A 45,442-nucleotide genomic window follows, 5' to 3' on the forward strand; every position below is an offset into this window, starting at 1 on the left:
TTTTTCGTAGGGCGTTGCCCTACGCTATATAATTAAGCCCTTTCAGGGCACCCCAATAAATATATAATTGTAAGGCTTTCAGCCTAACCGATAAATTCTCATTTAACCGATAAATTCCCATTAATAAAACAACCAATCCATTGTCTCTTCATTCCCGGCAAGCCCGGCATTACGAACTTTCGTTTCCGCAGCCGTGAATCCTAACACTTGCAGATAACCTTTGGGTAACATCAATGTATGCTTTCCAGCCGGAAAACTATATGCATGCACATTTGCCAAAGGCATTCCGTTGATACGGACAGCATTCGTCAACACGGGTTCCGCCTGACCGTAATCATTGGCTGATGCATCAATTTCCAGTTTCGGAGCTTTTGCATACTTTTTCTGGTCGTCTTTGAAATAAGCGACTAACAATTTCACCGGAGCATCCGTTTCGAAAGTGATGCTTGTGCCTTTCTCTCTCTGCTCATTTCCATTGAAGCGGAGCGCCTTCATTCCTTTCAATTCCGGAGCTACTGCTTCTATCTTACCTGGGACATCCACAAATAAAGAAATACCCTCATCCACTTTCACTGTCGGATAATTAGAGATCAGTTTCACGTTTGCAGGAGTCCAGGCAGCAATCTCGATAGTTTCAGTCACCGCATTTCCATTCTGTTTTTCTTTCAACAAAGCGAGGTTGGCTTTGAAATTTTCCAATTCCTTCTCATAGTGTACCAGCAATTCTTTCCAAGTCTTATTCTTTCCATCATCTCCACCAATAGGAATACGACGTTGGGCAGTCTGCATACTGTTGGCATACAAGTAATGTTCGTTCGTCAGTTCCACCAATTTGCGATAGTGCTCCAGGCTTTGTTCCATCAAAGGAATAGCTTCTTCAAGATTCTTAATCTCTTTTCCCCATTGATAATCCAATACCAGTTTGGCAGCTTTCACTTTCAGGTTGAACGCATACGCAAATTCACGATAACAATGCATATCATTCTGCAAACGTGCGAATTCATCCTTATTTGAAGAGACGGAACCTGCTGCTTTATTAATAGCCGCTACTGCTTTATCTCCATGTTCTATTACTTGAGCAACAATATCCAAAGGCATTTCACCTATATGAGGTTGCTTTTTCCATTCTTTTTCTACATACTCTATCAGCTTCTCTCCTTCCGGTCCGCAGCTTTCATAGAATCCCGGATAGATCGTATATTTGTACGGATTGACAAGCTGACTCATAAACATACCCAGTAATAACGTTTGGCGATTTCCCTCTGTGATACCGAAGCGACGTAACAACTTCGGAGCGATCTCTCCGCTTTCTTCGTATGCTACACGGATATTACTTGCATTTTCGTCAGAGGTTCCGTAGAATTTGCCCAACTGATGATCCCAGTAACCCATTTCATCTGTACGGTCGCGATGGCAGTTCCACGCATAGCGTCCCCAGGTCTGGTACCAGATCCAATCACGATCCAACTGGAATTCACGTTCATTGTTCGGTAGTTTGTCAGCCGTATAAGGCCAGTCCCAATATGAAGCCTGCGGATAAAGGTGCAACGCATTGGCACCGTGTACATTGTGCATGGCAGTGACCGCCTTTTGTACGAAATCCGGAGAACCCCAGCGGAACGGTTCCAAATTGGCCAGGATATGTACGTTACTGATATGAATGGAACCCAACGAACTCAAATCCGTATGAATTTTCGACCAGGGACCACGAGGTTCGTAGGTAGTCAACGATTCACCATTATACTTATGCATCGTATAAAGATTCTTATAGAGCGGCAAGGCAGCGTCCATCACCAGTTTGCAGTCCGTGTCGTGCGCACGCAACAAAAGAGGCGGTTCATCCGTACGTCCCAATGCCTGTAATCCGTCTTTCACTCCCGGAATAATTGTTTTAGTAAACCATTCCACATCGTCCTCCACTGTACACATCGCTTCACCCAGACAAACAAGTAATCCTACATTGGGATATTTTTCAATGAAAGCGGCAATACTCTTGCGTGTATAATCGGCAATCAGAGGAGTAATAGGACGGTTACGATCCTGTGTTTTCAGTCCGTAATGTTCAGCAAAAGGTTTGGAAAGAATGATATTATAAAACATCTGTATGACAAAGATACCGCGTTTGTCCGCTTCTTCCGTGAGGAAAGAGAACATTTCTTCGCTCATTTTGAAGGTTTCTTCATCTACTTCCAGTGCAAACGGATAATCTTCTAGTTTCACCAATGACGCAAACGGATGGCCATTCCAAAGGTACAGCGAATTCATGCGGTTGGCAACCAGCATATCCAAGTATTTAATCCACTGTTTTTTATCATAAAACCAGGGGAAACTTTCCGGTGTATACGGATATTCGTACACACCATGCCCCGGCAGATAGGTCATCTTCTGTAATCCTACACATGCACCACGCAATACCATTTCAGGACCGTCTTTCAGTTCCTCCGGGAAGTTCAACTTACCATCCGAATCATTCACACGGTCAATCAGTTCACGGCATCCGTAAATGACACCACTCCCATCCCTGCCGGACACTCTGGTCAGATTGCCCGTCGTCGAAATATGAAAACCTTCTTTCTTGAGCGTCGTGTCATTTACTTCCGTCAAGAGAATCGTTTTGATTTCGGGATCGGAGAATGTCGTGTCTCCCTGTTGCATCATTACCTGATAACCGGCTTTATCCAAGGTAGTCTGTAACTGCTCCGCACCAAACAAAACACGATTTGACGCATCCGGCGGAGTCATAATCTTCACGGTTTGCCTGCCACACGCTGCCAAAAAAAGTGTGCATGCCGCAAACATGAATAATCTGGTATTTTTCATTCTTCTGATATATATTATAGATTATATAATTCATTTCTTCACTAAGAGAAAGACGAAATAATCCCCTGTTTGTACTCATTCGTCTCTTTTTCCACTTTTCAGCACCAAATATCCACTTTCATCCTGCTGTGATATGCAAATGCCTCATTATTTAAAAGTTATGCTTATCTTTGCAGGCTAGTGTCTTATAATATAAAAACAGAAAACAAGAGCAAACAATATGAAAGAACAAACAAATTATGACTATGAAAAATACGTTCAGATAGCACAGATGGCCAAAATGGGATGGTGGGAGTCAGATTTGAAGAATAAAGAATATATCTGCTCTGACTTTATTGTTGACTTACTCGGCCTTGAAAGTAACCGCATCAGTTTCACCGAATTCCACCAAAGAATACGTGAAGACCACCGGCTGCGTCTTAAAAATGAATATATGTCTCTTTCTTATCTAGAGACATACGAACAAATGTTTCCAATCCAGGCAAAAGACGGGGAAATATGGGTGTACTCTAAGATTAATTTCCAAAAGCCCGATAAAGAGGGATATAGGAATATGACGGGCTTTCTGCAATATATTGACAGACCAATCGATACTACGAATGGAAACATTGATTTCTTTCAAGTGAGCAATTTGCTTTACCAACAAACTAATATTTCATATTCATTGCTTGCTTTTCTGCAATGTGATGATGTCACTCAAGTGGTTAACAAGACGTTAGGAGATCTCCTTCACCAATTTTTGGGTGATCGTATCTATATCTTCGAAATAAACAGAAAAGAACAACGCCAGGATTGCACTTATGAGGTTACCGCCGAAGGAATATCCAAGGAACAGGAATTCTTGAGTAATATTCCCTGGGACCCTTCTACCTGGTGGAATCATCAGATAGCCGAAAGAAGGGCTATCATACTGAACACGCTGGACGACATGCCCGAAGAAGCTGCGGAATATCGTCAGACGTTGGAGATGCAGGATATCAAGTCGCTGATGGTAGTTCCGCTAATCTCAAAAGAAGAGGTATGGGGCTATATGGGAATTGATATGGTAAGAACGCAGCGTAGCTGGAGCAATGTGGATTATCAATGCTTCTCCTCCCTTGCTAATATTATCAGTATTTGCATCGAATTGCGAAAGTCGGAGTTACAAGCCAAAGAAGATCGTCTTGCTTTGGACAACAGTGAGAAGATATTGAGAAACATCTATAAGAATCTTCCGGCTGGCGTCGAACTTTATGACAAAGACGGTTATCTGGTAGATATTAATGATAAAGAGCTTGAAATATTCGGCTTGTCTGACAAGCATGAGGCACTGGGAGTTAATCTGTTCGACAATCCCAATATTCCTTTAGAGGTTAAAGAGAGATTGAGAGCGAAAGAAGATGTAAATTTCTCCATCAATTATGACTTCTCCAAAATAAATCAATATGTAGATAGCCGGAGAAATGGGATTATTAATCTTAACACTAAAGTTACTGCTCTCTATGATTCTCAAAATCGATTTATCAACTATCTGTTTATCAATATAGATACGACGGAAACGACCAATGCATACACCAAGATACAGGAGTTTGAGAATCTGTTTCTTCTCATCGGTGATTACGCCAAGGTAGGATTTGCTCATTTCAATGTATTGACAAGAGACGGATATGCCCAAGATACATGGTACAGGAATTTGGGAGAGAAAGAAGGTATTCCCATGCCACAGGTTATCGGAGTATATGCACATGTGGTTCCTGAAGATCAGGCTGTTCTGAAAAACTTTGTAGGTGAAGTGAAAACGGGAAAGGCAACCAGTTTGCGTAAAGAAGTTCGTGTATGCAGGGAGAATGGCAAATATACATGGACCAGCATTAACGTAATGGTCAGAGATTATCGTCCGCAAGACGGCATTATTGAGATGTTGTGTATCAATTATGACATCACGCCTTTGAAAGAAACTGAACAGAAATTGATTATTGCCCGTGATAAAGCGGAAGAACTGGATCGTCTGAAATCGGCTTTCCTGGCTAACATGAGCCATGAGATCCGTACTCCTCTCAATGCTATTGTCGGCTTTTCCAGTCTTCTGGCAGAAACGGATAGCAGAAGCGAACGGCAGGAATACATTAAGATTGTGCAAGAGAATAACGAACTTCTCTTACAACTGATATCGGACATTCTCGATCTTTCGAAAATCGAAGCGGGAACATTCAATTTTGTATATACCAACGTGGATGTAAACGAGACTTGTTCTGAAATTATCAAATCAATGGGAATGAAAGTAGGTAAAGGTGTTGAACTGATTCTGGAGGAACCATTCCCGGAATGTTATATCTATACGGATAAAAACAGATTCACCCAAGTAATCAGTAACTTTATAAATAACGCCTTAAAGTTCACCCAGCAAGGCTGTATCACTTTGGGATATGAACAAGTATCCCATCAGAAAATAAAATTCTATGTGCGCGACACCGGAATGGGAATACCGGAAGAAAAGCAAAAGAGCGTATTTGAACGTTTTGTGAAGCTGAATACTTTTGTTCAGGGTACAGGACTCGGACTTTCTATCTGTAAGAGCATTGTTTCCCAAATGGAAGGAGAAATTGGCGTGGATTCAACCGAAGGAGTAGGTTCCTGCTTCTGGTTTACACATCCGTATCACGCTGCTGACTAGACTGACTATAAAAAGAGTTGTCCGCATGTTTGGTTTCTCAATATTAATATGATCAATATATTCGGGCAGTTTGTGGATTCTAAATGAATAGAACTATTGACTTTGCCCTTTTTATTTTGTATATTTGCAATAACCAATTAGCTAACATCAAAATGATATATACAAAAATAGATACATAAAGTAGTTTTTCAGATACATAAATATATGTCTGAAAGAGTAAAAACGGGGTGAAATTTTTGCTAATTTCACCCCGTTTTGTTTAATATATTCAGTGCCGTTTGACGAATTTCTATGAATGTCGTTTATAATAAATACAAGAGACGTTTATAATAAACTATTTCACTTTTTATTATAAACGTTCTATGAGTTTATTAGCATCTTGTATGAGAAAAAGAAAACAGTGTAAAGGCCGAAACAACACCAATGCGATATATACAAATATATCTATACACTTATAGTAATGAACGACCTTTACAACTTGTTTTTTATAACTATTCAAATGTTTATTCCTTTTCTCATTTCAGTAGCGCTTCCACCATTACAGGAAAATGATCTGAAGAGTACTTATTATACTTTATATCATCATCAATGGTGTGATAAGAAAGTATTTTTATTTTTGGAGTCACAAAAATAAAATCTATGCGCTTAGCTGTTTTTCCAGTTTTGTCATAGGCATAAAAACTACCGGACGGTCCTTTAGGAGGCGTCAAAGTACATTTATATGAATCCAGTAATAAACTATCTTTCAGGAGAAGTTGTATCGGTTCTTCGTCCGGAGTGGCATTAAAATCACCGGTGCAAAAGGTTGGTCTGCCTTTAGCGATTTTCCTTACCTGTTCCAACAACATGAACGAAGATTGCCGTCTTGCTTCTGTTGCTTCATGATCCGTATGCGAATTAAACACATAGAATTTCTTCCCAGTCCGGAGGTCTTTAAAATATCCCCAAGTGCAAATCCGGCGACAACGTGCTCCCCAACCATAAGAAGGTATATCCGGAGTTTCCGAATACCAGAAATCACCATGTTTCAACACCTTAAAGCGATCTTTTTTATAGTAAATGGCACAATGTTCTCCTTTATTATCCCCGTCACGATCACGACCGATATAAGAATATTCGTTCAGAATCATCATATCCTTTAATTGAGAGGTACGCCCTTCCTGTATGGCAAACATATCGAACTTATTCTGTCGCACAACATCTACCAATGCGTTCAGACGGACTTCCCAAGACTTATCCCCCTTGTCTCCTTTGGTACGGATGTTATAAGATGCAAGGCGAATAATATCTTCCGGTTTCGTTTTGTCTAAGTTGGAAGATTTTGCCGGAAGACCTCCGGCAAAAAGTAAAATCAAAAGTAGAAAATAATATTTCTTATTTATAGAACACTTCATATTACAAATCATTAAGTATCAATTTATTTACTCCATTTAAATACCGGATAGCCGTTGCTTCCTTCTTTCCAAAGAGAAGAATCCCAGTTTATGACAGTGTTTTTCAGCTCGTTAGCAGATTTAGCTACTCCCTGGAAACTACTACCGGACGGTGATGTCTCATCTGAAACGGTAAATGTAGCCTCTCCTGCTTTCAAAATCACACCGTCATAAGCATAGCAATTTTCATAAGTAGCATTGGCAGTACCTCCGACTATACGTCCCACCTTTGCTTTATCGGTACTAACCAACATACTATTCCAAGCAATACAATTTTTTATGACTAACTTACCGCCATCCACTTTGCCGACTATACCTCCGGCATTTCCTCCACCTATGGCATTGATATCACCACTAGTATAACAGTTTTCAATACTGCTTCCACTGGCATTGCCATTCACCCTTCCGATGATTCCACCGGCTTTACCTGTATTGTTAGCAATTTGATCAATAACAGTAGCACTGGAATAGCAATTTTTGATATATCCCGAACCACCAAGTACACCGCCAATTCCACCTGCTGCTCCCGACCCCTTCAGTACTCCGGTAGTATAGCAGTTTGTTATCTTTCCAGTATAATTCTCTGCACCGGCAGCCAATCCTACATAACCGGCTATGATGCCAATACCAGTATTCGGAGATGAGATATTTGCATCCACAAATCCCACATTTCTACATTCTCCACACAATACCCCGAAGAAGCTTCTATATGTGCCTGACTCACAAGTAAGGTTTTTAATTACATGATTGCGTCCATCGAAATCAATCCATTTATGGTAACCATTAGCATCATTTAGAGGTGCCCACTTGATCCCCTGCATATCAATATCCGCACTCAAGACAAAATAAGTCGTTTGTTTTTCAATGAGGGCTTTGCTCATATTCTGAATATGGATAGCATTAGCAATCACATAAGGATTATTTTGAGTTCCGTCTCCATTGGCAAAATCTCCTTCCGGTTCGTTGTCATGTCCTCCATAACTAGCATAATCTTCTCTATCCAATTGCCACTCTAAAATAGGGAATCCCATATCTATATTCCCAACATTATGCCATGGGGTCCCCCAATTAGCAATGCTATTCTGCAAAGTCAGAGCACTTTCACTCACTCCATCATATTTTCCTGTCGAAACGGAACCTGCATTATCCTCCGGAGTAAATCCTGTACAAATCATATCCTCCCATGCATAACATTCAGATGCGACGGGATCCGCCTGATGTCCATTTTCACCTTGAGACAAAACTCCACTGATACGTCCAGATCTGGCAGCAGGACCTGTTATTTTCCAGTTCCAAGCAACACAGGACGTAATTTTAGCTCCTTCGGAAGGAAGTGCAGCAATACCTCCCACTGAATTGGCTCCAATTAATACACCTGTAGAATAGCAATACGACACTTCACTGTTTTCATACATAGAACCTACAATACCTCCACATTCATCTCCTGTAGATATAACCTCTGCTGTGGAATAACAGTTTTTGATATAACAAATCTGTCCTCCATACGGTCTACCCATACGGGAAGCTATTCCACCAGCATACTTTCCTTTCACTTTTCCGGAGACGTAACAGTTTTCCACCTGCCCTGTCTTCTCTACAGCGTTCGGAGCTTTCACTCCGATATAACCGCCGATAACCCCTGCCCCACTATTAGTAGCTGCTTCTACATGGGCATTATAGAAACCGACATTTTTACAAGTCCCGGTCAAAATACCGAAAAAACTGGCATACGCTTTATCCGTACAGGTGAAATTCTTTATAATATGATTATTTCCATCAAAATAGATATAATAGTCACCGGTTGGGTTCAATGGATCCCAATTAGATATAGACTTCATATCAATATCAGCTCCCAATTGGAAATAAATCATCTTTCCTTTCACCAAAGCCTCACTCATATTCTGAATCTGTATCACATCCATAACGAGATAGGGCTTGTTCACTGTTCCATAACCTTTTTCAAAAAGCCCGCCTGCTCCGTCACCCTCGTCTCCGTCATCTATGTCTGTGTTTCTATCCGGCGGAATACGGCTATAGGAATCCATCGGATTAAAATCAGAGCATGAGAAAGATAAAATAGCCATCCATAAAATGGTCCAATATCTCATTACCGAGTATGTACTTATATGATAAAATTTGTTTTTCATAATCTTCATTTTTATTTTAGATTTCTACTACGATCACCATAGGATAATGATCGGATAAAGAACTGACAATAGTGCGGGTAGAAAGCACCGTAGCATGTTTCACAAAAATAAAATCAATTCTGGTCTTTTTAGAAGGAAATGTAAAGAGAGCTCCGTGTTGAACGGCCGCTTCCCGATACGCATCTTTCAATATACCACTTTGGCAAATCGTAGTGGCTATTTCGGGAGCATCAGGAGTCGCATTAAAGTCGCCGGTACAAAATGCGGGAGTATTGTCTTTTGCTTTATCGGAAACTGCATCCACCAGCATTTGGCATGCATGTTTTCTGGCATTATCAGCCAAAGGCATGTGAGTTTCAAAAAGATAAAATTCTTTTTGAGTCTTGCTATCCTTGAATTTTCCCCATACACAGAAACGTTTGAAATTTGTTTCATCCCATCCGTTGGAAGGAATTTCCGGAGTTTCGGAAAACCAGAAACGTCCGGCATCCAGTAATGTGTAGCGGCTCTTCTTATATAAAATGCCACTCATCTCTCCTGCCTTGTTATCGTCATTTCCAGTGTCACGACCATAAGCGAGAATCTGATAATCACTCGCAAGTTGAGTTCCTAAGTAGGAACGTTGTTCCCAACTGGCTTCTTCGAATCCACAAATCTCAAAATCGTAGTCTTTGATTAATTGTGCCACACGTTCCCGTCGGTTAGTCCATCCTGTACCAGTCTCCACCTGTAAGTTATAAGTTGCTACACGCATGGACGTTTCAGTTACGGGGTCTTCGTCTTCCTCTCCATCTCCTGTATCCCACGTGAAATCAGGATAGTACAATGAATTGTCTTTATTATCTTCACAACTGCTGGCAAAAACAGAGAATATGAAGGAAATCAATGTATATATTACTATCTTTTTCATAAATCTATTATTTATATCTTTTATACTTGTTATTCATTCCATCCCGGATTTTGGGTTACAACACCGTCAGATAGTGTTATTTCCTGTCTTGGTACCGGATATAGATAATCACGGTTCTCATTCCAAGTACGGTCGATCCAGCTATAACACAACAAATTACCATAATTACCTTCCGACAAAGAGGTGCCACTTCCATCAGAAGCCAGTTTTACATACGTCACACTCCCCACATTGGGTTGCGAAGATGTGGTGTAGAAACAGACATCATTTGTTCCGTCTCCATCAATATCATACGCTTTATTGATAGCTGTAGCAGGAAGATAAAATCCTTTAAAGGATTGGGCCATACATTGCCCCTCTTTCCAGCGCATCAAATCATAATAACGGAAGCCTTCCATGACCAGCTCTATCGCACGTTCCCGGCGGATTTCCAGAATCACCCCTTTATTATCTCCTGTGACATTCACATAACCGGTTTCCGGAGCACACATATAAGGGTCCGGAGAAAGGTTTGCTGCGTTCATATTCAGTTTTCCCGTGACTCCTGCACGTGTCCGCAATTTGTTTATCGTATTGTCGATATCAGTTTGCGTCAGTGTGCCTAATTCTGCCTTTGCTTCGGCATAGTTCAAATAAACTTCTGCCAATCTGAACAGAGGAAGGTCATTGCTTGAATCACCTGTATAGCTCATATTATCATTTGCATATTTCAGCAAGTGGTATCCGGTCATCGTGACATTCATATTTATATTTGAAGTACGGATTGTTTGCGCTAAACGCGGATCACGATTGACTATTTCATCCTTGAATTCCATTGTTGCATAATTGGGCTGGTCGGTGAAACGGTTGCCGTTCTTCATTAAATAATAATTGACCAGTTTTTTCGAAAGTCCGGGGCGGCCTAATGTCGGAGAATTCTCAAAAGCTTGTACTTTATGAACCAGACTCAAATCATTATTATAATCCCTTGCCAATATGATTTCCGCATCAATCGCATTCTCGGATTTAAAGAGATTACGATAGGACTGTGAGCCGGATTGATACAATGAATATCCTCCGGAAGCAGTCATGATTTCATTAGAGGCACTTACACAGTCATTCAAGTATTTCTCATAATCACCCAATCCATGATATTTACGATAAGTACCTTCAAATAATCCTACACGTGACTTTAATGCCTGGACAGTCCACCAGGTTACACGATAAAGTTCTTTTGTCCGGTTGGTTTCTTTAAAAACCTCTATGGCAAAATTAAGATCTTCCATTATCTTTCCCATCACAAATTCGCGTGAATCCCTGGCTTTGTATAAATCAGCATCATCCGAGCCGAGTACTTTATCGTACCAAGGTACATCTCCAAAACGTTTCACCTTTTCAAAATAGAAATAAGCACGGAAGAAGCGTGCCAGGGCTTCATATTTGTCGCGCACTTTCTGGTCTTTACAGTTTCCCAGATTATCCAATAAAAAATTAATTGATCGCAGTGCACTCCAACTCCATCCTCCACCCGTTTCCGGAATGACACGTTGCCCACTCACTTCGTCGCTTAAAGGAGATACAATCAGCATATCAGCATCGTCCCTATAAATATCACCGTCACCCGGAAAATTGTTTGAATAGAACTGGTTACTGTACAACTGTAATTGCTCTTCATTCGTAAAATAATCCTTAGTCGTCAAGCGATCTTTCGGATTTATATCCAATATGCTTTCACAAGAAGCAAATAACAACGACAGACCAACAGTCGCCCACAATGTATATTTCATTATTTTCATACTATATTCCTTTATATTCATTATTATCAGAACGTTATATCTACACCAAAAGAGTATGTCTTTGCCCAGGGATAAATATTTGCGTCACTTTTACTTGTTTTCCAGCTGTTACTTGCCGATGCTTGTTCCGGATCAATATAATCGGAATGTAGCTTAGTGAATGTCAGCAAGTTCTCACCACTAAAGTAAACACGTATTTTCTCGAAACCTATTTTAGAAAGCCATTTATCCGGCAATGTGTAACCAATAGAAAGATTCTTCAACCGACAATAAGCCAGATTCTGCAAATATTTAGTATTAACCACTGCCAATTCACGATTACTACCGAGAGCCACATATCCTCTGGGACGTGGGAAATAAGCATTTGTATTTTCTTCACTCCATACCTGGCTCATAAAGTCGGAAGGAATAAAACTAGCGTATGGTCGGGAATAAGGTCCCCAAAACATGGACGTTTCAGCACCAGGATACCAATTTTGTTTGCCAATGCCCTGAAAAAGAACTGAAAAATCAATTCCATACCAATCTGCAGAGATTCCGAAATTATAATTATAGCGCGGCAATGAGTTACCGATCACTTTCATGTCTTTCCGGTCATTAGCTGATGTTGTCTGTTCAATCTTGTTGTTACCATCCAAATCGACAAATTTGAGGTCACCGGCATGAAGTCCATTATCCAAAGCGCTTGCATTAATCATTTGGTTAACGAACGATTGGTCCACTTTATAATTCCTTGCTTCTTCATCCGTTTTAAAATAACCGTCTACTACGTATCCCCATATTTCGCCCAACTGCTGTCCTTCGTAAGGATCAGTCAGCGTTCGGTTGGGATTATCATATTTTGTCACTTTGGAGGTGTTATCTCCGATACCAGCCATTATCCGGTAGTTGAAAGGCTTGCTTGCCAAAGTAAAACTATCTCCCCAAGTAACAGATGCTTCCCACCCTTTCGTACGCAAGTCTGCCACATTCATTCTGGGAGAAGAGGCACCATATACGCCAGGCAAAGTCTTTCCTGCCATCAACATATCTTTGGTATCACGAATATATGCATCAAAAGATACATTCAAACGGTTATTAAGAAAACCCAAGTCCAAACCTATATTTTTTGTGATTACAGTTTCCCAAGTCAAATCGGTAGAGTTCGGAGCTGACTCATAGGCATAATCGCCTTTCGTAGTATCTCCGAAAGCATAGTTCATTACCGCTCCGGTATTAATCAGTTGCAGATAGTCATAATAGCCTACTGTTTTCTGATTTCCCAATGATCCGTAAGACAGTCTTAGTTTCAGATTACTTACATAGTTTTTGGCTTGTGTAAAGAAGGCTTCTTCACTGACACGCCATCCGGCAGAGAACGACGGGAAGAAACCGAAACGATGTCCTCGACGGAAACGGGAACTACCGTCATAACGTCCGCTGGCTTCAAATAGATAGCGGTCTTTATATCCATAATTCAAACGATAGAAAAAACCAAGAATCGCATATTCCTCTTGTCCTCCGGTTATGGATATATCATCACCTTTTGCCAGGTTAAAATCATCGAGAGATTCAGAGAGTAACCCGTTACGTTTCATTCCCAGTTTCTTGAAATACTTATAATCATAGTTACCTCCCACAATGACCTTTACAGAATGTGCATTTGCGAAGGTATTGTCATACGTCCCGTATAAGTTGAAAGTTTGGCGTATCTGGTTGTTTTGTATTTCCGACAAATAATTGCCTCTGGTACGTCCGTTATCCATTGTGATTGTTTCTCCCGGATTTCTGGAGTATAATACATCTACGGAACGATTCAAATTCTGCTGGTTGTAATGCGCCCAGCTGTAGTTTGCACGAACCTCAAAATGTTTGATGGGTTTCAATACGGCCTCGAACGTAGTTACAAACTCATATTCACGATCCCGGTTATGGTGGCCGCCATTCAATAATACGGCACTAACACCATCTGCCACTTCTCCTGTGTCTGTCAAACCTGTTCTGTAAACCAGAGTTCCATCCGGATGCATCGGCACAATACTTGCCAAAGCATGCCGCCCGGCTCTGGTGAAAACGTCATTCACTCCTGATAGTCCCGGATAGGTATATTCAGAATGGTAATAGGAAGTATTGTTACTCAATTCAAACCAGGAAGTGATATTGGCAATGATTTTCGAACGAAAAGTATATTTCTTAAAACGGTCCGGATCTATTCTGATAATTCCTTTCTGATTATAGTAGTTGCCTGATAGCATGTACTTCACTTTTTCGGTTCCTCCCGAAACCGTCAAGTTATGCTCCCAAGTAGGGCGGGTATTATCAAACAAACAATTATACCAGTCAAAGTTGCCGTAATATTTATACTCTCCGTTTTTTTCTACCACCCATGGACGGGAAGGATCTTCCACTTTATCATTACGGCGAATCCATAATTCATGGTAATCTTCTTGGGTATAATGTGTATAAGGGACGCCCTGGTATGTTTTGTAGAACATATCATTGATACCGGCCGAATAATAACCACGCGTCTCAAAATCCGTAGAAGTTGTTGTATCACCAAAACTGAAACGACCGTTATAGCTGACATTGGTCTTTCCTATCTTTCCATTCTTGGTTGTAACCAAAATAACTCCATAAGCAGCACGGGCACCATATACGGCAGCAGCCGAAGCATCCTTTAAAACACTGATGGATTCTACGTCATTGGGGTTTACCTTATTTATATCTCCCTCGATTCCATCAATGATAGTCAGAGGTGCTGCATCCGCACTAATGGAGTTGACTCCACGGATATTGAAGCTTCCCCCTTGTCCGGGACGTCCCGAACTAAAGTTTACGTTCATATTCGGTACAGAACCTTGCAGAAGCTGTGATAAGTTGGCAGCAGAACGGGTCGTCAGTTCATCACCCGAAACGATAGCAACGGCACCAGTCAGGTTTACTTTCTTTTGCGTACCATATCCCACCACTACCACTTCTTCCAGTGTCTTACTATCTTCGCGGAGAACTACTTGAGACAGATTTCTGCTGGTAGCAGCGTAATTAACCGTAATATATCCGATGTATGATACTGTAATCGTACTGTTTTCGGGAACATTAGCCAAAGTATAACGTCCGTCTACATTCGTTATTGTACCCAAAGAGCTGCCTTGCACCATCACACTGGCGCCAATAATCGGCTCCCCTTTTTCATCGACTACCCGACCGGATATATTTCTTTTGTTCGCATTACTGGTCTGTTGTTCAGAATCCGTAACTTTCTCCTTCAAATAAATTTTTGTTTTTCCGATCTCATAGTTTATGTTAGTACCGAGAAACAAATCATTCAGAACTTTAGATAGTTCCTGATTCTTTGCTTCTACCGTCACTATTCGATCCGGATTGACGATCGTACGGCTATAAGCCACCGTAAGACCAGTTTGCTGTGTAATAGCAGAGAATACTTTCTCCAGCTTTACTTGTTTAAGATTCATTGTCACCTTTTGGGCAGAAGCGGAAACGCTTATGATTATCCCCAGCAACAATACGAGCAGAACTTTGTGTTTCATACTACTTGCTTTGATTAAAGTTAAACTTAGATTTAAAATCTCATTTATGCTTAGTAGACACACAAGTCAAAAAAGCGGGTGAGAGAAAAAAGAGTTTTTTTGCATAAGCCTAATTTATTTCATAACATTCTTATCCTAAAACAGTAAAGGCTGCGTATATACACAGCCTGTCCTCATTCTATTATCCTATCCAGTATATTTTACTTCTTTCCGTCCTGTTTCATTCGGACTGTCACTTCTTTCCGGACTTCATCATATTCAAATTTTACCGGTGCAATCTTTTCCAAATCCTGAAGCACCTTCTCCAGTATCGTATTATCCGAGGTCAACGTATATACATATTTCGATGCCTGCTCATCCTCTATCTTAAAGTTTACATTATACCAGCGGTTCAAAGCCTTGACTACTTCTGCCAGAGGAGTATCTTTAAAAGAAATCACATTGTCTTTCCACATTGAGACTTGCTTTGAATGATCGTTCTTGATTATCCGGCACTGGTCACTTTCTTTATTATATATCAGTTTCTCGCCTGGCAGTAACGGGTATTCTTTTGCAGAGGAAAGAGTCAGGTTTACATGTCCTTCATCCAGACAGATCACAATGTCTTTATTTTCCGGGTAGGCTTGTACATCAAAAGAAGTACCCAGTACATGAACGGAAGGTCCGTTCAGATTAACAATAAACGGACGTTTTTTATTCTTGGCTACCACGAAATAGGCTTCTCCCACCAAGAAAACTTCCCGCTTACTCAATCCGAACTTTTTAGGATACTTCAACCAGGAATCTGAATTGATATAAACTCGCGTCCCGTCTTGAAACATCATCTGTATCCGCTCTCCTTTGGCAACACGAATTTCCTCATACTCCGTAGTGCCGAATAAATCCACCCGGGAATTGATCTGTATATAAAGACCTATCAGGAAAATAACGGGAATCAAGATTGCAGCCACACGGAAGCAGATACGTTTGATCTGTTTGCGTGATATGTTCTTTTGGATCTGATGGTACATCTTTTCTGAAGGTATAGTATGGTCCACATATATTTCTGCCGTTTCGGCTTTTAAATGTTCTGCCTCCCGAGTCATCACAGCATCCAGGTAAGTGTTCCCTTCTTCTGTGGCAAACCATTCCGCCACAAATTTTGCATCCTCCGGTGTAGCAACTCCGGCAAGCACTTCTTCTATTTGTTTATCAGTGGGTCGATTCATTCTCTTTTTATCTTAAATAGTGGACACTTAAATATGTCATTAGTGTGACAAAAGTAACAATTATTAGCATTTTACTTAAATGAATACGTAGCATTTTCAATGCTTCCGTATAATGCGTTTTGACTGTATTAACAGACAGATTCATCCGTTCGGCTATTTCCTGATTCGTTAGTTCCTCTTTCACTTTCATCAAACAAATACTGCGTTTCTGTGGCGGAAGCATATCTACCGCTTTATAAAAAGAGGCCATCAATTCTTTCTTCTCCAGATTTTCTATCAGATTATCTTCGTAGACAGGCGTCGATTGTGCTATCTCATAGTTCTTGCTGATTGCACTATTCTCATTACGAATCAGATTTAAGACATGATTTTTCGTCATAGTGAACAGATAGTTTTTAAGGCTGATTCCTACATGTAGTTCCGACCTAAATTCCCATAAACGAGCAAAGACATGTTGCACTACATCTTCTGCCATGTCTGCATTCATTAAATAACGGTAAGCTAATACATATAGCAGCTTATGATATCTGTCATAAGCCTGTGTAAAAGCTCCTTTATCTCCTTTTTCTATGAAGGAAAAGAGCTTCTCGTCATCTGTATTAGTATATTGAGCTGATTTATCTAACATTCCTTGGATTTTGTTTAATTGTTTTTCCAAAAGAACAAAAGGCGTATTACAATTAAGTGTCTTTCACAAAACAAAAGTAGTAAAATTTAGAAAAGGTGGTGCATATTCCAATAAAAAAAGTCCCCGATTAACAATCCCCCATTAAAAAGAGGAACCGTTAATCAAGGACTACTCCACTAACTAATTAACAATGTATTATAATTGATAGGTAACAATTCTTTCTTCGGGTGAATCGATCCAGAGCCGCCATACTCCTTCCGACACTTTTTCCGGTGTTCCGATATTTGCTTTAGGTGGACGACGGCTTTTGATGGTCAGATAGCCTTTCCCTTCTGTTGCTTTCACTTTCATCGTTTTGCTGTTCATATAGACATGGATATTGCCATTCGGAGTGGGCACAGTGCCTTCCATCCATTTCAATCCTCCCAACACAGGAGCAATAGCAAACTCTTTATATCCTTCTTTTACAGGTTTCACTCCCAGATAATATTTGCCCAACAGGTAGATAGGACTCGCTCCCCAGGCATGGCACAAACTCTTTCCATAAGGACGGCCATACATGGCAAGATGTTGCGTTCCGGTTTCTTCCGGGTTATATTTTTCCCAGAAGGAGGTAGCACCTTCCTTTAACATTCCTCCCCAATAGGCTTTCATTTCTTTCATTACAGCATCCTGTTCGCCAAGAGCACAAAGTGCTTCCAGTTCGTAAAAACGCATATAGGGAGTTGTTATTTTCAGAATACTGTCATTTAGCAAAACAGACTGTTTGATGGCTTGTTGCTTATCTTCATTCAAATATTGAAAGAAGACAGAAAACATATTCGCATAACGGGTGACCGCATCACTTTGCTGACCGTTGACGCAGTTATGTACAAATGCCTGTTTCTCGTTATTCCAGAAGGCAGGTTCTAACTTTGCTTTCAAAGCAGCAGCCAGTTTCTCGTATTTCTGTTTGCCATTGGCATCTCCAACCAATTCTGCACACAAAGCCATCGTTTCCAGACTTCTGCAAAATAAGATTTGTTCAAAAGAGAGTTCACCTTTCTTATCCAGATAGCCGTCTGCCCAGTCCACAAATACCCAGTCACCGGTCATACCTTCTACCATGCCATTCTTATTGGTACGTCCCAACACGTAATCCATCATTGTTTGCATACGTGGATACAGTTGGTTGACAAAATGGCGGTCGCCACTATACATATAATAGTCATATACACTAAGAAACCAATAGAAAGTATAGTCCATGATTGTATTACTGTGGCTGGTTACAGGATCCTTGCCACGAAGTAACCAAATTGTACGTTTGACGGACTCGTTATCAAAGAAAAGATAATAATTCATCAAATAACTTTGGATAGCATCGCCACTCCATACCCAACGGTCACGTTTGATACCGTCAATGAAGAATTCGCGGGTAGTGAGATGCATGGTGTATGCGCCAACTTCCCAAATACGATTCAGTTCTTCATCATTGCAACGGAAATTTCCACGGTATTCTTCAGGAAGATATTCATATTGCATGGAGACTTCTCCAATCTGTACACCCGGCTCGTGAGTTACATAGACATAGCGGAAAGCTTTGCTGTTCTCCAATGTATATTCGTTTTCAGAATTACTCAAGGGAGAAGTGCTGCGGATAGCAAGGTCGGTCACTTGTCCCGGTTCGAGCAAGAGTTTGTCCAATGTTTCGCAATATGCTTTATCTTTTGCTTCTTCCGGGCTTTCACCATAATAAATTTCTATTTTTCCTTTTCCGGAAAGATTCTTCAATGTGATAAATCCGAATGTTTCTTTTCCAAAATCATAAAGGATACCTCCTTCGGGCTGTTCTGTCTTCGTAGCAGGTTGCTGCGGTTCACGCATCAGACTGAATTGGGAAGGACGTTGGGTAGCTCCGTCAAAGTTCCAGCATCCGGCATCCATATAGATAGTGGCAGATGTGTCACTCGCTTTTCCGCTCTCGTCAATCCATTCTTTATCTTCGTAAGTTACACGCCAGGAAGAGTCTGAATTCACTGTTTTTCCCTTCACATAAATAGTGGGAGGAGTTGCCTGATTCCAGACTTTAATGTTCAGATTATGTTTTCCGGCCGGAAGCAACATGGTTTCCGGCATACCGAACTGGAGCTTTCCATCCAGTTTGACGTTGTACTTTCCTTCGGCAGCAATAAAAATTTCTTCCGGCTCGGAAAGATTCAGTTGCTTGCTGAATTCTACGACAACATAATGACTGTCCGTTTTCCAAAAAGGAGGAAAAAATGCACCTCGTTCCGTACGACGGTTATTCATTTGATTTCCCAGCCAGATTTCGTAGTCTCCCGGATACCATATCCAGGTCTGGGCAAATGTGCTGCTTGCCAAAGACAAGGCACTAAGCAATATCATATATTTCTTTTTCATTTTTCTTTCTATTACTAACAAACTGAATCGTAAGAAATAATTCGTTCCACAGTGGTTGACGTTTAGTTCCACATCTGTTTCCCTTTAGTTCTACAATTGTTTTCCTTTAGTTCCATATCTGTGGAACGAATCACGTATTACAGTTAAATGACTTGTCAATACCTACTGGATATTTAGTAAATCCTTATATCCTGCTTCCAGTCCCGCACGTTCACGAACATCATTATCCACCTTCGGGCCATTGTTCTCCCATACATTTCCCGGGCCATTGGCATTTTGCAGATACTTCTCTCCTTCTGTCCAATTATCACGTACAGTAATAAAGGAAGAACCTTCATCCGTATAAAGATAGAACCAATGATTAGGATCGTGTACATATCCCGGTTTATAAATACTATGCACGCAATTCTCCGTTACATAACTTTTCGGCTGCGAACCGAGTGTGTAAATACCTGCCACATCATACATGTGTTTCGCATAATGATGAATCAGATTGGCATGTACTCTGTTATTACGCATACAATTCACAGTTTGCGTCCATCCCCAACCAAGGCTGATGCCACTATAAGGCACTTCACTGATTTCATTATGCTCGATATTGACGTCCCCTACATATCCCGCAGCAATGGCAAGACATCCCCAATCTTCATTGCCTATTTCCGTGAAATAGCAATTATTGATATGTTGCTGTGTGCATACTTCCCGACGGTCAGCAGGGTCGTATGGCAAATGCGTTTCATGGGCAGCCGGAGAAAAACTGCCGACTAACAGACCATTTCCGGCAATATCGCGGAAGAGACAGCCACGAACAACACCGCCTTGCACCGCTTCTTCATAATCCAATCCGGTCGAGCCTAAATGCTCGAACCGGCAACGCTCGAAATCAATCTGCTTTGCAGCAACCACACGAACAGCAGCTGCGGGACGTCCCAACCATCCTTGGTTATCCAACGGATGATTCAAGTAGTTCCGTTGCATTTTCGGATCAATCCGGTAACCATCTGTCAGATACATACCTGCTTGAAGAGGTACATGTCCTTTTTCTGACGGACGCATCCACGTAGTATAGGAAAAAGTAATTTTCTCGAAACGAATATGACACACAGGACGATCCACAGTTCCTTCCACCCGTACTAATGTCTCAACAGCAGGCACAATCACTTCCGCCTCCTGCATCTTCTCTCCTTCCCGTGGATAATAATATACTTTACGGGCATCCATATCATGATACCATTCTCCAGGTACATCCTGCAATTCGCGGGCATTTGTCAGATAGAAAGCAGAATTATGTCCGTCCGTCGTCACCATCGGACGCGGCCAGAGATGCTCAAACTGAATCCGGCTTTCCGGTTGATGAAAACGTATTGCCGCGCTATCTCCCTGCACTTCAACTGAACGAATCCGAAGATTGGCAACACACCACATCTGATGTAATACCATCTCGGCATATTTAGCTTTCAAATTCCCTTTATTATCAATAAGTCTGCGAATGGAAACTGCAGGTACATAAAGAATTTCATTCTTCTCATCCACACTGCAAATGCGATTCATCTTTTCGAAATCTTCCACATCACGGGCACGAACTGCCTTTTTTCCATTCACCCACAACTGGCGGAAATCCAATGGACGTCCATTAAATACCGGTACATCTGCTACCCAAACTTTCCCTTGCTTCTTCCAGCCATTTATGCTGATTCCTCCACTCAATATCACTTTTTCATCGCCTACCGAACGAATGATTGTGGGCGATTCTTTGGTTCCGCTATCTTCCGGACGGATAAAAACCGGTTCATGGAAGGCATACGTTCCACCTTCCATATAGATTGTGATTCCACCTTGAATACGATTATCCTCTGTCCTGCGCCATTCTCGTGCTTGTCGTAAGGCAGAAGTTAGCGTGGCTTTAGGAGATTGACGAGTTCCGTCGTTGAAGTCACTGCCCTTGGGAGAAATCCATATCTCACCGGCCAATAGCCAGTGACTGCACAAGATACATATAGCCGTTACAAATAACTTTTTCATGATTTTTTTCATTTCTGTATACTTAAACAATCCGGATTATCTGGCAAGAGGCATCCATACAGTCATTTCTCCCTTTCCTCTGTTTCCCCAGGCATAATAAGGAATCAAGCGGATATTTACTGTCTTTTCAGCCTGAACAACCGGCCGGTAAAGCACTCCTTCCCACGAAGTTGCAGATGCCAGACGTGCCACTCCTTCAAGTGCAACAATCGGACTGCCTTCAATTGTGATTTTCTTCGGAGTTAGTTTTATATCAGCGGGAATCAATACGTCATCAATCTTTTCCCCGTTTGCAATATCCATACTTTCCAAACAGTAAACCAACGGCCCGCGCTTCACAACCACCTGATTACGAATCTCCTCTGCTAACGGATGAGCTTCGAGCAAACGGACAGGCATATCCATCACCAGCTCCACTACATCCCCCTTCTTCCATGTACGATTTACTTCCGCATACGAATTTGCCTTTGCATTGGTTTGCAGCGGCTGTCCATTCACTGTGAGCGTAGTCTTTTCGCACCATTCAGGAATACGTAAGAAGAGCGAGAAAGCACCTGCCTTACGAGGAACTCTATCCAACGTTACACGTACCTTTCCTTCCCAGGGATAATCCGTCTCTTGTGTTAATGCCAGTTCTCCTTTGTCTTTCCAAGTCGTAGTCAGCGTATTTGCACCATACAAGTTACAGTAAATGCCTTCCGGACTCAATGTGTAGGCGTAATTCTGTGCCTGACACAATGTACGCAATGTATTCGGCGGGCAGCAGAAACAACTGATATATTCCGTCCGTTCTTTCGGCCAGCGAAGCGTGTAAGGAAGATCGGCACTGATACGAAGCGGATTGGTATAGAAATATTTCTTTCCATCCAAGCTGATACCGCTCAATACACTATTATAAAGACAGGTTTCTACCAGTTCGGCATATTTCGCATCCCCTGTCACTTCCAGCATACGCCAGTTGAAAAGCATATTTCCGATATTGGCACATGTTTCATTGTGCGCTGTACTATTCGGCAACTGATAAGGACGTCCGTAGCTCTGATGTACCTTCTGAATACTATCCGGCTCATAGCAAGTCCCGTCCGGTGACGTTCCATCATAAAGAGCACCGCAAGCTCCGGTCACGTACATCTTCCGGGTGACAATATCATTCCAGATACTAGTCAGATTTTTCATCAATTGTTGTTCGCCTGTCTCGGCATATACATCCGCTACTCCTGCATACAGATAATTTGCACGTACGGCATGCCCCATTGCACGATATTGGTCGCGGAAAGGAATACGATCCTGATTATCATCCGTTCCGTTTTCCACCATACCGCGAATATCAATCAGGTTCTTCGAAAGTTCCAGATAACGGGGATTTCCTGTGGCACGATACATTTCGACCACTCCCATATAATGTGAAGGGCAAATGGCATTACGAGCCAGTTCGGCAGAAGCCGTTTCGTAAAAGTGGCAAAGAAAATCCGTTGCTTTTACGGCAGCATCAAAAAGAGTAGTCTTTCCGGTGGCACGACGATGCACAATACCCGCCATCATCAGGTGTCCCAAGTTATATGTCTCAAAGTTCAGCCGATTGGCAAAAGCTCCTTTTTCATTCTCGTCACCTACTTTCGTTCCAATGACCGTTTGTTTATGCTGATCCTCCAATGCATGAGAGTCAATCCCTTTATTCAGTTCTTCGATAACAACAGGCGTATGTATATAACCATCTGCACGTTGGGCTTTTACGACACAAGCAATAAAGTTATCCATCAACTTATCCAGTTCCGGATCTTTGTTGACAGCATAGACAGAAGCCACTCCTTCCATCCACTTATACATATCTCCGTCATGGAACGGAGGTCCCCAATGTTCACCCTTGCACACACCGGCAGCAATCTCAAAATTACGGAAACCGTGAGAGATCTCCGGCGTGTTCCAAGTGTTCCACATACTTTGCAGGGAAGTCCGGCTAAATACCTGAAAGCGATCTCCCCAGAATCCATCTGTCCAATGTACGGCACTGATTCCGGTATTCGCCATCTTCGCAAAACGGCTCTGACTCATATCCGTCAATCCATTGCTTTGCGCAAGTGCTCCCGTAACGGAGGCGGAAGCTAAAAGAAGTAACAGTTTTATCTGTTTCATTAATATGGATAATTTAAAATTTACACAATATCTTTATAAAAAGACGTGATTATCCGTATTTTGTACTCAATAAAACGAAAGCGAAGATTGCTAAGCAACCCTCGCTTTCAGTAAAAAAAGATCTGTATTAATCTTTATTTCTTATTTATCAGGTGTATAATTCAACTCCGCCTTTCTCGCCTGCGAATGTTGAAATTGTCGTGCAACCTTATACTCATGTCCGTCTTTTAATAAATAACTCCCTGTCTGCTTAAACCAAAAACCGACATTCGCATCTATACATTGCTGCCGGATATCCAATACCCACTCGTAGTCACATACTCGGACTTCTTTGCCTGACTCTCCTCCTGCAACTACCTGTTCCACCCACTCTCCCAGCTCACCTCTGAAATCAATCCGACTAAGAAGCGGCTCGCAGATAATGATTTTATGTTTAATAGAGATTTCTTTATAAATAGGTAAACGATAATCCACTCTATCTTGGTTCTCCATCGTGCAGCAGATGGTCACATTGTCATAGCCATCTCCCCAATCGGGAGGCAGACACTGTTGCAACCGGTCTATCCGCTTAGTGATAAAGAGGAAACGAAGATCCTGCCGTATCCGCATCATCTCCCACGCTTCGGCACGCCATTCATCCGCATCTTCAATGAGAAAATCTGAAGTAAAACAGGTATATACCAAATTCCCCGAAGGTATCTTATACGTACCATTCTTTTTACGCTGCAAGGGTAAATCGAATTTTTCTGTCTTTGTCACCACCGAACTGTCTTTTCCATATTTACCATCCGTCCGATATACATAGCAATGACGGCAGCCCTCACTCAATTTGTGACAGCCGTGCCAAAGATTCCACATTGAAGCTTTTTCACCCATCTCCTTTTTTCTTCAAAAATATATTTAATATTACATATACATAATTATAAAAAGAGTGCACCTTATTCTTTATCAGAAAAAAGGTGCACCAAAACACAAACAAAACAAACAATAGAGCGACCTTCACAGGCAGCCGATCCACGAGGGATCTTTATCTTAATCTGCCCATCTTGACAAGGGCAACATTCACATTTTCAGATCATGTAATTCAGAGCATCACAGCAGAAATTTTCGCCCTCATGCTGCTTATATGTCATATACAAATATTATTATACAATTTGCTCTATTAAACCCGATGTCACTTTACAAAGATAACACTATTCTATGTATTTCTATGAAAATGCCCAAAAAGAATTATTCTTTTTCTCATTCCAAACTTTAGCTATAAGCCAAAACATACAAGCTGAATGTCTAATATCCATCATTTCACATATCGCTCCAGCCCTTCCTGCAGGAACTCCATATATTTTGGAATATCTTCATTATATGCATACGACTTATTCAACGGATTACCATCATTATCCAGCAATACATAAAAAGGTTGGGCATTTGCTCCAAACTTCACCCGTTGCAGATAGCTCCATTTATCGCCTACTGTTCGTAAAGTGCGTTCCGTTCCATTCTCCACAACATTTATAGGCTCATTCAATGGAGTTTTATCATCCACATACAAAGAGATAAGTACATACTCATCATTGATGATACCACCCACTTTACTATCTGTCCATACAGCCGTCTCCATCTTACGACAATTCACACAACCATATCCGGTAAAATCAATCATCACAGGCATTCCCTGTTGTCGTGCATACTCCATACCTATTTCATAATCCTTGAATTTGGGGTGGACCTCATTCGAATATAAATTAAAGTCCTGTGTCATCACAGGAGGAGCAAATGCACTGACAGCTTTCAAAGGTGCCCCCCAAAGTCCGGGAATCATATATACAGCAAATGCTAAAGAAACAAGCGCAAGAAAGAAGCGCCCCACGCCTACCCTGTTTTCATCACCGTCATGCGGAAACTTGATCTTTTCCAACAGATATAACCCCATTAGTCCGAAAATCACAATCCATAACGCAAGGAAGGTTTCCCTATCCAAGATTCTCCAACCATAGGCTAAGTCCGCAACCGACAAAAATTTCAAAGCAAAAGCCAGTTCCAGAAAGCCCAATGTCACTTTAATTACATTCATCCACCCTCCTGACTTAGGCATTGATTTCAGCCACGAAGGAAAAAGAGCAAACAGTGTGAATGGTAAAGCCAAAGCGATGGCAAAGCCTAACATTCCGATAGCAGGAGCAATCACGCTACCTGTCGTAGAAACCTGTACGAGCAGAAAGCCGATAATCGGCCCTGTGCAAGAGAAAGACACCAGAGATAACGTAAACGCCATCAAAAAAATACTTAATAGGCCACTCGTCGCTTCCGCTTTGCTGTCCACTGCATTGCTCCATTTAGAAGGTAAAGTAAGTTCAAATGCCCCAAAGAAAGAAGCTGCAAAAACAACCAACATCAGGAAGAAAAGGATGTTGAATACGGCATTTGTTGATAAAGCGTTCAATGCACTGGCACCAAATATTAAAGTAATTGCTAATCCCAGTGTTACATAAATCACGACAATTGAAGCACCATAAGTCCATGCATCCCGAATCCCTTTCTTCTTATCCTTGTTTCTTTTCAGGAAAAAACTCACAGTCATAGGAATAATCGGCCATACGCAGGGAGTGAACAAAGCCAATAATCCGCCAAGAAATCCAGTGACAAAGACATACAACCAAGATTTATCCTCTTGAGAATGTTCTTCACCTAACACTTGCAATTCATTGATTACCGGTTTCCAAAGATCACTTTCCGATTGCTTCTCTACCACATTTACCGGAGCCTCTTCTTTCCCTTTTGCAACTATTAAATCTGCTTCTGCTTTTTTCCCATATTTAAAAGGAATTTGAGTCGGAGGTAAACAGCTCTCATCGTTACAAGCTCCAAACTCCAGAAACCCATCCATAAAGTAATCATTTCCTGTAAATTTCACTTTTTGGATAAACTGTACCGTATCTTCAAAATAGCGCACATTCATCTCGAACATCTTATCATAGATGCTGATTTCTTTTCCAACAGGTTGCAATTTACCCATTGTTTCTACATGATTACTCGCATTGATGTTGAAAGTAGCGGAAATAGGCCCATCATCCCCTAGCCCGGTCGAATACACATGCCATCCTTTCTCTATCGAAGCAGTAAACACGATTTCCGCTTCCGTTTCAGATGTCATTTTCAACTCATTTTTGAACTTTACAGGCTCTTTGATTTGTGCTTGTATATTCCCGATTGTGTACCAACTCAATAATAAAAATAAAATAATTCTCATTTTTCTAAGTTCTAAATTATAATCTATTATACAACAAATTTATTTCACTGTTCATATTCTATTGTGGTCGTTGGTCCCTTATATCTTTCAGCATCTCTATATATTCTGGAGAAGGATTCTTATTAGAAGTATCTGCATTTGATGGCGGGGGTATCACTTTGATGAATAAGAAGATACAGAATATTACCCAAATAAGATTTATTGCTAAAAAAATCCAAACTTGTTTCATACGTTGTCGTTGTTTTTCTTTAGTTTCATTACGATATTTATCAGCAATAGACAAATATCGTCCATCGCTAACAAATAATCTATGAGCAGCAAAAGTGAATATAACAGCCAAAAGTATACCTAACTCTTCATTGTTTTGTACTTCCAATGAATGTAATACTCCAACTATTGGGCCAACAAAAACAAAAGTAAACAATGAGGTCGGTAGTAATAACCCTGCTACTTCTGGCGACCGCTTTTCTCCCCACAATCTAAGCTGCCATATATATGTTCGATAAAACAGATATTCATATATCTCATATATTTGTTTAAGTATATTCATTCTCAATACATTTATGAAGCAAAATGGGGATGCTCTCACTAACACCTTATCGAGAAGCATCCCCTTTAACTTAAGAGAAAATTTATTTCACAAGAGATTTAGTCTTACTAATATAAGTTTTCTACTTCCGGCTTGTTGTAAATGAGCGAGCCAAAAGTTCCCGCAGGGCGTTTCAAAGGTACAGATGGTACTCTGATGATTTCATCTTTTGAAGAACGTGTCAAACCAGCTCTTCCACTACGTTTCACAGGTTCTCCTGTAGTCGGATCCACCCCTTGAACATCGCATAGTGCCCAATATAATGGATAATTGAAATCAAAATTGTCCCAATCTCCGAAAGCATAAGGGAATACATTATCAATATCATCTTCATAGCTTGAGTTTTGATTATTCAACATGACATCCGGGTCAATACCGTCAGCATAATCTCCCCAGTCTTTTGCATTGAAAGAACGGAAAGTAATTGGAGCAAATTCATAATATTTATTTCCATATTTATATTCTTGCACTTCCATTCCTACGTTCTTTCCTTCCGTGCGGCTACCAAATAATTTCACAGGAAAATCTATGCCTCTTAATCCACTAATTATCAATTCACTGGCGGAAGCCGTTTCTTCCGAACAGATGATTCTTACAGATTTAAGATTTAGATCATCACCATCTCCAAAACGGATATATTCATCTGCACCGGAATTACGTTGCATTCTCATAAATACATTCGAACGATGTGATGTACCAGCGATAGAAGCGGCTAAATAACGAGCTAATTCAACAGAACCTCCATTGTTAAAACGTAAATCCAAAATCAAATCTGTGATGCCCTCTGTCTTGAACTGTTGAATTACATATTTCAAATCTTCCTCAAAATTCAAATCAAAACCTAGATAAACTAAATAACCGATATTGAATTTATTCTCTTTTTTGTCTTTGATAAACATTGAATTCAAGATAGGACTATTATTGTAACTACCAGTGGTTAATGTAGTAGTTCCATCCACCAAATCATAGCCGCCCCGGTTTTCATCAAAGATTTTACGCCTGTAGCCGATCTTAAAAGTTTCACCTCCACCTGCATAAAACAAAGTGCTCATATATTGCTGGTAATTACTCTTATTCAAAGTCGTACCATTCACAGCAACAATTACATCCCCCCGTCTCAATCCGGCTTTTTCAGCAGGAGATTCTAGATATACATATCCAATGGCTAATCCAATAGTTGTTTTATCCGGCATGTAAGAAGAGAAAAACGTTCCAAGTCCCGATCCTACAACACTTGTTGCACGAGTATTTGCACGAGTTCTACTGGAACCAGTTTCCATAATATAAGAATAGATATAACGCTTGCCTGCATTGACTGAAAATGCACGATAAGTTCCGCCATCCTCAATATTAGTTTTCATTGGTAAAAGATAAGTTGACAGAAAATTATCATAAGAAACCGATGCATAATCTACATCTAGTGTATTATATTCTTCTTTAAAGAGATAATGTTCCTTCAAATATTTATCCATATACTCATTAAGAGCTAGATCTTCTGCTGCTCCGGATCCTCCTCCTTGTGTGATAGTACATACTGTAACAGGAGTTTTATATCCCTCCACTTGCACAACCACAGTCAATACTCGCTCTTTTCCGGATTCGTTTTTATTAATTTTCACCTTTAATCCCCCTTTACCGGCAGCAGAGTTACCACTGGTATTAGTTATAGCAGCCCAATCTGCTCCTGTAGAATATTGCAAAGAAGGAGTCCATTTTCCAGAAGCCGTAAACGAAATCTCAACAGTCTCTCCATAAATAGAAGCCGTCTTTTCCGTTTCAGTACCAATCGCAGTGATTCCATTATCAGTATCACCGACATCTCCCCCGTCGTCGCTATCCGAACAATTACTGAAAGCAATCAGACACAAGGCAAGCAATACTATACTATAAAAGCTATTAAATAAGTTTTTCATCTATCATTATTATTAAATTAGAAAAATTAAAAAGATTATTGTGCCGGAGCTTCTACTACGGTTTTAGAAACCTCATAAAAACGTCCTTCTTCGTCCATCCAGGTTACATTGATATTAGTAGGTAATGTTCCATAAACACTTCCTGAATAAGTAGTTGTTTGTTTTACTCCGTTTTTCATTACATACCTGATTTGTTCATCATACATACCAGTCAGATAATCTGCCGGTCCGGCAAATACATAAAATACTTTGCAGGCAGCCTTAGGTTTCACAGTGTAAGAAACGGTATAGAACTTATCCTTTTCTATCTTGTCAATCGTCACTTCCGGCACACTGGCATTCCATAAATCCGGGTCTCTGTCTTTTCGCACGTAAGTAGGCTTCGCACTGGTGTATTCCTTCTTTGTTATGGTTGAAGAAGGGTTACCATCAGTATCAACTGCTATCATGAACAATACATATTCCGAATTAAATGCTATGTCCTCGATCACCAGTTGATGATTTTTCAGTTCAGCAGCAACAATTTCAGTAACATTATCATTCATAATTAATGCTTGTTTTACCATTTCTTCATTTCCCCAATACGGATAGCTTTTGAAATCACTCAATTTCATGTGAACATAACGGAACTTTTCCGGATTTCCAGTCGGGGTCAACGTTAAAGTCGTAGACACAGTTCCTGCCTCTATTGACACATCTACCGAAATTGATGAATTATAAGATATTTCTTTGGAATCAGCCTGTACTTTGACTAATGACCCGAGCTGCCCTTTCTCATTTAATGCTACTGCAATAAAAAAGCCTTTTGTTCCCGGTTCTAAAGAGGCTCTTTCAAAGTTTTCTACCTCTTTGGAAGAATCTCCATTTTTAATAAGATAGGAAATAACTTCCTTGTCGGTACCATAATTTGCCAGAGTTTGCTCCTTCATATAAGAATAATAGAACTTATAACAGTCAGTTCCGGGAGTAATAGTCGCACTTACACTTGAAACCGTAGTAACAACACTATTAATATTTATCGTCGCTGTCCCATCATACGTCAACGCAGGCACAGGAATCTCCACAGCTACCAGTTCTTCTGTTTTATACCCTTTTTCTTCTTTATAAGGAATAGCCCAAAGTACATACGTTGTTCCAGGTATTACCTTTGGAAGAAAATCTAACACCTTACCTTCCAACGGTCCGTTATAATCCGAATATTGTTTGGTTCCTCCCCCATAAGCCAGATCTTCAATCACTCTTTCAGGTGAATAATTCGGCTTATCTAAAATCCCTGTATAATAAACGTCGCAACCCTTTCTGATTGCAAAAACCGTTGCACCTTCAAACGTTATATCCGAAACCTTCAGTTCTACTGTTGCAGCAGTCTTAATCACGCTGGCAATCACGTCATCAGGCAAATATTCACTACCAGCTTCAGATGGAGGTACTGCCCAAATCATATATGTCTTTCCGGCTTCAGGATCCTTACCTATCAGTTCTGCCAATGGAACTTTATCAAGAGCTGCTGTCTTCATGTACATACGGGCAGCATATCCGTTCACTAATTCAGCTACGGCCTCTGCACTATATTCATTAATTTCCAGCACTCCCAAATAATACATTTCTACACCATTCGTCAAAGTAGTAGAAATCGTTTGACCTTCAACAGATATAGTAACAGGAGCCTCACCTATTATCACCGGAATCTCCGAGATTATGCTTTGCCCATTAGACGCAACAGCCATTATTGCCACTTTGCCCCCCGTTTCTGCATACTGATTCTCTGCAACAGGAGCAATAATAGTCAATCCCTTTCCTGTCAATGAAGCTTTCCAACCGTCAGGCTTTGTTACGGTATACTTAGAAATACCACTCATTTCAACCGAAATCAGTTTCTCCTCACCGTTTGCAAAATATTGTTTTCCCGATAATATTTCACATTTCAATTCCTTAGATTTCGACAACTTTAATATTGTGCCATCTTTCAGAGTGAAATATGCATAATCATCATCCTGACTTACTCCACTGAAAAGAGAGGTATCCCCCGTCCCTTCGCCGGATGCATACACACCCGTAGGTTCCCAAGTCTTTCCACCGTCTGTCGAAATCTCCCACTCTTTTGTATTCGTATTAATGCGAATTTTAGGAGCAGCAGCCGTCACGGGCATCATATTCCCTTCTCCATCTTCCAGGAATGTCTTCTTGCCGTCTGTACTGGTTATTCCCCAATAATAAACGCCATCTTCTTCGTTTTTTATCACAGTTATTTGCGGAGCATCTTCTCCGTTTTCACCATTACGAATAGTTACTTCCGTCTTATCTGAAAACTTAATTGTATAACTTCCGTCTTCATTCTCCAACACAGAAGCAATTGATTTATTTTGAGATAAAGCATCAGTCAGCGTCTTCAATGTGAAAATATCAGTTTGTACACTTTGCAAAGAAGCTTCTAACTTATCCATGCGATCTTCCAAACCGGAAATCGAATTCTTCAAATCATCGTCATTATAACATGACGAAAATGTCATAACACATACAGCCAGGAAACACATACATTTTCCTATGCCACCTAAAAATTGATTTCTTCTCATACCCATAAAAAGTTTAATGATTAGAGAAAAACCGCACGATAGATTTACACACTATCGTGCGGTAAATTAGTTTTGCCGATGTTTATTTGGAGTGAGGATGTTTACCTAATTTCTTCAAATCAAGATAAATAACACTTTCACTTCTCATGACTCCCGGAGTATTCACTTTCACTTGTTCATTAACAATCAATTTTGCAGGAACCCGGTTATCTTTCTTCACTACTTGAGGTTTCGCTATTCCCTTTATTCCTTTTTTCAATTTCGGAGCATCGGGGAATAATACGGAAGGATCAGTAATAATACCTTTTTCTTTATCATAGAATACTGTATAAAGGTCGCCAATTACTTCATTTCCATCAGCATCGGCACCAATAGGCACACATAAAGCAACCAGTCGTTTGGCTTCACTTGTCTTATCATACGATTGAGTAGTTGAGTTGACACCTGATAAACCATAATCCAGACAATGCTCTTTCCATACATCCATACATTCCTGATAAGTATAATCACCACTTGCGGAATAGTTATCTTCTGTAATGGTATAATATAGTTTGGCAACATCCTTCACAATAGAATACTGAACTGTAAAGTTATTCAAATCACTCATATAGGCATTCAGTTGCATCGTTGGATTCGGCCCTGCTATAATAGCTTCAGTCGTCGCTTTCACAATCTTCACATCTGTCAATACGCCATCCCAGTCTTCTGCCATATAAGCGAATGTGTATTCCGTTCCAGGATCCAAACCGGTCCATTTAAAATTTTCTACTCCTCCATTCGCATTCGCAGCCCATATATTTGAATTTTCTGACATCAGATATTTAATCAGTTCAGCCTTATTACCTTCTTCAAGTAAATCCGGTGTCATAATGTATTGGTGATAATATACTGCCGCTTCCTGATTATAAGTATAAGTTAATTTCAGGCTTGTCCGTCCCGGATCGGAAATGGTAATATCTATCGTAGCTTTAGATGCTCCCGGATTATCCATTACTCGTGCTTTGGTAGAAAAAGTTTCCGTCTTCACTTCTGATAATTGTCCATATCCATTACGCCCCACATAAGCAACAACATAAGAACCATTCGGATCAAGAGCATGTTGGTAATCTGTAGTTGCATACGAGCCTTCCTGACTGAAATTTATATTCTTAATCCCCCATCCTTCTTGATCTAAAGCTTGTGCAAGTGCCGTCATTGTTGCTTCATCGGCATTTTCATAAGGTGCCCAGTCAGCAGCACTGAATATACGATAAAACATGGCATAACAAGTTTTCTCCATTTTTACATCCATGTTAACAATAGAGGCCCCCGTCTTTGTGATCTTCAGATCGCATTTCGCTTCTTTGGCACCATCAGGAATTTCTTTCAATTGGAAATCCTGTCGTACATAATCTCCTTTATTCTTATTCTCATCCAGTCCGATAGTAGTAGCTGTAAATTTTCTTTCCGAATCGGCATTATACCCAAAATCAACTATATATAATAATTCTTCTTCAGGTACCTGTGCATCTTCTGATGTCTGTGTCCAGTGTCTCATAAAATCGATATACATATTCTGTCCATAAGCTTCAATAAACGCATCGATAGGTTCGGAATCCGCACAGAACTGATAGAAATACTTGCAATCCTCATTGGGGACATATTGAATGGCAGCTGCCTGATAACTTGCTTTAACATCAATTTCAACACGAGGATGGCCTGCTACATCTCCTGAAGGAGTTTTCAAATAACAGATTTTCATATCAGCCGGATTTTGTCCGCCTTCATCATTACACCCTACCGTTATAATCAAATATTCTGCTCCCGGCACAATCTCCGATTGAGCATATTTGGAATTTGTCCAGTCAAACTCTGTATTCGGGTAACTATCTCCTAATGTTTTCCTGTTGAAAGTATAAGCACCGGCACCCTCCGAATTATAGAGAGCTTTCAGAATCAAATCTTCGATTTCTTCTTCACTTGCACCTGAACCGCCACTTTCAAATAAGTAGTTATACATACGACATAAAGGATAAACATCCAAACGATAAGATTGCACCTTATCTCCCGGGGTACATTCAAACACAAAGTTGTTGGTAGTTTTGCTAGTCACTTTGATGCCTACCCCACGTTCACCACCATCCACTTCGTTTTCTACCCATCTGATTGGAGTTGGTACAGGAGGAAGTGGTACATCCGGGGTCACCGGCACGTCAGGTTCCACAGCAGGTTCATCCTTATCCGAACACGATAGCACCATAGGGCTTATAACTAACACCAGCCCTAATAAAAATAATAAGCTAATTAATTTCTTCTTCATAATTCTAAGTGATAAATGTGATTAATCATTTACATATTCATAATCGGCATTGCCGTTTATTGCTTCGCAAACAGCCAAATTGTTTACATAGCCGTTTTCATCCATTACTAATGCATAAAAAGAAAGATTCTCTGCTTTCCATGTATCGTCTAATGCCACAGTATACTCCTTTACTTCTTCCTTATCTTCTGCAATTTGTCCCAGTTTGTCACCTTCTACAGAAGCAGAAAGTAATTTGCGGACTACATGATTATGTGTATAGTCCCGATAGTTGCCTCCGTCATTCTGCTGATACTTCAATCCATTTTCAACAACATACAATACCAGGCGGTAATCAGCCGTTTTCTCCGAAGTCACTTTCACAGTAACTTTAGCTTCGGAATCAACCTCATTATAAACAGAACTGATAGCTACTCCGCAATGAGCAGGGTATTTCTCCAAAGACTCATTAAATATAGCCCGCATGACACTATAGTTTTCAGATAGCCCCATTGTCCCACGCATATCAACCACACATGAAGGATAACCGGAGATAGCAAACTTTCTGGAAAGAATCGATGACTGTTCAATTGTCATTGGATCGGCACTTGTCCCATCAACATGAAATGACATCAGATAAACAATTCCCTCGTAACTCGAACTTATCAAATAATTCAGACGGGTCATTCCTGCCGGACACATGGCGCACCATGTTCCGGTGAACTCCATTGCGCAGATGCGTCTCACAAAATTGGATACTGTACCTGATGTACTTTTTGCAACTACTGTTATCAATTTGGATACATAGTTGCCATAAGATGCCTCAAAAGCGTAGGTTCCGGCTTTAGAAGTAGAAAAGGTATTTCCATCCAAAGTTTGTCCGTCCATCACGGAACGGATGATTGCATCAGCAGTTACATCTATTCCCGCATGTATTACCGTAAAGGTTATAATATCCTTTCCGTCCGCAGTCAACGTATTTTTATCGACGCTCAAAATCACTTCCGTCTGCTCCGAATCATCGGAATTGCCTGAACAAGAAATCCAGCATATTCCCACACAGCACATACAGACCAGCAATATTATTTTATAGACATTTATACACATAACTCTTCTTTATTCGTTATACAAGTAATCTGCTGATTCTCCAAGTTTACACTCATTTACATTGTTACACGTATAAGTCTTTCCTCCATCCAAAGTTGTCAGCATCGACACTATCACACGCATATTATCCACATTCCATCCCGGTTCCAACTGATAAGATCGTTGCATGGTAGATTCCACTCCCGCATTTACTTCCCCATTAAAACGGTCGCCGTTCAATGATGTGGACACCACTGCGCGCACCACATTATTATGCGTATAATCATTCGCGCCATTCGTTTGAAAGTATTTGATTCCATCCTCTACCAGATAAATCAAACAACGATAAGTGTTTGTTACGTTGGAAGTTAATTTGCCAGTAATCTTCACTGTACGGTCAGAAGCATTATACACAGACTCAACAGCTACCCCACAAGAAGCCGGATAGTTACTTAATTCTTTCTGAAGCTCTTCTTCAATCTGGCTCTTGATACTGATCATTTCTTTAGTACCCTTACGCAGATTGTAAAAGAAACGAGGCAGTCCCGAGAAATTACCGAGAATATTAGTCCGGTAATTATTGGTAGCTGCTGTACTCATGGGATCCGTCATTCCTCCGAAATCCATGTGGAAAGAAGCGATAGCCAATCGCCCCGGTTGTTCAGTCTGAATTGCTTTCAATGTAGTGCTAAGCGCCGGACAGGCCTGGCACCCGACAGAAGTAAACTGCATCCCCAGTAATTTATGATAATAGCTGGTTCCTCCTGATACGGGAGCAACCTGAACGGTCACTTCATTTTCACTGACCATTGCTTTTCCTTCATAATAGCGGGCTTTAAAGACATACGTACCCGGCACTGAAGTGCTGAAAGCACGAACACCATAATCCAGGTTTTCCTCTCCCGATTCCTTTACCAAAATCAGGTTCATTGTGCTTTCTTCACTTACATCTTTTGTACCCAGTTTGACCGTGAAGGTCACTTTTTCTACTCCATCTGCCTGTATAGCCGTCTTATCAGCTGTAATACGCAAAATGCCGTCATCCGTCCCCCCATTCTCCGTTTCGTCCGAATTGCCGGAACAGGATGACAGCATTGCTAAACAAAGGATCATTACAATTGGTAGAATTGTCGAGTATATTTTTTTCATAAGCCTCAATCATTATAGAGATAGTCTATGCTACCATTGATAGAACATTCGGTTATATTATCCACCATATATGCGTCATCCACTTTACGCAATGCATAAACCACTACACGTGATGTGGCAGGGTTCAGGTTCTTTGCATTAGAAATGCTGAAAGTTGCGGCAGTGTGCTCCTCGTTTGCCTTCACAGTAAACCGTCCGTCGGTTGACATCGACAGGTAATTGTTGGAAATAGCTCTTACTGTATAATCGTACGAGGTCTCGTTTCCTCCGGATGCCGTCAAACCATCAGTCACCAAGACATAAACAAGGTCATATTCTCCTCCTTGGCTCGACTTCAGTGCGGCATTCACCGTAATCTCACCCATAGAAGAATTATAAGATGTATTTACCTTAATTCCACAGGTTGCCGGATATTGTCGGATTTGGTCTTGTAAAGTCTGTTTAATAGCACTCACATTTCTGTCTATCGACATGACTTTCAAATCATAGATACAGGTAGGAAAACCGGACGCTCCAAAACGGCCCATGATTGTGCTTGTCTGTGACAAATGGAACGGGTCAGTGGCGGAACTGCTGGAAGAATGAAAAGCCATTTTTACCATACGTCCCGGCATCAGCTCTTCCACTTTCTTCAATGCCGAAGTCATGGCCGGACAATAAGTACACCAAGTTCCCGTCATTTTGAAGACACCTACTTTACGATAGAAAAGTTCATAATTCTTACGATTCTGTGCGGTTACGGAAACTTCATCCGACTCCCAGTCCAGGTAATATGCCTTAAACTTATGTGTCCCGTTCTCTACTGCCGAGAACGTATTGGTCCGTCTCTCCAAATAATCACCGGTAGTTACATCTTCAAAATATACATTCTTCATATATTCGGAAGTCGTCACTACTTTTCCATTGGCATCAGTCACCGTAAAAGTCGCCATATCTGTTCCATTGGCTTCAATCTTGGCTTTATCCACAGTCAAAGTAATAGGTCCTGTCACTTCGCCGTTATCCGGCTCTTCACCATTGTCGTCAGAATTGCCGCTGCACGCTGTAAAACATCCGCACAAGCATATCAGACTTGACATAAAAAACATTGTAAATTTTCTCATATTCTATATTCTAATTAATAAATGTTTCGATGAACTCAAAATGAAGTAGTTATAGTCAGGTTAGCACCTGTATATTTAGGAATCGTCCGGCAAACTCCACCAGAGCAGACGTACCCTTCCTTGTTACGACCATAACTCAAGGCTATACGCGTACGTGACTTGGCATAACTGGCTCCCACATTGTAATAATGGATTTTATCCTTGCCGTGATTATACATATCACTTCCGTAAATGCTCCATGCCGGAGCAAAATTTATCTCCAACAGAGCTGCCATCCAGTCCTTCTGATCTTCTTTTGTAGTTAGGTATTGCAACTCCACGCGAGTTGAAAAAGAAGGCGTGAACTTATATTGTAAATCTGCTACAAAAATATTCGACAGATTAGTCGTTTTATTCGCTCCGTACGAAGGGCTATATTCTTGCATAGAATAAAGCAAGTTCATTTTGAATGACTTTGTCCATTGCTTTTCCACATCAACACTAAAGTCACGAAATGCCAAGTTACCTATCTGGGCTGTTCCTTCTTTTTCTAAAGCATAATAGGTAGAAAAGTTAGCATGTAATTTCAAACCGCGTTTACCTCCAATGACCGTTCCTCTTTTGAAATGATAAAAGACATCCAATTGTCCGCCCATCTCACCGCTAACTGCATTTGTCACATCTCCTATTTGTGGAGTATGAGGATGCAAGTTGGTCAACATATAGGTATATTGCGTACTCATAGCCGGGACATAATTCAACAGATTCGAAGTCGAACCATTACCGGCAATAATCTCACTATTCATCCATTCCAAACGGCGCCCGGTCAGATTTACCCCCAACCCATTGCCGCTATATCCCAGCTCCAGCAATTGCGCATTGGCACGTTTCCTTGCATAAAGTTTGTCATCATGAATGAAATTATAATATTTATTGCCACCGTCCACATATTCACCTTTCGCTGTAAATCCGGAGCGTTCAAAATTTACCCGTCCCGAGAAGCCATTCGAATAAGGTTTTCCCCCTTCTTCTTCGAGGTCGATATTGATTTTCTCATACCGGTTCAATGCCCCTCCTTCGATACTCAAGGATGTATTTTGCCAACTAAGCATTTCAGATAAGGAGAAACTTACATCTACGCCACGTACTTGTGTATCGGAAAAGTCCATACCAAAACGTGGAGTTCCCCAAATGGCCTTCAACCTTACAATATTCTTGTAATTGTAGGTAAAACGTGCTCCCATCACCGCATTATTCAAACCAAGCATACGGTCCTCCCAACTACGGAATAGCAGTCCACTCCCAAACTGCTCATAAAATGTACCCGCTGTTACGGAAAAATCCTTGTCGGCCCAAGATACGTAATAGTTGGTTAGTTTTGCTTTCTCCAATTCTGTCGGGTATCCCACCAGTACCGGTTCATAGGCTTCCAACTGTACACCTACGGCAAACTTGCCTTGATAGTAATCCAGTTTCAGATAATTGTTCGAACCGAAATGATCTTCCGGAGATTCTGCTTTTGTCTTACTATCATCCTTGTAGTAAATCGTATTCGTTTCAAAGCTCCCTGTCAGATAACCTTTTTTGTTATCTTGCTGCGCATAGGTTAGAGTAGACGCTAACGCTACTAAAGCCAACACCTGAATTCTTATTCTAGTCATGTCATTGCGTTTATCTATGAATAATAACAGTTTCTATTTCTGTAGTTTTTTTATCGCTTTCAGTAGTTCCAGCTCACTTCCCGGCGCGTACCCAGTGTGTGAATAGACAATCTTCCCATCGGCATCCACTACATATACCTGTGGAGTCAGGCTTACATTCATAGCTCGCATGAATTCCTGATTTTTATCGTACAACATGATAAAATCATCCCATCCATGTCCCTCTGCCAATGCACGCGCTTTAGCAGTAGAACGGCTGTCATCTGTCGAAACAGCTACTACACGGAAATTGGCTTCTTCCAACCAATCGGGCAATTGTTCATTTATAGCGTCCAATTCACGAATACATGGTTTACAGGTTGTTGCCCAAAAAGAAATAATCATAGGTGTTTTGTGATTAATCAGGGAGGAGGTGTTTACCTGTGCTCCTTTCGCATTTTCAACCTTGACTGATGGTATTTGTGCCATAGTACAAGTTAGAAAAGCGAACAACAACGTAATGCAGACAATTAATGCTCTCATAAGTTCTTTTATTTGTTATGTTAATAATCTTGTTTTATCTGATGTGTTCCATCTTACAGCCAAATAGCCTGAATTTCTGTATTTGTATCAAGCCGTCCTTATACATATCGCCTATCAAATTGGCATTCTCGAAAGTGACAGTTTTAGTTTCAACATCATATTCTCCGCGATATACGTCAGAAGTACTTCCGTCCAAAGCCAGTCTCCTGAAACGAATAGTATACGGGCCATAAGAAGCGACATCTTCACCCGGCACAATGGACAGGTAAGTTTTCTGCGCCTCCGAATCATATTCATAATGCAACCGCCAACTAAATTCCCATTCAATATCATTATCCGGATCAAATCCATTCTTATTCGAGCAGACCAGATAGTGTTCGTATGCCTCCGTGCCTTCTTCCGCTGTATTTACTCTAACGGAGAATCCCACTGGCACATTGGAAACATTGGTGGCAGAAGCCGTTCCGGTAAATACCCAAGTTCCTGAAAGCGTTTCATAAAAACTGGAATCATTGTCTTTGATAGTCACCGTCAGTCGCTTGTTCTCACCAATAGACGCCCCTTTCACATCGGCAATTTCAACATCAAAAGAACGGTCGTCATTAACAAGCTTGTCATCAACGGTCTTAAACTCAAAATTCATTGTTTCCTGCCCGGCAGGAATAAGTAACGTTTTGGTTGTGACAATATAGTTTTCATCCTCTTTGGCATTATGATCTTTTAATTCGAACGTCACACGGATAGTTCCGGTATGTTCGCCCGTCACAACAACAGGCACAGTACACAAACCGGCAGATTCTTTCACCGTCATTGCAGTTTCCTGCAAGTTTACCGTAGCCGCTCCGGAATTAAACTGTTCCTCATCGTCCGAACAGGCGGCGATCAGAACGGCACATAGAAGAAGGGTGTATATTTTCAGATAGTTCATTTTACTCAAGTGTTTGATAATTTACGTTATTCATTGATTAATATCCCGGATTTTGCTGACCTGCCAATTGAGGGTTGGCATCCATTTCTGTTTTAGGAATAGGCCAAAGCATTCGCTGGTCATCCACAGGTTTATCCAGTCCGTCAGTACTTGCTTGTCCCGGGAAAAGCACCAGTCCTTTGCTTTGCGGTTTTCCACGCTTCACACCTTTCCCCCAACGTTTCAGGTCCATCAACCGGTATCCTTCACCTACAAGCTCCCGTTCCCGTTCGTTCATGATTTCATTTAATAAAGCTTCTTGATCGTAGGTTGCATCAGTCCATCCCTCGATTCGCGCTTTTTTTAATGCATTCAAAGCGTCATTACCCTTTTTCACAGCAGCTGCCGTTCCAATCTTTGCATTAGCTTCAGTGGCAATCAGATACATTTCAGCAATTCGGAATGGTTTCGGCTGATTCAAATAGCGTGTTTCGCTTCCTAATGCATTGTAATATTCATTGCCTGGATATTTATTAAAGAAATAGATATCCGCCGCATTACCTGACGATACGGTTAAGTGATATTTTCCGAAATAAGTCTTTAGCCGGATATCTTTTTCATTGTATAAGTCAATCAGTGTTTGTGTAGGAATATAATCCTTCTTTGTAGTCGGATAACCAATGAAAATAGTCCCCAGAGGTACACCGGCATCGTCGGCACTAGTCATGGCAATCTGCCAGATGGTTTCCGTTCCCTTGTCATTCTTCCATACGCTTTCAAAATCTGTTGCTGTGTTCGATAATGGATATCTGTTCGAATTAACCAGGTCACCTGCATATTTGGCTGCATTTTCATAGTCGTCCATTTGTAGGGCAACACGCGCTTTCAAGGCAGTCACTACATCTACCGTGATATAATTCCCACAATTCTTGGGAGCCGTGTTGACTGTCACGTATGCACCATTAATATACCTGTCATAATCAGCAATGCCATTTTTTGCAGTCTCTATACGTTCTTCGGCTTCTTCGAGGTCCTCCAATATCCGTTTGTAAGTATCTTCCAGTGAAGATCGTCCCGGATATTGGGTAGCAGAAAGTTTAGGCTCATATTTTACCTGAAGCGGCAGTCCCGGAGTACTTGCTGCGGTAGCTACATCGTAATCGCGGCAAAATAAAGTAGCTAGATAAAAGTAGCAGTATGCTCTTGTAAAATACGCTTCTCCCTCATATACATTAATCTGTTGTCTTTGGGTTTCAGTCAATTCGATTTCCGGGTTCTCATCGATCTTACCGACCCCGTCAATAAAGAAGTTGACACGTCCGATAGCGGCATAGTAGTTCGACCAGATTGTTTCTACGGTAGAGTTGGTACTCTCGAAAGTCCAACGGTGCAACTCACCATATTTATTAGAGAAATCCGCCACTGCATTAAAGGCATCTGCCTGAACTTCCGGAGCTAATACATAGCTTCCTCCTGTCAGTCCTAAATATACGGAATAGATACCGGCACGTGCTTCTTCAAAACCGACTATGGTCGTTAACGCTTCTTCTGTAGGAACAGCATCGTATGGCATTTTATCCATATCACAGGAACTCACCCCAAGTGTCAGTATAGTCAATGCTATCATAGATATTTTCTTCATATTCACCATTCTTTATGTTTTTAGAAAGTTAGTTCGACTCCGAAAGAATATTGTTTCGTATTGGGATAGTTACCCAATTGGATATTACTGTCTACTTCCGGGTCATATCCTTTATATTTAGTCACTGTGAGTAAATTACGTCCTACAAAGTAGATTCTGGCGTTACTGATTACTCCTGTTTTCTGAATCAGTTTGGCCGGAAGGGTGTACCCGACAGTCAGGTTTTTCATACGCATAAATGAAGCATTTTCCAGTAAATGCGTATCAAACTGCATCGGGGAGTCGGGAGTGGCAATTCTGGTTATATCTCCCGGCTTCTGCCACATGGTAAGCATTTCTACAGTTTGATTGTCCGAACCTGCAAAAGTGGGATTCTCTGTAAAAAAGCGCTCATTATTCAACATATACTGGCCTAGCATAAAAGAGAAGTCGGCACTAACAGAAATCCCTTTCCATCCGAACTGGGTGCCAAAGCCACCGGATCATGGTGCATAGCGTTGTTTGCCGACAAAAACTGCATCTTCTTCGGAGTAACTCTTAGTCAGATTTCCATTTTTGTCGTACCACATATTATATCCGTCACGCGGATCGACTCCTGCCCATTTCACATAGTAATATTCTCCCCAAGGTTTGCCGACCTTCATTTTTAAACCAGTATCGGGCAAGGTATATTCATCCAATCCGTTAAACAGTTTAGTTATTTCATTCTTATTATAATTCAGGTTTCCGGAGACACTCCATGAGAAATCTCTCGTTTTCAGAATATCCACTCCCAGAGTAATATCGAAACCACGATTACGCATACTTGCTACATTTTCCACACTACTACCATGTCCGGTAGTGTATGACAATGGATAACCCATCAACATATCGTCCGTCTGACGGTTATAAAATTCCAGTTCTACAGAAAAGCGGTCAAACACTCTTGTACTGATGCCTACATTCAGTGTTTTCATGCTTTCCCATGTCAGGTTATCATTTCCGACGGTAGAAGGAGCAATACCCGGTTGTCCGTTATACAGCAAACCGGAGCCGACCAATGCCAACGCATTATAGGCGCTGATACCGGAATTACCAGTTGTTCCATAGCTCACTTTCAACTGTAAACTGTTCAACCATGAAACGTTCTGCAGGAAATTCTCTTTTCTCATATCCCACATGGCTCCCAAAGAATAAAAGTTTGCCCACTGGTTGTTTTTGGCAAACAGAGAAGAACCGTCCCGCCGTGCTGCCAAATCGACATAATAGCGATCAGCGAAACTATAACTGATTGTGCCGAAATAAGAATTGAAAACCTTCTCATACATCGAATGTATCGGCACTTCTGACTCTGCTCCAGCTGCCATCAGCATCATTCGTGAGTCTACCATTTTTTTAGAAGTTGCCGAGAAATTCTCATTCTTTGTGATAATGGACTCCTGACCGGCCAACACGGTAAAAAGATGCTTGTCTGACAGACTGAACTTATATTCCGCCGTATTGGTGAAAGTAAATGAATAATAACGTTCGAAAGACTCGGACGCCACCCCTGCCCCTTCAAAAGGGCCTTCCGGATAGGCTTTATGGGAGTTACGATAATCAAAGGCATCTACTGCCTGCGAGGTACGTATATTCAATCCTTTTATTGGGTTTATATTAAAGAAGGTATTGCCATTGATACGTACCGTACTCCGGTCATTCGGTTGAAGTTCTGCCAAGTAATACGGATTATAATATCCCATATCGTCAAAATAGTCCAATCGTTTTCCATAGCCTGTAAAGTTGCCTTCTTCGTCTGTCAATATCTCGTTTATTGTTTGGTCAGGACGATAAATACGGGCAGCATACGCTTTATTATAAACGCTATTAGCTTCCGTTCCGAAAGTTGTCGTGTTATATTTCTGATAGGAAAGGTTCACGTTAATCCCGGCTTTCAGCCAGCCGGTCACCTTTACTTCCACATTACTGCGCAAAGTCTCACGGCGCAATGAGGAATCATCCATAATCCCCTCTGTATCATAATGTCCAAATGAAATATAATAGTTGATACCTTCGGAACCACCGACCACATTTACATCATATTGTTGTGTAGGAGCTGCATCTCCGAAGAAGACATCCGCCCAATCTGTAGATATACCATTATCTATATAGAACTTTTTCCGTTTTTGAAATGTAGTATCGTATGCTTTTCCCGGGTCCAGCATTTCCTGCAGGTTAAGCCATTGTTCGGTATTCATCATCTCTATGTTATCCCCAGTCATTCTCGACCAGCCATATTGCGCATTGATACTAACACGGGCTTTCTGTCCCATTTTTCCTTTCTTGCTAGTCATTATTACTACCCCGTTAGCAGCACGAGAACCATATATAGCTGTTGAGGAAGCATCTTTCAATACGGTCATGCTTTCGATGTCGTTCGGATTTAATGCTGTAAATGCTCCGGATGATATAGGTGAGCCGTCGAGAATAAAAAGAGGTTCTGTATTTGAATTGATCGAGCTGACTCCACGCAATCGCATTACAACACTTCCACTTGGTTCTCCACTGGGAGTAAATACTTGTAAACCGGCAACTTGACCTTGTAATGCATCTCCGGCATTAGCAACCGGTCTATTGGCTATCTTGCTATTATTTACCGTTGTTACCGAACCGACTACAGACCCTAGTTTCTTTGCTGATCCGTAACCTACCACAACAACTTCATCCATCAGTTGTGTATCAGACTTTAAGATAACTCTAACAGTCGGTTGAACAGAAACCGACTCCGTTTTCATACCGATATAAGAGATTTGTAATATTTTTGCTGAATTTGGCACATTCAATAATGTGAAATGCCCGTCTATGTCTGTTATTGTACCTAAGTTAGTGCCTTTTACAACAATTGAAGCCCCTACAACAGGTTGTTTGTCATCATCGGAAATAACTGTCCCCGTGACTTTCTGCGTTTGAGCTGTTATCAGCCCGATACCTATAAAAAGGTATCCAAATAGCAGCGCTAATTTTTTCTTCATAAATCTCTTTTTAAATTATTAAATAGCCCTAAAACATTTAAACTCACTTTTTACACTTAGATAAGTTCTATCAGAACTTAATTATAATCCATTGTTTTTGTAGTGTTTTTACATCAAATATGTAATTCTGGAAAGAAATGTTGCTTG

25 protein-coding genes and 1 pseudogene are annotated in these 45,442 nt (G+C 40.9%); 1 reads left to right on the forward strand and 25 read right to left on the reverse strand.

Annotation, left to right across the window (positions count from 1 at the left end; translation table 11 throughout):
* Positions 1-120: 120 nt before the first annotated feature.
* Complete coding sequence (locus LPH68_RS16350) at positions 121-2,820, reverse strand: hypothetical protein (protein WP_192918780.1); 2,700 nt, start codon at positions 2,818-2,820, stop codon at positions 121-123.
* Between the two features lie 220 nt (positions 2,821-3,040).
* Here LPH68_RS16350 and LPH68_RS16355 point away from each other — a divergent pair, with 220 nt between their 5' ends.
* Complete coding sequence (locus tag LPH68_RS16355) at positions 3,041-5,473, forward strand: ATP-binding protein (RefSeq protein ID WP_151923882.1); 2,433 nt, start codon at positions 3,041-3,043, stop codon at positions 5,471-5,473.
* A gap of 515 nt (positions 5,474-5,988) precedes the next feature.
* Here the strand turns inward: LPH68_RS16355 and LPH68_RS16360 are convergent.
* The 24 genes and pseudogenes from LPH68_RS16360 to LPH68_RS16475 form a co-directional block, all read right to left on the reverse strand.
* The gene (locus LPH68_RS16360; RefSeq protein WP_182019451.1) at positions 5,989-6,879 is read right to left on the reverse strand and encodes an endonuclease/exonuclease/phosphatase family protein; all 891 of its coding nucleotides are present in this window, start codon (positions 6,877-6,879) and stop codon (positions 5,989-5,991) included.
* Positions 6,880-6,890: 11 nt separating this feature from the next.
* Positions 6,891-9,053 (reverse strand): hypothetical protein, encoded by a 2,163-nt coding sequence (locus tag LPH68_RS16365; protein ID WP_151923881.1) that lies wholly within the window; start codon positions 9,051-9,053, stop codon positions 6,891-6,893.
* Positions 9,054-9,069: 16 nt separating this feature from the next.
* Positions 9,070-9,963 carry an endonuclease/exonuclease/phosphatase family protein gene (locus LPH68_RS16370; protein WP_008022236.1) on the reverse strand — a complete coding sequence of 298 codons (894 nt, stop codon included), beginning with the start codon at positions 9,961-9,963 and terminating at the stop codon, positions 9,070-9,072.
* A 29-nt stretch (positions 9,964-9,992) separates the two neighbouring features.
* A complete protein-coding gene (locus LPH68_RS16375; protein ID WP_117808889.1) occupies positions 9,993-11,738 on the reverse strand; it encodes a RagB/SusD family nutrient uptake outer membrane protein in 1,746 nt (581 codons plus the stop codon).
* Positions 11,739-11,764: 26 nt separating this feature from the next.
* Positions 11,765-15,265 (reverse strand): TonB-dependent receptor, encoded by a 3,501-nt coding sequence (locus LPH68_RS16380; protein WP_151923439.1) that lies wholly within the window; start codon positions 15,263-15,265, stop codon positions 11,765-11,767.
* A 200-nt stretch (positions 15,266-15,465) separates the two neighbouring features.
* Positions 15,466-16,473 (reverse strand): FecR family protein, encoded by a 1,008-nt coding sequence (locus tag LPH68_RS16385; protein WP_151923440.1) that lies wholly within the window; start codon positions 16,471-16,473, stop codon positions 15,466-15,468.
* A 7-nt stretch (positions 16,474-16,480) separates the two neighbouring features.
* Positions 16,481-17,101, reverse strand: a complete 621-nt coding sequence (locus LPH68_RS16390) for an RNA polymerase sigma factor (protein WP_004310318.1) — start codon at positions 17,099-17,101, stop codon at positions 16,481-16,483.
* 195 nt (positions 17,102-17,296) lie between these two features.
* On the reverse strand, positions 17,297-19,501 hold the full coding sequence (locus LPH68_RS16395) for an alpha-L-rhamnosidase C-terminal domain-containing protein (protein WP_192923099.1): 2,205 nt from the start codon (positions 19,499-19,501) through the stop codon (positions 17,297-17,299).
* A gap of 162 nt (positions 19,502-19,663) precedes the next feature.
* The gene (locus tag LPH68_RS16400) at positions 19,664-21,523 is read right to left on the reverse strand and encodes a right-handed parallel beta-helix repeat-containing protein (protein ID WP_151923441.1); all 1,860 of its coding nucleotides are present in this window, start codon (positions 21,521-21,523) and stop codon (positions 19,664-19,666) included.
* A gap of 36 nt (positions 21,524-21,559) precedes the next feature.
* A complete protein-coding gene (locus LPH68_RS16405; RefSeq protein WP_151923442.1) occupies positions 21,560-23,656 on the reverse strand; it encodes a glycoside hydrolase family 127 protein in 2,097 nt (698 codons plus the stop codon).
* A 141-nt stretch (positions 23,657-23,797) separates the two neighbouring features.
* Entirely contained in the window at positions 23,798-24,532 is a 735-nt protein-coding gene (locus LPH68_RS16410; RefSeq protein ID WP_008640452.1) for a DUF5131 family protein, read from the reverse strand.
* A gap of 421 nt (positions 24,533-24,953) precedes the next feature.
* Positions 24,954-26,903, reverse strand: a complete 1,950-nt coding sequence (locus LPH68_RS16415; protein WP_060451193.1) for a cytochrome c biogenesis protein CcdA — start codon at positions 26,901-26,903, stop codon at positions 24,954-24,956.
* Positions 26,904-26,961: 58 nt separating this feature from the next.
* Positions 26,962-27,453 carry a hypothetical protein gene (locus LPH68_RS16420; protein WP_008640454.1) on the reverse strand — a complete coding sequence of 164 codons (492 nt, stop codon included), beginning with the start codon at positions 27,451-27,453 and terminating at the stop codon, positions 26,962-26,964.
* 107 nt (positions 27,454-27,560) lie between these two features.
* Complete coding sequence (locus LPH68_RS16425) at positions 27,561-29,405, reverse strand: S41 family peptidase (RefSeq protein ID WP_008640455.1); 1,845 nt, start codon at positions 29,403-29,405, stop codon at positions 27,561-27,563.
* A gap of 35 nt (positions 29,406-29,440) precedes the next feature.
* Complete coding sequence (locus LPH68_RS16430) at positions 29,441-31,984, reverse strand: PL29 family lyase N-terminal domain-containing protein (RefSeq protein WP_370638804.1); 2,544 nt, start codon at positions 31,982-31,984, stop codon at positions 29,441-29,443.
* Positions 31,985-32,060: 76 nt separating this feature from the next.
* The gene (locus LPH68_RS16435; RefSeq protein WP_008640459.1) at positions 32,061-34,277 is read right to left on the reverse strand and encodes a hypothetical protein; all 2,217 of its coding nucleotides are present in this window, start codon (positions 34,275-34,277) and stop codon (positions 32,061-32,063) included.
* 21 nt (positions 34,278-34,298) lie between these two features.
* Positions 34,299-35,363 carry an Omp28-related outer membrane protein gene (locus tag LPH68_RS16440; RefSeq protein WP_032841695.1) on the reverse strand — a complete coding sequence of 355 codons (1,065 nt, stop codon included), beginning with the start codon at positions 35,361-35,363 and terminating at the stop codon, positions 34,299-34,301.
* 9 nt (positions 35,364-35,372) lie between these two features.
* Positions 35,373-36,491, reverse strand: coding sequence for an Omp28-related outer membrane protein (locus LPH68_RS16445; protein WP_008640461.1), 1,119 nt, complete (start codon positions 36,489-36,491; stop codon positions 35,373-35,375).
* A gap of 5 nt (positions 36,492-36,496) precedes the next feature.
* Positions 36,497-37,594: an Omp28-related outer membrane protein gene (locus LPH68_RS16450; protein WP_008640462.1), complete on the reverse strand. Its 1,098-nt coding sequence runs from the start codon at positions 37,592-37,594 to the stop codon at positions 36,497-36,499.
* Positions 37,595-37,629: 35 nt separating this feature from the next.
* Positions 37,630-39,234: a DUF6029 family protein gene (locus LPH68_RS16455; RefSeq protein WP_060451191.1), complete on the reverse strand. Its 1,605-nt coding sequence runs from the start codon at positions 39,232-39,234 to the stop codon at positions 37,630-37,632.
* A 33-nt stretch (positions 39,235-39,267) separates the two neighbouring features.
* A complete protein-coding gene (locus LPH68_RS16460) occupies positions 39,268-39,756 on the reverse strand; it encodes a TlpA disulfide reductase family protein (RefSeq protein ID WP_118196520.1) in 489 nt (162 codons plus the stop codon).
* Between the two features lie 34 nt (positions 39,757-39,790).
* Complete coding sequence (locus LPH68_RS16465; RefSeq protein ID WP_004313107.1) at positions 39,791-40,684, reverse strand: Calx-beta domain-containing protein; 894 nt, start codon at positions 40,682-40,684, stop codon at positions 39,791-39,793.
* A 37-nt stretch (positions 40,685-40,721) separates the two neighbouring features.
* A complete protein-coding gene (locus tag LPH68_RS16470; RefSeq protein WP_225483451.1) occupies positions 40,722-42,305 on the reverse strand; it encodes a RagB/SusD family nutrient uptake outer membrane protein in 1,584 nt (527 codons plus the stop codon).
* A 20-nt stretch (positions 42,306-42,325) separates the two neighbouring features.
* Positions 42,326-45,295, reverse strand: a pseudogene (locus tag LPH68_RS16475) (SusC/RagA family TonB-linked outer membrane protein).
* Positions 45,296-45,442: the final 147 nt, after the last annotated feature.

It is taken from the genome of Bacteroides sp. 1_1_30 (genome assembly GCF_020982715.1).
Taxonomy (GTDB): domain Bacteria; phylum Bacteroidota; class Bacteroidia; order Bacteroidales; family Bacteroidaceae; genus Bacteroides; species Bacteroides xylanisolvens.

Excerpts from the sequence above, each read along its gene's own strand:
- LPH68_RS16350 (WP_192918780.1), bottom strand. The coding sequence starts at position 2,820 with ATGAAAAATACCAGATTATTCATGTTTGCGGCATGCACACTTTTTTTG.
- LPH68_RS16355 (WP_151923882.1), top strand. The coding sequence starts at position 3,041 with ATGAAAGAACAAACAAATTATGACTATGAAAAATACGTTCAGATAGCA.
- LPH68_RS16360 (WP_182019451.1), bottom strand. The coding sequence starts at position 6,879 with ATGATTTGTAATATGAAGTGTTCTATAAATAAGAAATATTATTTTCTA.
- LPH68_RS16365 (WP_151923881.1), bottom strand. The coding sequence starts at position 9,053 with ATGAAAAACAAATTTTATCATATAAGTACATACTCGGTAATGAGATAT.
- LPH68_RS16370 (WP_008022236.1), bottom strand. The coding sequence starts at position 9,963 with ATGAAAAAGATAGTAATATATACATTGATTTCCTTCATATTCTCTGTT.
- LPH68_RS16375 (WP_117808889.1), bottom strand. The coding sequence starts at position 11,738 with ATGAAAATAATGAAATATACATTGTGGGCGACTGTTGGTCTGTCGTTG.
- LPH68_RS16380 (WP_151923439.1), bottom strand. The coding sequence starts at position 15,265 with ATGAAACACAAAGTTCTGCTCGTATTGTTGCTGGGGATAATCATAAGC.
- LPH68_RS16385 (WP_151923440.1), bottom strand. The coding sequence starts at position 16,473 with ATGAATCGACCCACTGATAAACAAATAGAAGAAGTGCTTGCCGGAGTT.
- LPH68_RS16390 (WP_004310318.1), bottom strand. The coding sequence starts at position 17,101 with ATGTTAGATAAATCAGCTCAATATACTAATACAGATGACGAGAAGCTC.
- LPH68_RS16395 (WP_192923099.1), bottom strand. The coding sequence starts at position 19,501 with ATGAAAAAGAAATATATGATATTGCTTAGTGCCTTGTCTTTGGCAAGC.
- LPH68_RS16400 (WP_151923441.1), bottom strand. The coding sequence starts at position 21,523 with ATGAAAAAGTTATTTGTAACGGCTATATGTATCTTGTGCAGTCACTGG.
- LPH68_RS16405 (WP_151923442.1), bottom strand. The coding sequence starts at position 23,656 with ATGAAACAGATAAAACTGTTACTTCTTTTAGCTTCCGCCTCCGTTACG.
- LPH68_RS16410 (WP_008640452.1), bottom strand. The coding sequence starts at position 24,532 with ATGGGTGAAAAAGCTTCAATGTGGAATCTTTGGCACGGCTGTCACAAA.
- LPH68_RS16415 (WP_060451193.1), bottom strand. The coding sequence starts at position 26,903 with ATGAGAATTATTTTATTTTTATTATTGAGTTGGTACACAATCGGGAAT.
- LPH68_RS16420 (WP_008640454.1), bottom strand. The coding sequence starts at position 27,453 with ATGAATATACTTAAACAAATATATGAGATATATGAATATCTGTTTTAT.
- LPH68_RS16425 (WP_008640455.1), bottom strand. The coding sequence starts at position 29,405 with ATGAAAAACTTATTTAATAGCTTTTATAGTATAGTATTGCTTGCCTTG.
- LPH68_RS16430 (WP_370638804.1), bottom strand. The coding sequence starts at position 31,984 with ATGGGTATGAGAAGAAATCAATTTTTAGGTGGCATAGGAAAATGTATG.
- LPH68_RS16435 (WP_008640459.1), bottom strand. The coding sequence starts at position 34,277 with ATGAAGAAGAAATTAATTAGCTTATTATTTTTATTAGGGCTGGTGTTA.
- LPH68_RS16440 (WP_032841695.1), bottom strand. The coding sequence starts at position 35,363 with ATGTGTATAAATGTCTATAAAATAATATTGCTGGTCTGTATGTGCTGT.
- LPH68_RS16445 (WP_008640461.1), bottom strand. The coding sequence starts at position 36,491 with ATGAAAAAAATATACTCGACAATTCTACCAATTGTAATGATCCTTTGT.
- LPH68_RS16450 (WP_008640462.1), bottom strand. The coding sequence starts at position 37,594 with ATGAGAAAATTTACAATGTTTTTTATGTCAAGTCTGATATGCTTGTGC.
- LPH68_RS16455 (WP_060451191.1), bottom strand. The coding sequence starts at position 39,234 with ATGACTAGAATAAGAATTCAGGTGTTGGCTTTAGTAGCGTTAGCGTCT.
- LPH68_RS16460 (WP_118196520.1), bottom strand. The coding sequence starts at position 39,756 with ATGAGAGCATTAATTGTCTGCATTACGTTGTTGTTCGCTTTTCTAACT.
- LPH68_RS16465 (WP_004313107.1), bottom strand. The coding sequence starts at position 40,684 with ATGAACTATCTGAAAATATACACCCTTCTTCTATGTGCCGTTCTGATC.
- LPH68_RS16470 (WP_225483451.1), bottom strand. The coding sequence starts at position 42,305 with ATGAAGAAAATATCTATGATAGCATTGACTATACTGACACTTGGGGTG.